Annotated in this window: 55 protein-coding genes and 4 tRNA genes (2 of these 59 cut by a window edge); 36 read left to right on the top strand and 23 right to left on the bottom strand. The window is 70.9% G+C overall.

What is annotated here, in order from left to right; translation table 11 throughout:
- Both rarD and ACH4MY_RS24920 read right to left on the bottom strand, forming a co-directional pair.
- Positions 1-362 carry the start of an EamA family transporter RarD gene (rarD, locus tag ACH4MY_RS24925; RefSeq protein WP_398005919.1) on the bottom strand. 670 nt of this gene lie to the left of the window's left edge, so the window shows 362 of its 1032 coding nt (coding positions 1-362); its start codon is at positions 360-362; the stop codon falls past the left edge of the window.
- A 104-nt stretch (positions 363-466) separates the two neighbouring features.
- Positions 467-1342 (bottom strand): NmrA family NAD(P)-binding protein, encoded by an 876-nt coding sequence (locus tag ACH4MY_RS24920; protein ID WP_398005918.1) that lies wholly within the window; start codon positions 1340-1342, stop codon positions 467-469.
- Positions 1343-1449: 107 nt separating this feature from the next.
- Here ACH4MY_RS24920 and ACH4MY_RS24915 point away from each other — a divergent pair, with 107 nt between their 5' ends.
- From ACH4MY_RS24915 to ACH4MY_RS24900, 4 genes are all read left to right on the top strand, one after another.
- A complete protein-coding gene (locus ACH4MY_RS24915) occupies positions 1450-1851 on the top strand; it encodes a winged helix-turn-helix transcriptional regulator (RefSeq protein WP_398005917.1) in 402 nt (133 codons plus the stop codon).
- An 85-nt stretch (positions 1852-1936) separates the two neighbouring features.
- Positions 1937-2746, top strand: coding sequence for a hypothetical protein (locus tag ACH4MY_RS24910; protein WP_398005916.1), 810 nt, complete (start codon positions 1937-1939; stop codon positions 2744-2746).
- A gap of 5 nt (positions 2747-2751) precedes the next feature.
- Positions 2752-5001: a bifunctional serine/threonine-protein kinase/ABC transporter substrate-binding protein gene (locus ACH4MY_RS24905; protein ID WP_398006087.1), complete on the top strand. Its 2250-nt coding sequence runs from the start codon at positions 2752-2754 to the stop codon at positions 4999-5001.
- A gap of 2 nt (positions 5002-5003) precedes the next feature.
- Complete coding sequence (locus tag ACH4MY_RS24900) at positions 5004-7178, top strand: bifunctional serine/threonine-protein kinase/ABC transporter substrate-binding protein (protein ID WP_398005915.1); 2175 nt, start codon at positions 5004-5006, stop codon at positions 7176-7178.
- Between the two features lie 15 nt (positions 7179-7193).
- Here ACH4MY_RS24900 and ACH4MY_RS24895 read toward each other — a convergent pair whose 3' ends face one another.
- From ACH4MY_RS24895 to ACH4MY_RS24875, 5 genes are all read right to left on the bottom strand, one after another.
- The gene (locus ACH4MY_RS24895) at positions 7194-8246 is read right to left on the bottom strand and encodes a 2-oxoacid:ferredoxin oxidoreductase subunit beta (RefSeq protein ID WP_398005914.1); all 1053 of its coding nucleotides are present in this window, start codon (positions 8244-8246) and stop codon (positions 7194-7196) included.
- Entirely contained in the window at positions 8239-10176 is a 1938-nt protein-coding gene (locus ACH4MY_RS24890) for a 2-oxoacid:acceptor oxidoreductase subunit alpha (protein WP_398005913.1), read from the bottom strand. The genes ACH4MY_RS24895 and ACH4MY_RS24890 overlap by 8 nt, the downstream gene beginning before the upstream one ends.
- A 299-nt stretch (positions 10177-10475) precedes the next feature.
- Complete coding sequence (locus tag ACH4MY_RS24885) at positions 10476-11135, bottom strand: response regulator transcription factor (protein ID WP_189831682.1); 660 nt, start codon at positions 11133-11135, stop codon at positions 10476-10478.
- Between the two features lie 238 nt (positions 11136-11373).
- Positions 11374-12660, bottom strand: a complete 1287-nt coding sequence (locus ACH4MY_RS24880; protein ID WP_398005912.1) for a sensor histidine kinase — start codon at positions 12658-12660, stop codon at positions 11374-11376.
- A 284-nt stretch (positions 12661-12944) separates the two neighbouring features.
- Complete coding sequence (locus ACH4MY_RS24875) at positions 12945-14162, bottom strand: sensor histidine kinase (RefSeq protein ID WP_398005911.1); 1218 nt, start codon at positions 14160-14162, stop codon at positions 12945-12947.
- A 214-nt stretch (positions 14163-14376) separates the two neighbouring features.
- On the opposite strand from ACH4MY_RS24875, the gene ACH4MY_RS24870 reads away from it, so the two are divergent.
- From ACH4MY_RS24870 to ACH4MY_RS24805, 14 genes are all read left to right on the top strand, one after another.
- Complete coding sequence (locus ACH4MY_RS24870) at positions 14377-14805, top strand: NADH-quinone oxidoreductase subunit A (RefSeq protein ID WP_398005910.1); 429 nt, start codon at positions 14377-14379, stop codon at positions 14803-14805.
- Positions 14796-15407 (top strand): NADH-quinone oxidoreductase subunit B, encoded by a 612-nt coding sequence (locus tag ACH4MY_RS24865; RefSeq protein WP_398005909.1) that lies wholly within the window; start codon positions 14796-14798, stop codon positions 15405-15407. The genes ACH4MY_RS24870 and ACH4MY_RS24865 overlap by 10 nt, the downstream gene beginning before the upstream one ends.
- Positions 15404-16612, top strand: coding sequence for an NADH-quinone oxidoreductase subunit C (locus ACH4MY_RS24860; RefSeq protein ID WP_398005908.1), 1209 nt, complete (start codon positions 15404-15406; stop codon positions 16610-16612). The genes ACH4MY_RS24865 and ACH4MY_RS24860 overlap by 4 nt, the downstream gene beginning before the upstream one ends.
- On the top strand, positions 16609-17577 hold the full coding sequence (locus tag ACH4MY_RS24855; protein WP_398005907.1) for an NADH-quinone oxidoreductase subunit H: 969 nt from the start codon (positions 16609-16611) through the stop codon (positions 17575-17577). Before ACH4MY_RS24860 ends, ACH4MY_RS24855 begins: the two co-directional genes overlap by 4 nt.
- Complete coding sequence (locus ACH4MY_RS24850; protein ID WP_398005906.1) at positions 17577-18215, top strand: NuoI/complex I 23 kDa subunit family protein; 639 nt, start codon at positions 17577-17579, stop codon at positions 18213-18215. Before ACH4MY_RS24855 ends, ACH4MY_RS24850 begins: the two co-directional genes overlap by 1 nt.
- A complete protein-coding gene (locus ACH4MY_RS24845; RefSeq protein ID WP_398005905.1) occupies positions 18212-18796 on the top strand; it encodes an NADH-quinone oxidoreductase subunit J in 585 nt (194 codons plus the stop codon). The genes ACH4MY_RS24850 and ACH4MY_RS24845 overlap by 4 nt, the downstream gene beginning before the upstream one ends.
- Positions 18796-19182 carry an NADH-quinone oxidoreductase subunit NuoK gene (gene nuoK, locus ACH4MY_RS24840; protein ID WP_398005904.1) on the top strand — a complete coding sequence of 129 codons (387 nt, stop codon included), beginning with the start codon at positions 18796-18798 and terminating at the stop codon, positions 19180-19182. Before ACH4MY_RS24845 ends, nuoK begins: the two co-directional genes overlap by 1 nt.
- The gene (locus ACH4MY_RS24835) at positions 19179-21170 is read left to right on the top strand and encodes an NADH-quinone oxidoreductase subunit L (RefSeq protein WP_398005903.1); all 1992 of its coding nucleotides are present in this window, start codon (positions 19179-19181) and stop codon (positions 21168-21170) included. The genes nuoK and ACH4MY_RS24835 overlap by 4 nt, the downstream gene beginning before the upstream one ends.
- Before the next feature lie 27 nt (positions 21171-21197).
- Entirely contained in the window at positions 21198-22751 is a 1554-nt protein-coding gene (locus ACH4MY_RS24830) for a NuoM family protein (RefSeq protein ID WP_398006086.1), read from the top strand.
- The gene (locus ACH4MY_RS24825) at positions 22748-24277 is read left to right on the top strand and encodes an NADH-quinone oxidoreductase subunit N (protein ID WP_398005902.1); all 1530 of its coding nucleotides are present in this window, start codon (positions 22748-22750) and stop codon (positions 24275-24277) included. Before ACH4MY_RS24830 ends, ACH4MY_RS24825 begins: the two co-directional genes overlap by 4 nt.
- Before the next feature lie 33 nt (positions 24278-24310).
- The gene (mscL, locus tag ACH4MY_RS24820) at positions 24311-24766 is read left to right on the top strand and encodes a large conductance mechanosensitive channel protein MscL (RefSeq protein ID WP_398005901.1); all 456 of its coding nucleotides are present in this window, start codon (positions 24311-24313) and stop codon (positions 24764-24766) included.
- Between the two features lie 185 nt (positions 24767-24951).
- Positions 24952-25815: a zinc metalloprotease HtpX gene (gene htpX / locus ACH4MY_RS24815; protein WP_398005900.1), complete on the top strand. Its 864-nt coding sequence runs from the start codon at positions 24952-24954 to the stop codon at positions 25813-25815.
- On the top strand, positions 25812-26213 hold the full coding sequence (locus ACH4MY_RS24810) for a YccF domain-containing protein (protein WP_398005899.1): 402 nt from the start codon (positions 25812-25814) through the stop codon (positions 26211-26213). The genes htpX and ACH4MY_RS24810 overlap by 4 nt, the downstream gene beginning before the upstream one ends.
- 8 nt (positions 26214-26221) lie before the next feature.
- Positions 26222-27241, top strand: a complete 1020-nt coding sequence (locus tag ACH4MY_RS24805; protein ID WP_398005898.1) for a hypothetical protein — start codon at positions 26222-26224, stop codon at positions 27239-27241.
- Here ACH4MY_RS24805 and ACH4MY_RS24800 read toward each other — a convergent pair.
- The 4 genes from ACH4MY_RS24800 to ACH4MY_RS24785 form a co-directional block, all read right to left on the bottom strand.
- Entirely contained in the window at positions 27207-28445 is a 1239-nt protein-coding gene (locus ACH4MY_RS24800) for an APC family permease (RefSeq protein ID WP_398005897.1), read from the bottom strand. The genes ACH4MY_RS24805 and ACH4MY_RS24800 overlap by 35 nt on opposite strands.
- 10 nt (positions 28446-28455) lie before the next feature.
- The gene (locus ACH4MY_RS24795; protein WP_398005896.1) at positions 28456-29106 is read right to left on the bottom strand and encodes an alpha-ketoglutarate-dependent dioxygenase AlkB family protein; all 651 of its coding nucleotides are present in this window, start codon (positions 29104-29106) and stop codon (positions 28456-28458) included.
- Positions 29103-29600: a methylated-DNA--[protein]-cysteine S-methyltransferase gene (locus ACH4MY_RS24790; protein WP_398005895.1), complete on the bottom strand. Its 498-nt coding sequence runs from the start codon at positions 29598-29600 to the stop codon at positions 29103-29105. Before ACH4MY_RS24790 ends, ACH4MY_RS24795 begins: the two co-directional genes overlap by 4 nt.
- 94 nt (positions 29601-29694) lie before the next feature.
- Positions 29695-30186 carry a YajQ family cyclic di-GMP-binding protein gene (locus ACH4MY_RS24785; RefSeq protein WP_398005894.1) on the bottom strand — a complete coding sequence of 164 codons (492 nt, stop codon included), beginning with the start codon at positions 30184-30186 and terminating at the stop codon, positions 29695-29697.
- A 168-nt stretch (positions 30187-30354) separates the two neighbouring features.
- Here ACH4MY_RS24785 and ACH4MY_RS24780 point away from each other — a divergent pair.
- A tRNA-Tyr gene (locus ACH4MY_RS24780) sits at positions 30355-30436 on the top strand.
- A 179-nt stretch (positions 30437-30615) separates the two neighbouring features.
- Here ACH4MY_RS24780 and ACH4MY_RS24775 read toward each other — a convergent pair.
- Entirely contained in the window at positions 30616-31272 is a 657-nt protein-coding gene (locus ACH4MY_RS24775; protein WP_398005893.1) for an SDR family oxidoreductase, read from the bottom strand.
- Positions 31273-31274: 2 nt separating this feature from the next.
- The gene (locus tag ACH4MY_RS24770; RefSeq protein ID WP_398005892.1) at positions 31275-32552 is read right to left on the bottom strand and encodes an amidohydrolase family protein; all 1278 of its coding nucleotides are present in this window, start codon (positions 32550-32552) and stop codon (positions 31275-31277) included.
- Between the two features lie 208 nt (positions 32553-32760).
- Here ACH4MY_RS24770 and ACH4MY_RS24765 point away from each other — a divergent pair.
- From ACH4MY_RS24765 to ACH4MY_RS24740, 6 genes are all read left to right on the top strand, one after another.
- Positions 32761-32833, top strand: a tRNA-Thr gene (locus ACH4MY_RS24765).
- 43 nt (positions 32834-32876) lie between these two features.
- Positions 32877-32949, top strand: a tRNA-Met gene (locus ACH4MY_RS24760).
- Positions 32950-33035: 86 nt separating this feature from the next.
- A complete protein-coding gene (gene rpmG / locus ACH4MY_RS24755; protein WP_003956487.1) occupies positions 33036-33200 on the top strand; it encodes a 50S ribosomal protein L33 in 165 nt (54 codons plus the stop codon).
- An 82-nt stretch (positions 33201-33282) separates the two neighbouring features.
- Positions 33283-33735 (top strand): MaoC family dehydratase N-terminal domain-containing protein, encoded by a 453-nt coding sequence (locus tag ACH4MY_RS24750; protein ID WP_351901891.1) that lies wholly within the window; start codon positions 33283-33285, stop codon positions 33733-33735.
- Positions 33736-33737: 2 nt separating this feature from the next.
- On the top strand, positions 33738-34166 hold the full coding sequence (locus ACH4MY_RS24745) for a MaoC family dehydratase (protein WP_398005891.1): 429 nt from the start codon (positions 33738-33740) through the stop codon (positions 34164-34166).
- Between the two features lies 1 nt (position 34167).
- Positions 34168-35280 (top strand): UDP-N-acetylmuramate dehydrogenase, encoded by a 1113-nt coding sequence (locus tag ACH4MY_RS24740; protein WP_398006085.1) that lies wholly within the window; start codon positions 34168-34170, stop codon positions 35278-35280.
- 33 nt (positions 35281-35313) lie between these two features.
- On the opposite strand, the gene ACH4MY_RS24735 is transcribed toward ACH4MY_RS24740, so the two are convergent.
- Positions 35314-35946: an NAD(P)-dependent oxidoreductase gene (locus ACH4MY_RS24735; RefSeq protein ID WP_398005890.1), complete on the bottom strand. Its 633-nt coding sequence runs from the start codon at positions 35944-35946 to the stop codon at positions 35314-35316.
- Positions 35947-36033: 87 nt separating this feature from the next.
- On the opposite strand from ACH4MY_RS24735, the gene ACH4MY_RS24730 reads away from it, so the two are divergent.
- Positions 36034-36642 carry a TetR/AcrR family transcriptional regulator gene (locus tag ACH4MY_RS24730; protein WP_398005889.1) on the top strand — a complete coding sequence of 203 codons (609 nt, stop codon included), beginning with the start codon at positions 36034-36036 and terminating at the stop codon, positions 36640-36642.
- 6 nt (positions 36643-36648) lie between these two features.
- Here the strand turns inward: ACH4MY_RS24730 and ACH4MY_RS24725 are convergent, their stop codons facing one another.
- Together ACH4MY_RS24725 and ACH4MY_RS24720 are read right to left on the bottom strand one after the other, a co-directional pair.
- Complete coding sequence (locus ACH4MY_RS24725) at positions 36649-37668, bottom strand: adenosine deaminase (protein ID WP_398005888.1); 1020 nt, start codon at positions 37666-37668, stop codon at positions 36649-36651.
- 144 nt (positions 37669-37812) lie between these two features.
- Positions 37813-39039 (bottom strand): pyridoxal phosphate-dependent aminotransferase, encoded by a 1227-nt coding sequence (locus ACH4MY_RS24720; protein WP_398005887.1) that lies wholly within the window; start codon positions 39037-39039, stop codon positions 37813-37815.
- 207 nt (positions 39040-39246) lie between these two features.
- Between ACH4MY_RS24720 and ACH4MY_RS24715 the strand changes: the two genes are divergently transcribed.
- From ACH4MY_RS24715 to ACH4MY_RS24670, 10 genes are all read left to right on the top strand, one after another.
- Positions 39247-39319, top strand: a tRNA-Trp gene (locus ACH4MY_RS24715).
- Positions 39320-39422: 103 nt separating this feature from the next.
- Positions 39423-39710, top strand: a complete 288-nt coding sequence (gene secE / locus ACH4MY_RS24710; protein WP_398005886.1) for a preprotein translocase subunit SecE — start codon at positions 39423-39425, stop codon at positions 39708-39710.
- A 44-nt stretch (positions 39711-39754) separates the two neighbouring features.
- A complete protein-coding gene (gene nusG, locus ACH4MY_RS24705; protein ID WP_398005885.1) occupies positions 39755-40669 on the top strand; it encodes a transcription termination/antitermination protein NusG in 915 nt (304 codons plus the stop codon).
- Between the two features lie 158 nt (positions 40670-40827).
- The gene (gene rplK, locus ACH4MY_RS24700) at positions 40828-41262 is read left to right on the top strand and encodes a 50S ribosomal protein L11 (protein WP_266895354.1); all 435 of its coding nucleotides are present in this window, start codon (positions 40828-40830) and stop codon (positions 41260-41262) included.
- 78 nt (positions 41263-41340) lie between these two features.
- A complete protein-coding gene (rplA, locus tag ACH4MY_RS24695) occupies positions 41341-42069 on the top strand; it encodes a 50S ribosomal protein L1 (RefSeq protein WP_398005884.1) in 729 nt (242 codons plus the stop codon).
- A gap of 116 nt (positions 42070-42185) precedes the next feature.
- Complete coding sequence (locus ACH4MY_RS24690; protein WP_398005883.1) at positions 42186-43007, top strand: hypothetical protein; 822 nt, start codon at positions 42186-42188, stop codon at positions 43005-43007.
- Positions 43008-43255: 248 nt separating this feature from the next.
- Positions 43256-43783: a 50S ribosomal protein L10 gene (gene rplJ / locus ACH4MY_RS24685; RefSeq protein ID WP_189831652.1), complete on the top strand. Its 528-nt coding sequence runs from the start codon at positions 43256-43258 to the stop codon at positions 43781-43783.
- 109 nt (positions 43784-43892) lie between these two features.
- On the top strand, positions 43893-44273 hold the full coding sequence (gene rplL, locus ACH4MY_RS24680) for a 50S ribosomal protein L7/L12 (RefSeq protein WP_266895362.1): 381 nt from the start codon (positions 43893-43895) through the stop codon (positions 44271-44273).
- 548 nt (positions 44274-44821) lie between these two features.
- The gene (gene rpoB / locus ACH4MY_RS24675; protein WP_187623331.1) at positions 44822-48304 is read left to right on the top strand and encodes a DNA-directed RNA polymerase subunit beta; all 3483 of its coding nucleotides are present in this window, start codon (positions 44822-44824) and stop codon (positions 48302-48304) included.
- A 107-nt stretch (positions 48305-48411) separates the two neighbouring features.
- Positions 48412-52311, top strand: coding sequence for a DNA-directed RNA polymerase subunit beta' (locus ACH4MY_RS24670; RefSeq protein WP_398005882.1), 3900 nt, complete (start codon positions 48412-48414; stop codon positions 52309-52311).
- A gap of 65 nt (positions 52312-52376) precedes the next feature.
- On the opposite strand, the gene ACH4MY_RS24665 is transcribed toward ACH4MY_RS24670, so the two are convergent.
- The 7 genes from ACH4MY_RS24665 to ACH4MY_RS24635 all read right to left on the bottom strand — a co-directional run.
- The gene (locus ACH4MY_RS24665) at positions 52377-52640 is read right to left on the bottom strand and encodes a hypothetical protein (RefSeq protein ID WP_398005881.1); all 264 of its coding nucleotides are present in this window, start codon (positions 52638-52640) and stop codon (positions 52377-52379) included.
- Positions 52627-52866, bottom strand: coding sequence for a hypothetical protein (locus tag ACH4MY_RS24660; RefSeq protein ID WP_398005880.1), 240 nt, complete (start codon positions 52864-52866; stop codon positions 52627-52629). The genes ACH4MY_RS24665 and ACH4MY_RS24660 overlap by 14 nt, the downstream gene beginning before the upstream one ends.
- Before the next feature lie 58 nt (positions 52867-52924).
- Positions 52925-53836 carry a peptidoglycan-binding protein gene (locus ACH4MY_RS24655; RefSeq protein WP_398005879.1) on the bottom strand — a complete coding sequence of 304 codons (912 nt, stop codon included), beginning with the start codon at positions 53834-53836 and terminating at the stop codon, positions 52925-52927.
- Between the two features lie 87 nt (positions 53837-53923).
- Entirely contained in the window at positions 53924-54325 is a 402-nt protein-coding gene (locus ACH4MY_RS24650) for an ATP-binding protein (RefSeq protein ID WP_398005878.1), read from the bottom strand.
- Positions 54326-54381: 56 nt separating this feature from the next.
- Positions 54382-54963 carry a hypothetical protein gene (locus ACH4MY_RS24645; protein WP_398005877.1) on the bottom strand — a complete coding sequence of 194 codons (582 nt, stop codon included), beginning with the start codon at positions 54961-54963 and terminating at the stop codon, positions 54382-54384.
- Positions 54963-56078 (bottom strand): hypothetical protein, encoded by a 1116-nt coding sequence (locus ACH4MY_RS24640; RefSeq protein WP_398005876.1) that lies wholly within the window; start codon positions 56076-56078, stop codon positions 54963-54965. The genes ACH4MY_RS24645 and ACH4MY_RS24640 overlap by 1 nt, the downstream gene beginning before the upstream one ends.
- 12 nt (positions 56079-56090) lie before the next feature.
- Positions 56091-56446, bottom strand: the end of a protein-coding gene (locus ACH4MY_RS24635; RefSeq protein WP_398005875.1) for a hypothetical protein. The gene runs 781 nt beyond the window's last position; 356 of the gene's 1137 nt are visible here — the last part of the coding sequence; its start codon lies off the right edge, out of view — the gene reads right to left on this strand; its stop codon occupies positions 56091-56093.

Genomic DNA, 56446 nt, shown 5'->3' with positions numbered 1-56446 from the left:
ACGAGGACGCCGAGGGCGATGGTGACGAGCGGGTTGATGAAGTAGCCGAGGGAGGCCTCGACGACATGGCCCGTGTTCACGGACCAGATGTACAGGCCCCAGTTCACGGTGATCACGGCGGCGGCGACGGTGATCAGGCCGAGCTTGCGCGGGCTGCGGACGAGCTCGCGTATCCAGCCCCAGCGGCGCAGCGCGAGCAGGGCGAGGCCGACGAAGGCCAGGGACCACACCATCCGGTGGGCGAGGATCTCGATCGCCCCCGCGGGCTTGAGGAGCGGCCAGAAGAGCGGGACCAGCCCCCACATGCCGTAGGCGCCGATCCCGTAGAGCAATCCTGCTCGTTCCTCGTTATCCGTCTTCACCGGACCTCCCGCCCTGTGCCGCGCTGTCCTGTCGAAGGTAGCGCCGCACGGGGCGGGTTGTCATGCCCGTACCGCAATACGGTCATGACGTCCGGGGGAGCGGATCAGGAAGCGCTCAGCGCTTCCTTGATCGTCACGGCGATCGGGGTGGTCGGGCGGCCGATCAGGCGGGCCAGGTCGCCGGTCCGCAGGGCGAGCGCGCCGTGCTCGACGGCCCGGTCGACGTCGACCAGGATCGCGGCGAAGGGCTCCGGGACCCCGGCGCCGGTGAGGATCGCGAGGTGCGCCTCGGCGGGCACGTTGCTGTACGTGATCTCCTGGCCGGTCTGCGCGGCGACCTCGGCCGCGTACTCGGCGAGCGACCAGGCGGTGTCGCCGCTCAGCTCGTAGGCCTTGTTCAGGTGCTCCTCGGCGGGGCCGGTCAGGACGGCGGCCGCGGCGGCGGCGTAGTCGGCGCGGGCGGCGGAGGCGATCCGGCCCTCGCCCGCGTTGGCGACGACGGCGCCGTGGGCCAGGACGGGGGCGAGGTTGGCGGTGTAGTTCTCGGTGTACCAGCCGTTGCGGAGGAAGGTGTAGGGCAGGCCCGAGGCGAGGATCAGCCGCTCGGACTCCTTGTGCTCCGCGGCCAGGTCGAAGTCGGCCTCGTCACCGCCGAGGACTCCGGTGTACGCGAGCTGGGCGACGCCCGCGGCCTTGGCCGCGTCGATCACGGCGGCGTGCTGGGCGACGCGCCGCCCGACCTCGCTGCCCGAGATGAGCAGCACCCGGTCACCGGCCTCGAAGGCCTCGGCCAGGGTCTCCGGGCGGCTGTAGTCGGCGATGCGCAGCTCGACACCGCGCTCCGCGAGGTCGGCGGCCTTCTCCTTGTCGCGGACGACGACGGCGACGGACTCGGCGGGGACGGCGGACCCGCCGGTGAGGAGGGCGTCGACGACGAGACGGCCGAGCTGTCCGGTGGCTCCGGTGACGACGATGCTCATGGTGCTTCCTTCTTCCGGTGGGAGGCGCGGGGTGCGCCGGGCGATGTACTCACCGTACGGCTGGCGCTAACTTTTCGTAAGTACCCACTTTGAAGTAAGGTACTGGTATGGGAGTAAGTGGAAAAGTGCCGCTCGACCTGCCGCGGGCCGTCGTGACGGACGCCATGTGCCCGGAGCGCCGCGTCCTGGAGCACGTCACCAGCCGCTGGGGCGTCCTCATCCTGATCGCCCTGCGGGAGCGCTCGTACCGCTTCAGCGAGCTGCGCCGCGCGGTCGGCGGCGTCAGCGAGAAGATGCTCACGCAGACCCTCCAGACCCTGGAGCGCGACGGCTTCGTCCACCGCGACGCCAAGCCCGTCATCCCGCCCCGCGTCGACTACAGCCTCACCGGACTCGGCGAGGAGGCCGCCCGCCGCGTCTGGGAGCTCGCCCGGTGGACCGCGAGCAGCCTCGACGAGGTGGAGGAGGCGCGTGTGCGTTACGACACGGTGCGAGAAGCGTCCCAATGACGTTGTAGCCCCGCCCAGTTGATCCGCGGAGCCGTACGATCTCCTTCACCGACCGGGGGATCGTGTGAGCGACCGTGGGGGAATCGTGAGGGGCACGTACGGAAGAGCGCTGCGCACCGCTGCCGTGCTGGCGGCGGGCATGGCACTCCTGGCGGCCTGTTCGCCGGGAGACGGCGGGGGCGACGGGAAACCGCCCCGAAGAACACCGAGCACCAGCGCGTCCGGGACGCCGACCCCGTCCCCGACGCCGAGCGGACCGCGCGTCACCCTGGACCCGAAGAAGGCCCCGCGCACCGCGGCCGACGCGAAGCGGCTGGCACTCGCCGTCGTGGCGGGGCCGGACGCCTGGGGGCCCGAGTACGTCAAGCGCGGCTCGTTCCTCAGCGCCCCCGGCTCCTGGCCGGTCCTCGACGCGAACTGCACCTGGGAAGCGGGCAGCCTGCCGGGCTCCGTCCTCTACAGCGTCACCGCCTACAGCGAGATCCCGGCCGCGGGCGGCAAGGGAGCCCTGCGCGTCGCCGCCACCGTCACCATCCACCGCACCGAGTCCGACGCCGACTGGGAGATGGCCGGAACCCTGGAGGAGGCGCTGCGCTGCACCGACCAGCGGCTGCGCGAGGGCGAACGCATCAGCGGCCTCACGTCGGTCAGCCCCCCTTACGACGAGCAGTCCACCACGGACGACCTCCTCGTCGAGCGCGGCTCGTACCTCAACGACGCCTTCAAGAAACCGCAGTTCTACACCTGGTTCCAGACCCGCGTCGGGCAGGTCAGCTTCGCCACCGTCATCAAGGGAGCCCCCGGCTACACCGAGGCGAAGACCACCGACGCCCAGGTCCGGGCCAACGTCATCATGCAGGACCGCGTCAAGAAGCAGTGGGGAGCCCAGTCGTGAGCCCGATGGCCCAGCCCGGCCCCCAGCCCGGCGCCCAGCCCGGCGCCCTCCAGGCGCTCCTGCCCTCCGACCCTTCGACGATCGCCGGCTACCGCCTCCTGGGCCGCCTCGGCGCCGGCGGCATGGGCGTCGTCTACCTCGGCCGCACCGACAGCGGCGAGCTCGCCGCCGTCAAGGTCACCCACGCCGACCAGGCCGACCAGGCCGACTTCCGGGCCCGCTTCCGCCGCGAGGTCGAGGCCGCCCGCCGGGTCGTCAGCCCCTGGGCGGTCCCCGTGACCGGCGCCGATCCCGACGCCCCCGAGCCGTGGATGGCCACCGCCTTCGTGCCGGGCCCGTCCCTCGGCGAGGCCGTTCTCGCCCACGGGCCGCTGCCCGAGCGGAGCGTACGGATCCTCGGTGGTGCCGTCGCCCGCGCGCTCGCCGCCGTCCACGCGGCCGGGATCGTCCACCGTGACGTGAAGCCCGGCAACATCCTGCTCGCCGTCGACGGCCCCCGGCTGATCGACTTCGGCATCGCCCGTGCGACCGGGGAGACCGGGCTGACCTCGGCCGACATGATCGTCGGCACGCCCGGCTTCCTCGCCCCCGAGCAGGCCGAGGCCCGCGCCGCCGAGATCGGCCCCGCCTCCGACGTCTTCGCCCTCGGCTGTCTGCTCGCTTTCGCGACCACCGGCCGCCCGCCGTTCGGTACGGGCGCCCTGGACGCCCTCCTCTACCGGACCGTGCACGACGAGCCCGACCTCACCGGCGTACCGGAGCCGCTGCTCGACCTCGTACGGCAGTGCCTCGCCAAGGAACCGGCCGCGCGCCCCACCGCCGAGGAGATCGCCGCCCGGCTCACCGAGGACACCCCGGGCGCCCCCTCCGACTGGCTGCCCGCGCCCGTCGTCACCACCATCGCCACCCGCTCGACGGCCATGCTGGCGCTTCCCGCCATCGACCCGACCGCGCACGGCACGGACGCCGCCGCCCCGGCCGGGCCCAGCAGGCGCGGCTTCCTGCTGCTCGGCGCCGGTGCCGCGGTGCTCGCGGCGGGCGCCGGCGCGTACGCCCTGTGGAACTCCGGGCGGGACGACACCGACGGGAAGCCCCCCGCGGCGAAGCCCCGGAACACCTGGGCCATCGGCGTCCTCGCCGACCTCTCCGGGCCCGCCCGGGAGATCGGCCGGGCCCAGGAGCGCGGTGCCCGGCTCGCCGTCGAGCGGTTCAACGCCGTGCACAAGGGCAAGCCCTTCACCCTCGAACTCAAGGTCTCCGACGACCGCGGGGAGGCCGCCGGCGCCCTCGCCGCCGCCCGCCGGCTCACCTCCGACCCCTCCGTGATCGCCACCCTCGGCCCCACCTCCGACGCCACCGGCGTCGCCGGGCTCCCCGCCTTCGAGGAGGCCGGCATGCCGCTCCTCACCACCTCGGCGGGCTACAACCTCTTCACCCTGCGCGACGACGCCTCCTCCTCGCCGAACACGACCGTGCTCCGCGCCGTCCCGAACCACATCCTGGCGGGCACCTACCTCTCCTGGTCCACCACGCTGCTGCCGCAGATCCGGCGCCCGGGCGTCCTCCAGGAACGCACCGACGACCAGTACGCCTGGCAGTGCACCGCCGGCGCCCGCTTCGGATTCAGGTACGCCGGCATCGAGCCGCACTTCCGGGTGGTCCCGGCCCGGACCACCGACTACCGCCGGATCATCGGCGAGATGATCGACGCCGGCATCGACGCATACGTCCACTGCGGTGTCCGCTCCACGGCCGTGCTCGCCGCCCGCGCCCTGACACAACTCGGATTCAAGGGGCCCCGGTTCGCCGGCCAGCACGTCTTCGGATCGGAATTCCTGAAGGAGGCCGGGAGCGCCGCCGAGGGCTGGTTCGTCTGCGCGCCCGTCGTCGACCCCGTCCAGCGGGCCGCCGACACCAAGCAGAAAGCGGCCGACCGCAAGTCCGCCCAGGACTTCCTCGACGCCTACCGCACGCGCTACGGCACCACCCCCGCCTTCTACACCGGCGAGTCCTTCGACGTGGTCAACCTGGTCACGTCCTGGCTCTCCTCGAACGCCGCCAAGGGCCCGCTCACCCGCAAGGGCCTGTGGGAGGCGCTGCGCAAGCAGGAGTACACCGGAGCCATGGGCAGTTACTCGTTCGCCGACAACGGCGAGCTCAGAGGTATGGGCACCTTCCTCTACGGCGTGCAGAACGGGGCCTACAAGTACCTCGGCCCCGCGCCCGCGGAACCCAACAAGCCCAAGAAGGCCTGAGCGTGCAGCCACTCAAGAAGGCCGATCCCTCCTCGATCGCCGGCTACCGGCTGCTCGGGCGGCTCGGCGCCGGCGGCATGGGCGTGGTCTACCTCGCCCGTTCCGCCGGCGGGGCGCTCGCCGCGCTCAAGCTCATCCGCGCCGAGCACGCCACCGACCCCGGCTTCCGGGAGCGGTTCCGCCGCGAGGCGCGGGCCGCCGAGCGGATCACCGGCCGCTGGGTCGTCCGCGTCCTCGGCGCCGATCCGGAGGCCCGGGAGCCGTGGCTCGCGACCGAGTACGTGCCCGGGCCCTCGCTCGCCGAGGCCGTCGCCCTGCACGGCGCCCTGCCCGAGCCGACCGTGCGGGCGCTCGGCGCGCGACTCGCCGACGCCCTCGCCGACATGCACACGGCCGGACTCGTCCACCGGGACGTCAAGCCCGGGAACGTGCTGCTCGCCCTCGACGGGCCCCGGCTGATCGACTTCGGCATCGCCAGGACCGCCGGGGCGACCGCGCTCACGGCCACCGACGCCATGATCGGCACCCCCGGCTTCCTCGCCCCCGAGCAGGCCCGCGCCCTGGGGGCCGGCGAGGTCGGACCGGCCAGCGACGTCTTCTCGCTCGGCTGCGTCCTCGCGTACGCGCTGACCGGACGCCGCCCCTTCGGTACGGGCGGGGTGGCCTCGGTCGTCTACCGCACCGTCCATGAGGAGCCCGACCTCGACGGCCTGCCCGGACCGCTGCTGCCCCTGGTCGCGGCCTGTCTCGCCAAGGACGCCGCCGGCCGGCCGGGCACCGCCGAGGTACGGGACGTCCTCGGTCCGTACGAGGGGCCGGCGGCGGGCGACTGGCTGCCGACCGGTCTGCCCGCCCTGATCGCCCAGCGCTCGTCACGGGTCCTGGACCTGCCGGTCGCCGATCCGACCGTTCTCAACCCCGGCGAGCAGCAGGGGACTTCGCGACGCCGCTTTCTGGTGCTCGGAGCGGCCGGGGCCGTCGCGGGCACGGGCGGCCTCACCGCCTGGCTGCTCGGCCGCGACCCGGACGGCGGCACCGGCGGCGGTACGGGGGCGCCGAGGGCGGCGTACACGCTCGGTGTCCTCACCGACCTCAGCGGCCCCGGCAAGTCGGACGGGCGCGCCCAGGAACGCGGACTGCGCCTCGCCGCGGAGACCTTCAACGCCCGCGCGGACCGGCCCTTCGACCTGATCCTCAAGGTGACGGACGACGGGGGAGTCCCCGAGCGGGCCGCCGCCGGGGCCCGCACCCTCCTCAAGGACCCGGCCCTGGTCGCCGTCCTCGGCCCGACGACCACCGAGACGGCCGTCGAGGCGGCGAACGCGCTCGTCGATTCCAGGGTGCCGGTGCTGAGCCTCGTGGCCTCGGTCGCGGACGGGGTGATCCGGGGTCAGACGCCGGGGACGCGCACCTACTTCGAAGTGCGGCCCTACCCCGACGTGATGGTGGCGCCCTTCGGCCGCTACCTCACCGAGCACGGTCTGGGCCGCACCGCCGTCATCGAGGACCGGGCGGCCGGCACCTACAGCTGGCTCGCCGCCCGGAACCTGAAGGACTCGCCTCCCGCCGGCGGCACGGCCACCGTGCACCGGGTCGCGGCGGACAGCGAGGATTTCGGCCCGGCGGTCCGGGCCGCGCTCGCCACCTCCCCGACGGGCGTGGTGTACGTGGGGAAGTCGCCGCGCCGGGCCGCCCTGTGCGCCAGGGCGCTGCGGCAGCAGGGATACGAGGGCCCGCGCGGAAGCGTCGAGCCCGCGCTCCAGCCGGAGTTCCTCGCCGTGGCGGGTCCGGCCGCCGAGGGCTGGTACTTCGGGGCGGGCTACACCGACGCCGACACGGTCCCGGCCGCGAAGGAGTTCGCGGCCGCGTACCGCAGGCGCTGGCGGCTCGCGGCCACGGATCCGGTCGACCGGTTCGCGGTGGAGTCGTACGACGCCCTGTACTGGACGGTGCAGGCGCTGGGTACCGCGGTCAAGAGGAACGCGAAGTACCCGGGCGCGGCGATGTCGTACGCGTTCCTGAAGGAGCACAAGATGTACAAGGGAGTGGCGAGGTCCTACCACTCCCGGGCCAGCGAGAACTCGACGACCGTCCTGCAAGGACTGACCCTCTGGCGGATCACGTCCGGAAAGCCTCGCTGCCTCGGCCCGTTCGCCGAGGCGGCGAAGCGCGACTGACCGCGCGGGCGGGCGTCAGCCGACGACCGTCCAGGTGTCGTTCCCGGCGAGCAACTGGCTCAGGTCGCCCTTGCCGTACTGCTCCACCGCCGTCTCCAGCTGGTCCGCCATGAGCGTGTCGTACACCGGGCGGTCCACCGAACGGAAGACCCCGATGGGGGTCTGGTGGAGGGTGTCCGGGTCCGCGAGGCGGGAGAGGGCGAAGGCGGTGGTGGGGGTGGTGGCGTGGGCGTCGTGGATCAGGATCCGCGACTCGTTCTCCGCGGTGACCGTGACGACCTGGAGGTCCCCGGTCGCCTGGTCGCGGACGACGCCCTTCTCGTTCTCGGCGCCGAAGCGGATCGGCTGCCCGTGTTCGAGGCGGATGACCGCCTCCTTGGCCTGGTCCTTGTCCTTGAGGACCTCGAACGCGCCGTCGTTGAAGATGTTGCAGTTCTGGTAGATCTCGACGAGCGCCGTGCCGTTGTGGTCGGCGGCCTGCCGCAGCACCTCGGTGAGGTGCTTGCGGTCGGAGTCGACCGTGCGGGCCACGAAGGACGCCTCCGCGCCGAGCGCCAGGGACACCGGGTTGAAGGGCGCGTCGAGCGAGCCCATCGGCGTCGACTTGGTGATCTTGCCGACCTCGGAGGTGGGCGAGTACTGGCCCTTGGTCAGCCCGTAGATCCGGTTGTTGAAGAGCAGGATCTTCAGGTTGACGTTGCGGCGCAGGGCGTGGATGAGGTGGTTGCCGCCGATGGAGAGCGCGTCGCCGTCGCCCGTGACGACCCAGACGGAGAGGTCGCGGCGGGAGGTGGCGAGGCCGGTGGCGATGGCCGGGGCGCGGCCGTGGATCGAGTGCATCCCGTAGGTGTTCATGTAGTACGGGAAGCGGGAGGAGCAGCCGATGCCGGAGACGAAGACGATGTTCTCCTTCGCCAGCCCGAGCTCGGGCATGAAGCCCTGGACGGCGGCCAGGACCGCGTAATCACCGCAGCCGGGGCACCACCGCACCTCCTGGTCGGACTTGAAGTCCTTCATCGTCTGCTGGGCCTCGGCCTTGGGCACCAGGTGGAGGAGGGGCTCAGGCATCGATGGCCTCCTTGAGAGCGGCGGCGAGCTGCTCGGCCTTGAACGGCATCCCGTTGACCTGGGTGTGGCTGCGGGCGTCGACGAGGTACTTCGCCCGGACGAGGGTGGCGAGCTGGCCGAGGTTCATCTCCGGGACGACGACCTTCTCGTACCTCTTCAGGACCTCCCCGAGGTTCTTCGGGAAGGGGTTGAGGTGGCTCAGATGGGCCTGGGCGATGGGCAGCCCGGCGACCCTGAGACGGCGGACGGCCGCCGTGATCGGCCCGTAGGTGGAGCCCCAGCCGAGCACCAGGGTGCGGGCGCCGTCCGGGTCGTCGACCTCGATGTCGGGGACGTCGATGCCGTCGATCTTGGCCTGCCGGGTGCGGACCATGAACTCGTGGTTGGCGGGGTCGTACGAGATGTTCCCGGTGCCGTCCTGCTTCTCGATGCCGCCGATGCGGTGTTCGAGGCCGGGTGTGCCGGGCACGGCCCACGGGCGGGCGAGGGTCTCCGGGTCGCGCTTGTACGGCCAGAAGACCTCGGTGCCGTCGGCCAGCTCGTGGTTCGGGCCGGTGGCGAACTGCGTCCGCAGGTCGGGGAGTTCCCCGACGTCCGGGATGCGCCAGGGCTCGGAGCCGTTGGCGAGGTAGCCGTCGGAGAGCAGGAAGACGGGCGTGCGGTAGGTGAGGGCGATCCGGGCCGCCTCGATCGCCGCGTCGAAGCAGTCGGCGGGCGTCCGCGGGGCGACGATCGGGACCGGGGCCTCGCCGTTGCGCCCGTACATGGCCTGGAGGAGGTCGGCCTGCTCGGTCTTGGTGGGCAGACCGGTGGACGGGCCGCCGCGCTGGATGTCCACGATCAGCAGCGGCAGCTCCAGGGAGACCGCGAGGCCGATCGTCTCCGACTTGAGCGCCACACCGGGGCCGCTGGTCGTCGTCACGGCGAGGGAGCCGCCGAAGGCCGCGCCGAGCGCCGCGCCGATGCCGGCGATCTCGTCCTCGGCCTGGAAGGTGCGCACACCGAAGTTCTTGTGCCTGGACAGCTCGTGGAGGATGTCGGAGGCCGGGGTGATCGGGTACGAGCCCAGGTAGAGGGGCAGGTCCGCCTGGCGGGAGGCGGCGACCAGACCGTACGAGAGGGCCAGGTTCCCCGAGATGTTCCGGTAGGTGCCGGTGGGGAAGGCCCGGGTCGCGGGGGCGATCTCGTAGGAGACGGCGAAGTCCTCGGTGGTCTCGCCGAAGTTCCAGCCGGCCCGGAAGGCGACGATGTTCGCCTCGGCGATCTGCGGCTTCTTCGCGAACTTCTGCCGCAGGAAGGTCTCGGTGCCCTCGGTCGGCCGGTGGTACATCCAGGACAGCAGTCCGAGCGCGAACATGTTCTTGGAGCGCTCGGCCTCCTTCCGGGAGAGACCGAAGTTCTTGAGGGCCTCGACGGTCAGCGTGGTCAGCGGCACCGGGTGGACCCGGTAGCCGTCCAGCGAACCGTCTTCCAGGGGCGAGGCCGCGTAGCCGACCTTGGCCATGGCGCGCTTGGCGAATTCATCGGTGTTGACGATGATCTCGCCACCGCGCGGTACGTCCCCGATGTTGGCCTTCAGGGCGGCGGGGTTCATCGCGACCAGCACGTTCGGGGCGTCGCCCGGGGTCAGGATGTCGTGGTCGGCGAAGTGCAGCTGGAAGGACGAGACGCCCGGCAGGGTTCCGGCGGGTGCCCGGATCTCGGCCGGGAAGTTCGGCAGCGTGGAGAGGTCGTTCCCGAAGGACGCCGTCTCCGAGGTGAAGCGGTCACCTGTGAGCTGCATACCGTCACCGGAGTCACCCGCGAAGCGGATGATCACGCGGTCGAGCCGGCGCACTTCCTTCTCGGTGCCGTGGTGGGGCTTCGCCGGGGCGCTGCGCTGCTCCCCGAGCAGGGCCTCACCGGCCTCGCTACTGACCTGGCTGGTCACTGAACTGGACCTCCCTCGCGGCAAGGGGACTCTCCGCCGGAGGCGGGAGAGGCTCGGGATGCGGTCGGCCGATCACCGTCCGTCCCGAGGCCCACCCTACGACGGTAAGGAGGGCCCTCCCGGGACTTCTCACATCATGGACCTCTTTTTGAGACGCCCTCTTGCCCTGAATCGTCACGTTCTGTCGCCACCCGGAGTGTTCCGGAAAGTCGGATTCCGCCTCATCCTTCGTCCTGGGACCTTCGGGCGGCGGCGGACGCCCTCCCGGTCTCCGGGCTATCTGACAGAGTGTCAGATCGTCAGGATTTCAGATACGTCAACACCGCCAGTACCCGCCGATGATCGCCGTCACTCGGCGAGAGCCCCAGCTTCAGGAAGATGTTGCTGATGTGCTTCTCCACCGCGCCGTCGCTCACCACCAGCGCTTTCGCGATCGCCGAGTTCGTCCGGCCCTCCGCCATCAGACCCAGGACCTCCCGCTCGCGCGGCGTCAGATTCGCGAGCACGTCCTGCTGACGGCTCCGGCCGAGCAACTGCTGCACGACCTCCGGATCCAGCGCCGTACCGCCGCCGGCGACCCGCACGACCGCGTCCACGAACTCACGGACCTCCGCGACCCGGTCCTTCAGCAGATACCCCACACCTCGGCTGGAACCGGCCAGAAGTTCGGTGGCGTACTGCTCCTCCACGTACTGCGACAGCACGAGGACACCGAGACCCGGATGCTCCTTCCGCAGCCGCACCGCCGCACGGACACCCTCGTCCGTGTGCGTCGGCGGCATCCGTACGTCCGCGACCACGACGTCCGGCAGCGCGCCCTCGGCCGCGAGCTTCGCGACGGTCTCGACGAGCGCCTCCCCGTCCCCTACACCCGCGACGACCTCGTGCCCCAGATCGGTCAGCAGCCTGGTCAGGCCCTCCCGCAACAGCACGGAATCCTCGGCGATGACCACCCGCACGCGTCCGACCCCTTGATCCACACCCACGCCGTACAGCCCCCCATGCCCTGTTGTCCGTTGAGGCCACCAGCATGGCATCCCCGCCGCCGCGCCCACCCTGTCTCGGCCAAGTGCCCCTTGGGCTCTTCCCGCCCGACCGTGTCCACCCCGGCCCCGCCCACGCGCCCGCGACCGCGGGACCGCGCACGAGGAGAAGCCCCGGGGCCCAAGGGCCCCGGGGCGACCGGCGGCGACGCGGCTACGCCCGCCAGGGCAGCTCGACCGTCACCGTCGTGGGCCCGCCCGCGGGCGAGTCCACCGCGAGCACCCCGTCCACCGCGCCCACCCGGTCGGAGAGCGAGGACAGCCCGTGCCCCGCCACCGTCTCCGCCCCACCGGCCCCGTCGTCCCGCACCTGGAGCATCAGCCGGTCCCCGGTCCGCCACACCTCCACCCAGGCCCGCCGCGCCCGCGCGTGCTTGGACACGTTCTGGAGCAGCTCCGAGACCGTGAAGTACGCGATCCCCTCGATCGCCTGCACCGGCCGCGCCGGCAGATCCACCGACACCGACACCGGCACCGCGCACCGCGAGGCGACCGCGGACAGCGCCGCGTCCAGGCCGCGGTCGGTGAGCACCGCCGGGTGGATGCCCCGGGCCAGGTCCCGCAGCTCCTGGAGGGCGAGCTTCACCTCGCCGTGCGCCTCGTCGACCAGCACCGCCGCCGCCCGCGGGTCCTCCGCGAGCTTCTCCTTCGCCAGCCCAAGGTCCATGGCGAGCGCGGCCAGCCGGGCCTGCGCCCCGTCGTGCAGATCCCGCTCGATGCGCCGCAGGTCGGCGGCGGCGGTGTCGACGACCACGCCCCGGTCCGACTCCAGCTCGGTGACACGGGAGGCGAGCCGGGACGGGCCGAGCAGCCCGGAGACCAGGAGCCGGTCGACGGCGACGAAGCCGCGCAGCAGCCAGGGCCCGGCCATCACGAACAGCAGCCCGACGAGACTGGTGACCGTGATCTCGAAGGCAGAGTCGAGGTAGAGGTCGTGGGACCCGTCGCCGTACAGCTGGAGTCCGGCCTGCCCCGCGTACATCGGGAAGACCCACTGCCACAGCGGATACGTGAAGAGGCTCCAGCCCCAGGCGAAGAACGCCACCGTCACCGAGAACGAGGACACCGCCCACGGCATGTGCACGACCGCGTACAGCAGGTGCCGCCAGGAGGCCCCGCTCTTCAGCATCGCGCCCATCCAGGAGAAGGCCCCGCCGGTCTTGCCCCGCACCGGCTCGGGAGCCCGCACGTCGAGCCCGAGGAGCGCGCGCGCCCTGGTCCGCTCGACCACGCCGAAGCCCCGGCACATGGCGAGGGCGCCGGCCAGGATCGGCACGCCGAGGAAGGTGATGAGCAGCCCGGCGCCGGCCGAGACGAAGGAGACGGAGAGCGCGAACCAGAGGACGCTCAGCGGCAGCCCGATCAGCACGTAGAGGAAGGCCCGCCAGGTGCGTGCCTCGAACGGCGCGCGGATCGCGGCGGGGAGTCGGTGGGAGGCCATGGGGGGGTCCTTCTCTGCTCAGGAGGTGCGGATCGGAAGGGGAGGTCGGTACGTGTTCCAGGGTTCCGTCCCACGCCCCGCCGGACCATGAGGCGGGTGGGCGTCTGCGGGCGGGGGTTTTCCCTACCTACCGGCTACGGGCAGCTCACGTACGGGCCGCGGACCTGCCCGGGCCGTCGGCCGGAGACGTGCCCGGGCCCCGGAGACGTCTCCGGGGCCCGGGCAGGCGGACGTGCCCCCGCACCCGGCCGCCGACCGACGCCGGCCGCCCGGCACCGGCAGGTTCACGCCCCCGGGCGGGAGCGCCAGGGCAGTTCCGCCGTCACCGTCGTGGGGCCGCCGTCCGGCGAGTCCAGGACCAGCAGCCCGTCCACCGCCCCGAGCCGCTCCGCGAGCCCGGCGAGCCCCGTGCCGCCGTCGAAGCGCGCCCCGCCCGCCCCGTCGTCGCGGACCTGGAGCATCAGCCGGTCCTCCGCCCGCCACACCTCCACGGACGCGGACCGGGCACGCGCGTGCTTGGACACGTTCTGGAGCAGCTCGGACACCGTGAAGTACGCGATGCCCTCGATCGCCTCCGCCGGCCGCTCCGCGAGATCCACCGTCACCTTCACCGGCACCGTGCAGCGCGCCGAGACCGACGAGAGGGCGGCGCTCAGCCCGCGGTCGGTGAGGACCGCCGGGTGGATGCCCCGGGCGAGGTCCCGCAGCTCCTGGAGGGCGAGCTTCACCTCGCCGTGCGCCTCGCCGACCATCGCCGCGGCCGTCTCGGGGTCGTCGAGGAGCTTCTCCTTCGCCAGGCCGAGGCCCATCGCGAGGGCGACGAGCCGGGCCTGCGCCCCGTCGTGCAGATCGCGTTCGATGCGCCGCAGGTCGGCGGCGGCGGTGTCGACGACCACGCCCCGGTCCGACTCCAGCTCGGCGATCCGCCGCTCCAGTTCGTCGGAGGGCGAGAGCAGCCCCCGGACCATGCCCCGGTCGGCGCTCGCCAGGCCCCGGGAGATGAAGGGCAGTACGGGCCAGAGCACGATGAGCGAGACCAGCGCCACCGTGAACGTCACGATTCCCCAGGGCAGCCGGATCAGCCCGTACAGCTGGGTCCGCCAGGCCACCGGGTCCTTCAGCGTGGTCCACAGCCAGCCGAAGAAGCCGCCGCGCCTCGGCAGCGGGGACGGCTCGGCGATCTCGACCCCGAGCAGCGCCCGGGCCCGCGCCCGCTCCGACCGGCCGACCAGGCGCGCGCCGCCGAGCCCGAGGGCGAGCAGCGGAAGGCCGATCACGGTGACCGACAGACCGACGCCGAGGAGCACGCTCACGACCGCGTAGACGAAACCGGCCAGCGCGGTGAGGAGATTGGAGAGGAGGAAGGCGATCTCCTTCCAGGTCTCCCTCCCGTAGGCGGTGCGCTTCGGCGGAGGCGGGGCGAGGGCGGACCCGGAGGGTCCGGAGGGTCCGGAGGGTCCGGAGAGCCCGGCGGGGGCGACGGAGTCATGATCAGCGGTCATGCTCCCCAGACTGCCGGTCGCCGCCCGCGCGACGCCATGGGGGAGGTGGGTGAGCGGGAGGGGGGATATCCCCACCGGCACCGCGTGCGTACCGCGCACGTACCGCGGCGGTCACGCGGCGCGTACCGCCTGTGCACCGCTCGTACGCACGTGTACGCGACTGCTTACGGTCCCTTTAGCAGGGCCTAGACTCGCGTGCGTACAGAAGTGACTCATGAGACACCGAGACCGAGGGGCGGACGTGCGGGAACCGACCGTTGTCGCGGCCGACGCGGCGGACTACTTCCAGACGTACTCCGTCGTCGGCCTGCTCGCCGTCGTCGGCGTGCTCTTCGTCGCCGTGGCGTTCGGCGCGGGCCGGCTGCTGAGGCCCGTCGTGCCGACGCCCGAGAAACTCCTCACCTACGAGTGCGGTGTCGACCCCGTGGGGGAGGGCTGGGCGCACACCCAGGTCCGCTACTACGTGTACGCCTTCCTCTACGTCGTCTTCGCCGTCGACTCGATCTTCCTCTTCCCCTGGGCGACGGTCTTCGCCGCGCCCGGCTACGGCGCCGCGACCCTGGTCGAGATGTTCGTCTTCCTCGGCTTCCTGGCCGTGGGGCTGCTCTACGCGTACAAGAAGGGCGTCCTGGCATGGACGTAACACCCCGGCCCGCGGACCGGTCGACTGCCCGGCCGACCGATCTGCCGACCCCTCTGCCCGCTCCGAAGCTGGGGCTGCTGGCCCGCCTGGCCCCCGAGCCGATGAAGGTGGTCCTGAACTGGGGCCGCCGCTACAGCCTGTGGGTCTTCAACTTCGGGCTCGCGTGCTGCGCGATCGAGTTCATCGCCGCGTCGATGGCCCGGCACGACTTCATCCGGCTCGGTGTCATCCCGTTCGCGCCGGGCCCGCGCCAGGCCGACCTGATGATCGTCTCGGGCACGGTCACGGACAAGATGGCCCCGGCCGTGAAGCGGCTCTACGAGCAGATGCCGGAGCCGAAGTACGTCATCTCCTTCGGCGCCTGCTCCAACTGCGGCGGCCCCTACTGGGACTCGTACTCGGTCACCAAGGGCGTCGACCAGATCATCCCCGTCGACGTGTACGTGCCGGGCTGCCCCCCGCGCCCCGAAGCACTGCTCCAGGGCATCCTCAAGCTCCAGGAGAAGATCGCGCGGGAGAGCCTGGCGGAGCGGTACGCGACCACCGCGTCGGTCTCCCAGCTCACGAGCCCCCTGGTGGCCCCGCCGGGAGGCACGGCATGACCGCCTACGACTCGCTCCCCGGGGCCGTGACGGAGATCTTCGGCGAGGAGGCGACGGCGGAGCAGGCGTACGACCTGCTGACCGTCGACGTCCCGCCGGCCTCCTGGATCACGGCCCTCGAAACGGCCCGCGACACGCTGGGGTGCACCTACTTCGACTGGCTGAGCGCCGTCGACGAGCCCGGCACGGGCTTCCGTGTCTGCGCGCACGTGGTGGCCCTGACGGAAGGCCGCCCGCGCCGCCTCCTCGTCCGTACGACGGTCCCGCACACCGAGCCCGTCCTCCCCACGGCCCTCGGGGTGTACGCGGGCGCGGGCTGGCACGAGCGGGAGACCCACGAGATGTTCGGCGTGGTCTTCACGGGCCACCCGAACCTGGTGCCGCTCCTCCTTCCCGAGAACTTCGAGGGCCACCCGCTGCGCAAGGACTTCGTCCTCGCCGCCCGGGTCGCCAAGGCGTGGCCGGGAGCGAAGGAACCGGGCGAGTCCCACGACGGCGGCGGCCCGAAGCGCCGCCAGATGCTGCCCCCGGGCGTCCCGGACCCCAACGAGTGGGGCCCCCTGAAGGGCCAGCTCCCCCCGGCCCCCGCCCGCCCCGCCCGCGCGGCGGCCGGCGACCGCCCGGTCCGCCGGGCCCGCTCGGTGACGGAGGGCTCGGCGACCCGGTCGGAATCCCCGGCGGCAGAGCCGGGCACCGCGCCCGAGACCACGACCCGCCCGCCGCGCCGCACCCGCTCGGCCTCGGACGGCTCGACGAGCCAGGCGGTCCCGGAACCGGGCACCGAGGCCGAGGGGGAGCCCACCGCACCCGCGGCCCGCCCGCCGCGCCGTTCTCGCTCGGCCGCCGACGGCTCGGCGAGCCAGGCGGCCCCGGACGGCCCCGCGCCGCGCACGGAGGCCACGCCCCCGCGCACACGCGGCTCGGACGCCCCCTGGCACCACGCCCGCCCGGCCTTCGACGAACCCGGCACCGGACCGAAGGCCCCGGAAACGGCGCCGCAGCCCGAGCCCGAGCCCGAGCCCGAGCCCGCAGGCCAGGAGCCGGGTCCCGCCGCCGAAGCCGACCCCGCCGCCCCTCAAGCGGACGCCGACCGCGCCGCCCCTCAAGCGGACGCCGACGCCGACACCGGCCCCACGACCCCGCCCGCCACCCCGCAGGGGGACGGCGCCGACCCCACCACCCCCGCCGGAGGCGATCCCGCGTGAACGACGTACTCGACGTCGCCCTCCGGCTGCTCGTCGTCTTCGCCGTCTTCCTCGTCCTGCCGCTCGTCGTCGGACAGACCGAGCACAAGGTCATGGCCCATATGCAGGGCCGTCTCGGCCCCATGTACGCCGGCGGGTTCCACGGCTGGGCGCAGCTCGTCGCCGACGGCGTGAAGTTCGCGCAGAAGGAGGACGTGGTCCCCAAGGACGCCGACCGGCGGGTCTTCCAGCTCGCACCGGCCGTCGCCCTCCTCCCGTATCTCCTCGTGCTGGTTGCGATCCCCATCGGGCCCAGCGAGGGGGCCGTCGGCCAGGTCATCGACGCCGGCATCTTCTTCGTGCTGGCCGTCATGGGCGTCGGCGTCCTCGGCAGTCTCATGGCCGGCTGGGCGTCCGCGAACAAGTTCTCGCTGCTCGGCGGTCTCCGTACCGCCGCCCAGCTCCTCGCGTACGAACTCCCGATGCTCCTCGCCGCCGCCTCCGTCGCGATGGCCGCCGGCACGGTCTCCCTCCCCGGCATCCTGAACGCCTTCGAGTGGTGGTGGGTGCCCTGGCAGATCGCCGGCGCGCTCGTCTTCTTCGTGGCGGGTCTCGCGGAGCTCCAGCGGCCGCCGTTCGACATGCCGGTCGCCGACTCGGAGATCATCTTCGGCGCGTACACCGAGTACACCGGCCTCCGTTTCGCGCTCTTCCTGCTGGCCGAGTACGCCGGAATCGTCGTCCTGTGCGGTCTCACCACCGTCCTGTTCCTCGGCGGCTGGCACGGCCCCTTCGGCGCGGACGGTCTCGGCTGGGTCTGGACCCTCCTGAAGACCGCCGTCCTCGCGTTCGTCGTCATCTGGCTCCGGGTGAGCTACCCGCGTCTTCGTGAGGACCAGCTCCAGAAACTCGCCTGGACGACCCTCGTCCCGCTCGCGCTCGCGCAGATCGCGCTCACCGGCATCGTGAAGGTGGCGATCCAGTAATGTCCCGCCCGTCGCCCGACCACCACCCCTCGACGACGCCCTCCGGGCGGCCCCGTCCCTTCCCCGGCTCCGGCCTCGCCAAGGGCCTCGCCGTCACCCTCCGCACGATGACGAGGAAGACCGTCACCGCGCAGTACCCGGACGTCCAGCCCGAGCTGCCGCCCCGCACGCGCGGGGTCATCGGGCTGTTCGAGGAGAACTGCACGGTCTGCATGCTCTGCGCCCGTGAGTGCCCCGACTGGTGCATCTACATCGACTCCCACAAGGAGACGGTGCCGGCGGCGACGCCCGGTGGCCGCGACCGCAGCCGGAACGTCCTCGACCGGTTCGCCATCGACTTCTCGCTCTGCATGTACTGCGGCATCTGCATCGAGGTGTGCCCGTTCGACGCGCTGTTCTGGTCGCCCGAGTTCGAGTACGCGGAGACCGACATCCACGAGCTGACCCACGAGCGGGACAAGCTCCGCGAGTGGATGTGGACGGTTCCCGAACCGCCCGCGCTCGACCCGCACGCCGAGGAACCGAAGGAGATCGCGGCGGCCCGCAAGGCGGCGGAGAAGGCCGCCGCCGCGGCAGCGGCCGAAGCGGCGGCCGCCGCCGAGGCCCGGGCGCAGGCCGCCGAGGGGGAACAGCAGTGATCCTGGCAGCACACACAACTCAAGCGGCACAGGCGGCGCAGGCGGCACAGGGACACGGCTTCCTCTCGCCGACCGGCGTCGAGATCGCCTTCCTCCTCGTCGGTCTCATGACCCTCGGAGCCGCCCTCGTCACGGTCACCACCCGCCAGCTGGTCCACGCCGCGCTCTGGCTGGTCGTGGCGCTCGGCGGTCTCGCCGTCGAGTACCTGCTCCTGACGGCCGAGTTCATCGCCTGGGTCCAGGTCCTGATCTACGTCGGCTCGGTCGTGGTCCTCCTTCTCTTCGGGCTCATGCTCACCAAGGCGCCCATCGGCCGCTCCCCGGACGCCGACTCCCGCAACAAGCCGGTCGCCGTCGCGGTCGCCCTGGCCGCCGCGGCCGCCCTCGTCTGGGTCGTCGTCGACGCCTTCCGTACGACATGGATCGACCTGGACGGCGCGGTGCAGGGGTCCACCGAGGTGACCGGCGAGAGCCTCTTCCGGCACTGGGTGCTGCCCTTCGAGGCGCTGTCCGTCCTCCTCCTGGCCGCCCTGGTCGGCGCCATCGTGCTCTCCCGTAAGAAGAAGGAGGAGGAGCGCTGATGCATCTCGCCTATCCGGCCGTCCTCGCCGCCCTCCTCTTCGCCGTCGGCGTGTACGGCGTCCTCGCCCGCCGCAACGCGATCCTGGTCCTGATGTCCGTCGAGCTGATGCTCAACGCCGTCAACCTCAACCTGGTCGCCTTCGACGTCTGGCTCCGCGACACCCTCCACGCGGGCCAGGCCCTCACCCTCTTCACCATCGCCATCGCCGCCGCGGAGATCGGCATCGGCCTCGCGATCGTCCTGATGGTCCACCGCAACAAGGGCACCGCGGACATCGACCGCCTCCGCGACACCGCGGAGCACCCCGGTTCCCCCGACAACGACGACGACGGCCCCGCCGCAGACGAGACGCCCACCGGCGAGAAGGCCGAGGCCACCGCGTGACCACCACGACCCTCGCCGTCCTCGTCCCCCTCCTTCCCTTCCTCGGCTCCGTCGCCGGACTCCTGCTCGGCCGCACCGCGCCCGGCTACGTCCGCCCGCTCGCCGTGCTGCCGACGCTCGCCGCGGCCGCCCTCGCCGTGGTCGTGGCCGTCCGCCAGGGCGGCGGGAAGGCGATCGACGCCGCCACCGAGCTCACCCCCACCGGCTCGGTCCCCATCGACCTGGCCCTGCACATCGACGGCTTCGCCGCGCTCGTCGCCGTCCTGGTCGGCGTCGTCGCCACCTGTGTGCAGATCTACTCGACCGGCTACCTCCGCGAGGACCCGCGCTACCCCTCGTACGCCGCGCTCGTCTCCCTCTTCACCTCCGCGATGCTGCTCGTCGTCTACTCCGGCGACCTGATGGTGCTCCTGGTCGGCTGGGAGATCATGGGCATCTGCTCGTACTTCCTCGTCGGCCACTACTGGGAGACCCCGGAGGCGCGGGCCGCCTCCCTGAAGGCCTTCCTCGTCACCAAGCTCGGTGACGTCCCCTTCCTCATCGGTCTCTTCGCGCTCGCCGCCGACGCGGGCACCTTCCGGATCACCGGAGTCCTCGGCGCCGTCGCGAGCGGCGGCCTCGACCACCCCACCCTGATCGCGCTGCTGCTGCTCGCCGGTGTGGCGGGCAAGTCGGCGCAGTTCCCGCTGCACACCTGGCTCCCGGACGCCATGGCCGGCCCCACCCCCGTCTCCGCGCTCATCCACGCGGCGACGATGGTCGCCGCCGGTATCTACTTCACGGCCCGGCTGCTGCCCGTCTTCGCCGCGTCCGCCGCCGCGATGACGGTGCTCGCCGTGATGGCCGCGATCACGATGGTCGGCTCGGCGCTCGCCGCGCTCGCCCAGGACGACATCAAGCGGGTCCTCGCCTACTCGACGATCGGCCAGCTCGGCTACATGGCCGGAGCCCTCGCCGTCGGCGACCGCGGGGCCGCCGTCTTCCACCTCGTCTCGCACGGCGCCTTCAAGGCGCTGCTCTTCCTCGCCGCCGGCACGGTCATCCACGCCGCCGGAACGAACTCGCTGACCGCCATGTCCCGCATGAGCGGCCTCGCGAAGCGCATCCCCGACGCGTACTGGACGATGACCGTCGCCCTCCTCGCGCTCGCCGCGATCCCGCCCTTCGCCGGCTTCTTCTCCAAGGAAGCCGTCCTCGTGGCCGCCGAGCACACCGCGCTCGGGGAGCGGACCGTCGCCCCCGCCGGGGCGGGCTGGACCGTCCTCGTCGCCGCCCTGCTGACCGCCCTGCTGACCGCCGCGTACGCGCTCCGCCTGTGGCTGCGGACCTTCCGGGGCCGGGGCGCCGAGGCCCCCGACCACGGCCGTCAGCCGATCGCGATGACGAGCGTCCTGTGGGTGCTCGCGATCCCCTCCCTGGGCTTCGGTCTGACCGTGACGTACGTCGACGACTGGTTCGACGGGAACGCCCTCACCCCGACCCTGACCACGGCCGTCCTCGGCACGGGCCTCGCCGCGGCCGGAGGCGTGATCACCTACGCGGTCTGGCGAGCCCTCGCCGCCAGGACCCCGGTGACCGCCGCCGCCCAGGCACCCGCCCCGCACGTCGCCCACCCCGATGCCGACGCGGGCCTGGTCGAGGCCGAGGCGCTGCACCTGCCGCACCCCGCGGGGGACCCGGCCGACCCCGGTCGCGCCCTCCTCGGCCCGCTCCACGGCCCCGCCGCCGACGGCTTCCACCTGGACGCCGTCTACCGGGCGGCGTTCGTCCGCCCCGTCCTCGCCGCCGCCTCCCTGGTCCGCTTCCTGGACCGCGAGGTCGTCGACACCTATGTCCAGGCCGCGGGCAACTCGGCCAAGGGGCTCGGCTGGCTCGTCCGCCGCGCCCAGACCGGCAACGTGCAGACCTACCTCAGCGCCCTGCTCGCCGGCTCCGTCGTCCTGGCGATCGTCGCCGTCGCCCTCGCCAACGCCGCCGCCGGAGCGTGACCCGTGATCGATATCAGCGAATCCGTGATGCAGTTCCTTCTGGCGTCGATCGTCGCCGGACCGCTCCTCGGCGCGGCCGCCGCTCTCCTGCCGGCCCCGCCGGGGCTGAAGGGGAAGTCCCCGGACCAGGCCGTGCTCCGCCACGGCGTCGTCGTCACGGGCGTGATCCTGCTGGCCGCGCTCGTCCTCGCGCTCGGCTTCGACCACGACCGGCCGTCGAGGATGCAGGCCACGACGGACATCAGCTGGATCAGGGCACTGGACGTGCGGATCCACCTCGGTGTCGACGGCATCTCGCTCCCCCTCCTGGTCCTGACCGCGCTCCTCAGCTTCCTGTGCGCGCTGTACAGCTACTTCAAGATGCCCGCGGGCCCGTCCCCCAAGGCCTTCGTGGCGCTTCTCCTCGTCCTGGAGTCCGGCACCCTCGCCACCTTCGCCGTCCTCGACCTGATCCTGTTCTTCCTGGCCTTCGAGATGGTCCTCATCCCGATGTACTTCCTCATCGCCCGCTGGGGCGGCGAGGGCAGGCAGGCCGCCGCCTGGAAGTTCATCCTCTACACGCTGCTCGGCTCCGTCGTCATGCTGCTCGGCCTGCTCCTCATCGGTCTGAAGGCGGGCACGTTCGACATGGTGGCGCTGGCCACCGACAACGGCCGGGGACTGACCACGTCCGTGCAGGTCATCGCCGTTCTCGCGATCGGGATCGGGCTCGCGGTGAAGACCCCGATGTGGCCGCTGCACAGCTGGCTCCCGGACGCCCACACCGCCGCCCCGACGGTCGGCTCGGTCCTCCTCGCCGGCGTGCTGCTCAAGATGGGCACGTACGGGTTCGTCCGCATCCTGCTGCCGATCGCCCCCGACGGCATGCGGACCTTCGCCCCGTACCTCGCGGCCTTCGCCGTCGCCGGGATCATCTACGGATCGCTCGCCTGCCTCGCCCTCGTGCGGCCCGGGAACAAGGGCGACCTCAAGCGCCTCATCGCGTACTCCTCCGTCGGCCACATGGGCTTCGTCCTCCTCGGCATCGCCACCATGACCCCCACCGGGGTCAACGGCGCCCTCTTCGCCAACGTCGCCCACGGCCTCGTCACCGGCCTGCTCTTCTTCCTGGTCGGCGCGGTCAAGGACCGGTACGGCACCGCCGACCTCGACACCCTCGCGGGCGCCACCGGCGCCGCCCTCTACGGCCGCGCCCCCCGCCTCGGCGGCCTCCTCGCCTTCGCCGCCGTCGCCTCCCTCGGACTGCCCGGTCTGGCCGGCTTCTGGGGCGAGATGCTCGCCCTGTTCGGCGCCTTCGAGCCCGCCGAGGGCCTCAGCAGGCCCGCGTTCCTCACCTTCATGGCGATCGGCGCCTTCGGCACCCTCCTCACCGCCGCGTACCTCCTCCTCGTCGTCCGCCGCGTCTGCATGGGCGGCCCGCGGCCCGCGGGGGAGACCCCGATCGCCGACGTCCAGGGGTACGAGTTCGCCGCCTGGACCCCGCTCGTCGCCCTCACCGTCCTCGCCGGACTCTGGCCCGCGGTCCTCCTCGGCCTCACCGACCCGGCCGTCCAGAAGCTCCTCGCCGGAGGCACCCAGTGACGCCCATCGCCAGCGAGTCGCTCGTCCAGTCCGTCGACTGGCTCACGATCGCGCCGCCGACCCTGACGGCCGTGGTCGCCCTCGTCGTGCTCGTCGCCGACCTGTTCGTCCCCGAGGAGCGCAAGCGGCTCCTCGGCTGGACCGCGATCGCCGGCCTCGTCGCCGCCCTCGCCCTCCTCGTCCCCCTGCGGGCCGGTGACCGCTCCACCTTCTGCCTCACGGCGGACACCCAGGTCAGCGCCTGCAGCTACACGGCCGACCACTTCACCCTCGTCATCCAGCTGCTCGTCCTCGGCGGCGCGCTCCTGACGGCGCTGCTGTCGCTGACCGAGACCAGGGAGAGGCTCCCGGCGGGCGAGTTCTGGTTCCTGCTGCTCTCCTCGGCCGCGGGCGCCGCCCTGCTGCCCGCCTCCCGCGACCTCGCGACCCTCGTCGTCGCCCTCGAAGTGGCCTCGCTGCCCGCCTTCGCGCTCGTCGGCCTCAAGCGCGGCGACCGCAGGTCCGGCGAGGCGGCGCTCAAGTTCTTCCTGTCCTCGGTGACCGCGACCGCCGTCACCCTGCTCGGCGTCAGCTTCGTGTACGCGGCGACCGGCACGCTCCACCTCACGGAGCTCGCCCAGCGCCTCGACGACGTGCCCGGCCAGCTCCAGACGCTCGCCGAGGCGGGCGTGGCCCTCACCCTCGTCGGCTTCGCCTTCAAGACGGCCGCCGTCCCCTTCCACTTCTGGGTCCCCGACACCTACGTCGGCGCCCCGCTGCCCGTCGCCGCCTACCTCTCGGTGGTCGGCAAGGCCGTCGGCTTCACCGGGCTCATCCTGGTGACGGTCGTCGCCTTCCCCTCGTACGCGGACGTGTGGGGCCCGGCGCTCGCCGCCCTTGCCGCGCTCACCATGACCGCCGGCAACGTCGCCGCCCTCCGCCAGGTCTCCACGCGCGCGTGGAGCGCGGTCCGGCTGCTCGCCTGGTCGTCCGTCGCCCAGGCGGGCTATCTGCTGGTGCCGATCGCGGCCGCCGCGTACTCCAGCGACGACCAGATCGGCGCCACCGTCGCGTACGCCCTGATGTACGCGGTGGTGAACCTCGGCGCCTTCGCGGTCGTCGCCCTGGTCGCCCGCAGACACCCCGGGAACCGGATCGCGGACTATCGCGGTCTGTACGCGGCCAGCCCCGCCGCGGCCCTGGCGCTCGGGTTCTTCCTCCTGAATCTGGCCGGTCTGCCCCCGGGTATCATCGGCCTCTTCGCCAAGGTGACCGTCTTCTCGGCGGCCGTCGACGCGGGCCTCGGCTGGCTGGCCGTGATCATGGCCGTCAACGTCGTGATCGCGCTGTACTACTACCTCCGCTGGACGGCACTGCTGTTCCGCGCGCCGGAAGGCGCGGCGGAGGGGGCACCGGCAGAGGCTCCCGTCCCCCACACGGTCCCCGCGTCGATCACCGCGGCGATCGCGCTGACCGCCGTCGCCGGAGTCGTGCTGTCGGGCTACCCGCAGTTCGCCCTTCGTTTCGCGGCGACCAGCCTGTTCTGACCCCCCATGAGCAATACCGAGGAGCATCACCCCGTGCTGAACGGATTCAAGGACTTCATACTTCGCGGGAACGTCATCTCGATGGCCATCGGTCTGGCCGTCGGAACGGCGTTCACGGCGGTCGTCACCGGCTTCAGCAAGGCCTTCATCACCCCCCTCATCGGGCTCGCCACCGGCACCGTCGGCAATTTCAACGACGCGCAGTTCCACGTCGGCAAGACCGTCTTCCCCTACGGCCTCGCGATCTCCGCCGCCATAGCCTTCGTCATCACCGCCGCGGTCCTGTACTTCCTGATCGTCGCCCCGCTGGCGAAGGTCCAGGCGAAGTTCGCGAAGGAGGAGGCGGCCGACCCCAAGGCCGAGAAGCGCGACTGCCCCCGCTGCTTCACCGAGATCCCGGCCATCGCCTCCCGCTGCGCCCACTGCACCAGCGAGGTCGAGCCCGTGGCCGTCACCCTGGAGAAGTTCGGCGTCCCGACGCCCCGCTGATCACCCGAACGGCCCACACCCCGCCCGCGGCGGCCCCGGTGCGGCCGGGGGAACCCGAACCTCCCGCCTGGCGTTGACCAGTACGGAAGGGTCCACTGGACCTGGAGGTCCCTCCCGGAAGAAGACCGGGGGCGGACGACCACGACGTAAAGGGTTCCCCTGCCGCACCACTTGGAGGGCGTACCGTGCACCGCCGGCACAACGGGCTGAGGACTGCCGCACTCCTCGGAGGGCTCTCCGCCCTCATCATCGTCATCGGCAGCTTCTTCGGTCGTACGGGACTGATCGTCGCGCTGTTCGTGGCGATCGGCACCAACGCGTACGCGTACTGGAACAGCGACAAGCTGGCACTGCGGGCCATGCGCGCCCGCCCGGTCAGCGAGTTCGAGGCACCCGCGCTCTACAGAATGGTGCGGGAGCTCTCCACCCAGGCGCGCCAGCCCATGCCCCGGCTCTACATCTCGCCGACCCAGGCGCCCAACGCCTTCGCGACCGGCCGCAACCCGCGCAACGCCGCCGTCTGCTGCACCGAGGGCATCCTCGCGATCCTCGACGAGCGGGAGCTCCGCGGAGTCATCGGCCACGAGCTGAGCCATGTCTACAACCGGGACATCCTGATCTCCTCGGTCGCCGGAGCACTCGCCTCCGTGATCATGTTCCTGGTGAACTTCGCCTGGCTCATCCCCGTCGGCCGCTCCAGCGACGACGACGGCCCGGGCATCCTCGGATACCTCCTGGTCCTCATCCTCGGCCCGATCGCCGCCTCGGTCATCCAGCTGGCCATCTCCCGCTCCCGCGAGTACGAGGCCGACGCCTCCGGAGCCCAGCTCACCGGCGACCCGCTCGCCCTGGCCGGCGCCCTGCGGAAGCTGGAGGCGGGCACCAAGCAGCTGCCGCTGCCCCCCGAGCCCCGGATCGAGACCGCGAGCCACATGATGATCGCGAACCCGTTCCGTCCCGGAAAGGGCCTCTCCAAGATGTTCTCCACCCACCCGCCGATGGCCGAGCGGATCGCCCGGCTCGAACAGATGGCAGGTCGACGCCCGTGAAAACGATCCTGAACGTCATATGGCTGGTGCTCTGCGGATTCTGGATGTTCCTGGGCTACATGCTCGCGGGCGTCCTGCTCTGCATCACGATCATCGGCATCCCCTTCGGACTCGCCGCCTTCCGCATCGGGATCTACGCCCTGTGGCCCTTCGGGTACACGGTCGTGGACCGCCGCGACGCGGGCGCGCCCTCCTGCGTGGGCAACGTCCTGTGGCTGATCCTCGCCGGCTGGTGGCTCGCCCTCGGCCACATCACCACCGGCATCGCGCTCTGCATCACGATCATCGGCATCCCGCTGGGCATCGCGAACTTCAAGATGATCCCGATCTCGCTGCTGCCCCTCGGCAAGGAGATCGTCCCCACGGACCAGGCGTCGTACGGCTACCGGAGCGGCTGAGGAACCCGGTGCAGAACCCGAGGTACGCACTCGTCTCCGGCCTGTACGCGGTAGCCCTCTGCAAGGACGTGGACGGCCTCTACGGAGAGCCCGTCCCGCCGCCGCGCACCGTCCACGAACTCCGCGGCTGCGAACCCCGCGGCGAGCTGGCCAGAGCCGTCACCCAGGCCGTCGTCGAGGGCTCGGCCCCACTCGGCACGCTCCACGTCCGGACGCCCGACGGCCACGCCTGGTACGTCGAGGGCGCCCGGGTCACCGGCGCGCGCGGTGACGTCGTCACCGTCGAGTCCTCGGGCGGCCTCCGCCGGTCGTACGCGGGCGACGACGCCCACCCCTGCGGAAACCTGGTCCCCGTCCCGTCCCCGGAACCGCCGGAGCGGACCCACACCGAGGTCACCTTCCTCGGCTGCTCCCCGCGCGGCGGGCTCCGCGACGCCCTGGCGGCCGGCGAGGAGGAGTTCGAGGCCGTCCGCTACCAGGTCCTCGACCACGTGGGGAGCGTCCACCACGAGGCCGAGGCGGGTCGCGTCACCGGGTGGGACACCTCCGCCCGCCACCGCGGGCTCCTCGACCTCACCGTGGCCTTCCCCCGCGCGGGCCTGATCCCGCGCCAGTCGCGGGAGGTCTGGGACCTGTGGCACCGCGGCCGGCCCACCGAACCGGGCAGCTGGCGGCGGCTCACCGGAGCGGCGCGCGGCGAGTGGCTGAACCAGGCCGCCCGCCGGTCGTACGGCGCCCCGGAGATCGACCCGGACGCCACGTACCACCTCGACGGAACCGATGTCGTCGACGAGGACTCCTTCCTCTGCGCCCTGGGAGAGGCCGTGCACGGCCCCGGCCGCGGCCTCACCGTCGGGGCGCCCGGGGCGGTGGGCGAGCTGCTCGCGGGCATCACCCTCGTCTGGCACCACGCGGACGTGGCCCGCGCCTGCCTGGGAGTCCAGCCGTGGAGCGGGCGCCGCCCCGCGACGTTCCAGGAGTTCGTCGAGGGGCTCACGGACGCGGGGGTACGGCTCGTCCTCGACTGACCGCCCACGCCACCACGCCCGCCGCGACGACCCCCGACCCCGCGAGGACGGACCCGAGCGGCAGCGAGAAGGCCAGCACCGCGCACCCGGCGAGCCCGAGCGCGGCGAGCGGCCGGCGGGCGGGGCCCAGAGTCCAGGCGGCGGCGTTCGCGATCCCGTAGTAGACGAGCACGCCGAAGGACGAGAAGCCGATCGCGCCCCGCACGTCCACGGTCGCCGCCACGACGGCCACCACCGCGCCCACCGCGAGCTCCGCCCGGTGCGGCACCTGGAACCGGGGGTGCACGACCGCCAGCGCGGTCGGCAGATAGGCGTCCCTCGCCATCGCCAGGGTCGTACGGGACACCCCGAGGATCAGCGAGAGCAGCGAGCCGAGCGCCGCGACGGCCGCCCCCACCACGACCACCGGCACCAGCCCGTCGGCGCCCGCCGCGCGGACCGCGTCCGTCAGCGGGGCGGGGGAGTCGGCGAGGGCTTCGGCGCCGAGGACACCGAGGACGCCCACCGCCACGAGCCCGTAGACGACAAGCGTGATCCCGAGCGCCGTCGGCACGGCCCGGGGGATCGTCCGGGCCGGGTCGCGGACCTCCTCGCCGAGCGTGGCGATCCGCGCGTACCCCGCGAATGCGAAGAAGAGCAAACCCGAAGCCTGGAGAACCCCACCGGGAGTGAGCTCCCCGCCCGGCGCGAGGGGGGACCGCCCGCCGGCCTCCAGGGTCACCACGACGACTGCGGCGAGAACCGCGAGAACGCACCCCACGATCACCCGCGTGAGCAGTGCCGACTTCTGGACACCCCGGTAATTGACGGCCGTCAGGGCCACCACGGCGGCCACCGCGACCGCGTGCGCGTGCCCCGGCCACACATACGCGCCGACGGTCAGCGCCATCGCCGCGCACGAGGCCGTCTTGCCCACCACGAACGCCCAGCCGGCCAGATACCCCCAGAACGATCCCAGGCATTCGCGACCGTACACATAGGTGCCGCCCGAGCTGGGGTAGCGGGCCGCGAGCCGGGCCGAGGCCATCGCATTGCAGTACGCGACCACGGCGGCGATCCCGAGCCCCGCGAGCAGCCCGCCCCCGGACCCGGCCGCCCCCGCGGCCGGCCCGAGCGCGACGAAGATCCCGGCCCCGACCATGGCACCGAGCCCGATCACGACCGCGTCGAGAAGACCGAGGGACCGCCGCAGCTCAGCACTCATGCGCCGCAGCCTAGGGGGAGTCCCGGAGCCCGGTCTCGCGGAGGGTGATGTTGAGCCGCCCGGTGAGCCCGAGCGCCGGATCGGCCGTCCCCGGCCAGACCTTGGGCACCCCGTGGTGTACCCACCGCGACGCCCCGCCGAACACGAAGAGATCCCCTGAGGCCAGCTCGACGTCCTGGTACGGCCGCCCCCGGCCCTCCTCGTTGCCGAACCGGAAGACACACCGGTCCCCGAGGCTCAGCGACACCACCGGCGCACCCGAACGCTCCTCACGGTCCTGGTGCATCCCCATCCGCGCCCCCGGCGCGTAGAAGTTCACCAGCGCGGTGTCGGGCGTGAACCCGCCGTCGCCCCCGTACGCCTCGTCCCCGTACGCCTCCACGAGCGCCTCCTGGCCCAGCTCCACGAGCCACTCGGGCAACGGCACCCCGAAGGAGTCGAGATAGCGGTACGGCACCCACTGCCGGCCGAGACACAGCGACCGCACCGACATCACACCGCCGCCGGGCAGCACGGTCTTCCGGTACGGCACCGGCCCGCGTCCCCACTCCCGGCAGACGTCCACCAACTCCCGCTGCCGCCCGAACGGAAGCCACCCGGGCACATGCACGGCGCCGGGCGCGACCGTGGCCCGCTCACGGGGAAACAGCCCCTCGCTCACATCGGGGCCCCCTCCAGGCCGAGCAGCCGCTCCTTGCGCTCCAGCCCGGCGGCGTACCCGCGCAGGGACCCGTCGGCCCCGATCACCCGGTGACAGGGCCGCACCACGAGCAGCGGATTGCGCCCGATGGCGGTCCCCACGGCCCGCACCCCGGCGCCCGAGGAGCCGACACGCCGGGCGATCTCCCCGTAGGAGACGGTCGTGCCGTACGGGATGTCCTCCAGGGCCCGCCAGACGCGCCGCTGGAACTCGGTCCCGGCGTCGGCGGCCAGGGGCAGGTCGAACCGGTCCCGCCGCCCCTCGAAGTACTCACCGAGCTGCTCGACGACCTCGCCGAACGCCTCGGGCGCCCGGGTCCACCCGTCCTCGACCTCGACGGCGCCCTTCTGCCCCGGCAGGGACAGCGAGCGCAGCACGGCACGGCCCCCTTCGGCGAGCTGCCCGACCAGCAGCATCTCGCCCAGGGGGCCGTCGGCGTACGCGTACACGGTCATGGCTGGTTTCCTCTCCCGCACGGGTCTTCCACGTCCAGTGTGCGGGGCCCGCCGAACCAGTGGCTGGCGGTATTCGGACACGAGCCTCGACAGGTCAGCGGTAGTTCACGAACTGGATCGCGAAGTCGAAGTCCTTGCCCTTGAGCAGCGTCTGCACGGCCTGCAGGTCGTCCCGGCTCTTCGAGCTGACCCGCAGCTCGTCACCCTGGACCTGCGCCTTGACGCCCTTGGGGCCCTCGTCCCGGATGGTCTTCGCGACCTTCTTGGCGTTCTCCTGGGAGATGCCCTCGGTGACCGAGGCGAAGAGCTTGTACTCCTTGCCGGACAGCTGCGGGTCACCCTCGACGTCCAGCGTCTTCAGCGAGATCCCGCGCTTGATCAGCTTGGTCTGGAAGATGTCGAGGATCGCCAGGACGCGCTCCTCGCCGTTCGCCTGCATGAGGATCTTCTCGCCCGACCACGCGATCGAGGCGTTGGTTCCCTTGAAGTCGTAGCGCTGCGAGATCTCCTTCACGGCCTGGTTGAGGGCGTTGTCGACCTCCTGCCGCTCGACCTTGGACACGATGTCGAAACTGGAGTCGGCCATGACTCGTGGCTCCTTGCTCGGATGGTGGGGTACCCCCAAAGCCTAGGGGGTGCACCACGGCCCGAACGGCTGATCAATCCGGTGGCGAAGCACCCCCCGGGATCAGGTATTGTTTACGTCGTTGCCACGGAACACCGCAGCAAAGCGGCTCCACGGCAGCGATCTCATGGCGATGTGCCCGAGTGGCCAATGGGAGCGGACTGTAAATCCGTCGGCTTAGCCTACCCAGGTTCGAATCCTGGCGTCGCCACGTGAAAAGAACGGCCCCTGATCTGCGGAAACGCGATCAGGGGCCGTTTGCGTGTAAACCTGTGACCGGGGCTCGACTGTCTCGCCCTGTACCGCCCGATCACCCTCTCCACCAGCGTGTCTGGACGGGCTGTGGACGGGAATCTGGCCCGCCTTGAGCGGCTGCGACCGGGGTGCCGGTCAGTTGCCGGCGACGTCCTTCACCGCGACCGACAGCGGGGTCGAGCCCGAGACCAGTTCCAGGGTCAGGCCGGCCGTCGCGGGGGTGTCCAGGAGCTCGGCGAGGGTCGCGGCCACGTCGTCCCGGGGGACCGGCCCGCGGCCCGTGCGGGCCTCCAGACGGACCAGCCCGGTGCCCGCGTCGTCCGTCAGCGAGCCGGGGCGCAGGATCGTCCAGTCCAGGGTCGTGCGGGAGCGGACCGCGTCGTCGGCGGCTCCCTTGGCGCGGAGGTACGCGTCGAAGATCTCGTCGCCCGGGTGGGTCGCGTCCGCGCCCATCGACGAGACGACGATGTAGCGGCGTACACCGGCCCGTTCGGCCGCGTCGGCGAACAGGACCGCCGCCGCGCGGTCCACCGTGTCCTTGCGGTCCGCCCCGCTGCCCGGCCCCGCGCCCGCGGCGAAGACGGCCGCGTCCGCGCCCTGGAGCACGGCGGCGACCATCTCGACCGACGCCGACTCCAGGTCCAGGACCACGGGCTCGGCCCCCGCGTCCCGCAGGTCTCCGGCCTGTTCCGGTCTGCGGATGATGCCCGCGACCTCGTGCCCGTGCGCCGAGAGCAGCCTCTCCAGGCGGCGGGCGATCTGTCCGTGTCCTCCAGCGATGACGATGCGCATACTCACGACCGTACGACGGGACCGGCCGGAGGGCTTCCCGGCTCGGGCGGCCGTTCCGGGCGTGCCTGGCGCGGCAGATCGAGCGCCGCCGCCGAGTCGCAGTACTCGCGCACCGCGCTCGTCCGGGCCACCACCCGCCCCCGGTGCACCACGATCCGGCTGTACGCCAGGGACAGCACGCCCGACAGGCGCTCGCCGCGCACCGCGAGCAGCTCCGCCGGGAAACCGGCCTCCACCCGCACCTCCGGCAGCCCCATCGCGGCCCGTGCCTCGGCGCTCACCGCCGCGTACGCCTCCTCCGGCGGCAGCCCGCCGAGCGAGGCCAGCAGATACGCCGCCTCCAGCGGATCCCCGCGCCCCACCGGGTTGGCCACGTCCCGCATCGCCCCGCTGCCCGCCGCGACCCGGACCCCGGCCGCCCGCAGCAGCCGCACGGGGGCCGCGCCCCGCCGCTCCGTGCCCCCGCAGCCGCCCTGCGGCAGACAGGCCACGGTCACTCCGGCCGCCGCGAGCCCGTCCGCCGTCCGCCGGGCCACGTCGGAGGGGAGCCGGCCGAGCCCGGCGCAGGGTCCGATCGTCACACCGGGCCGCAGTCCGCCGGCCATCGCCGCGAGCCGGGCGAGCCGGGCCGGGTCGTCGCCGTCGGTGTGCAGGTCGACCGGGACTCCGTGCTCGGCCGCGACCTCCAGGACGGCCTCCACGTACCCGGCCGGGTCGGGGTCGAGATCCGGACAGCCGCCGACCACTCCGGCGCCCATCTTCACCGCGTCCCGCAGCATCGCGAGCCCGTCGGCGCCCGCCACCCCGGTGAGCAGCCGGGGCACCGCGACCGTGGTGAGGTCCACCAGGCCGCGCAGGGAGCGCCGGGCCTGGAGGACGGCTTCGAGCGGTCCGAGCGCGTGCACGTCGCCGATCCGCACGTGCGCGCGTTGCGCGGTCGCGCCGTGGCCGAGCTGGAGGAGCGCCGCCTCGGTGGCACGGCGCTGCACGTCCTCGGGGGCGTACGAGACGGGCCCGGGGGAGTCGGCGGAGAGCGCGGTGTCGGCGTGCGCGTGGGGTTCGGCGGCGGCGGGGAGCAGCAGATAGCCGGCCAGGTCCACGCGCGCGCCCATGGCGGCGAGGCTGCCGGCCGTGCCGACCGCCTCGATCCGGCCGCCGACGAGCCGCACGTCGACGCTCCGCCCGTCGGTCAGCCGGGCGTGGGAGAGCAGGAGCGAGGTCGAGTCGGCCGTGGCGGCCCCGTCCTCGGGCGGCTGGGGCTGCTTGCTTTCGGCTGACATCGGGGGCTCCTCAAGGCTCCTCAAATCAAGATCACGAAGCGTGGGGGCCGAGCCTAGGGGCGCTCGGACCGACCTTCGAGGAGGAGCGCAATAGTCGTACCGATGAGGCCACGAGTGGCGTACGTGACGCCTGGTGAGGGCCGTCGGGCGGGCGCCGGGAAACGGATTTGGGTGATGGGCGGGGGACCGTGTAATGTCTTCCTCGCTCGCCCCAATAGCTCAGTCGGTAGAGCGTCTCCATGGTAAGGAGAAGGTCTACGGTTCGATTCCGTATTGGGGCTCTGGTGAGAAGGACCCGTCTTCGGACGGGATCCGGATCATCAAAGCGGTGTAGCTCAGTCGGTAGAGCAAGCGGCTCATAATCGCTGTGTCACCGGTTCAAGTCCGGTCACCGCTACACACAGTAGCCGATTGTGGGGTCGGTCCTTCGATCGGCTACTCTTTCATGCGTTCATCCGTCCCATCCGTCCAAGGAGCACTCACGTGGCTGCCACCGACGTCCGCCCGAAGATCACGCTGGCCTGCGTGGAGTGCAAGGAGCGGAACTACATCACCAAGAAGAACCGGCGTAACAACCCGGACCGTCTTGAGATGAAGAAGCACTGCCCTCGCTGCAACTCGCACACGGCGCACCGCGAGACGCGCTAACCAGGCTCGTACACGAGGCCGTCCCCACCCGGGGGCGGCCTCGTGTCGTTTGTCGGCAACAAATCCAGGAGGTATCGAGTCCATGGCGCTCGACCAGTCCTTCGTGGGCCGGACCTATCCGCCCACCCCGCCCTATGAGGTCGGCCGCGAGAAGATCCGCGAGTTCGCCGAGGCGATCGGGGACGCCAATCCCGCGTACACCGACATCGAGGCGGCCAAGGCGCTCGGACATTCCGATGTGATCGCCCCGCCCACTTTTGTGTTCGCCATCACATTCAAGGCGGCCGGCGCCGTCATCGAGGACCCGCAGCTGGGTCTCGACTACAGCCGGGTCGTCCACGGCGACCAGAAGTTCGCCTACACCCGGCCCGTACGCGCCGGGGACCGGCTCTCGGTCACCTCCACCATCGAGGCGATCAAGTCGATGGCGGGAAACGACATCCTGGACATCCGCGGCGAGGTCCACGACGCCTCCGGCGAGCACGTCGTCACCGCCTGGACCAAGCTCGTCTCCCGCGCACCCGAGGGGGCCTGACCATGACCGCCAAGATCACCTACGACGAGGTCGAGGTCGGCACCGAGCTGCCCGCGCAGACCTTCCCCGTGACGCGCGCCACGCTCGTCCGGTACGCCGGCGCCTCCGGGGACTTCAACCCCATCCACTGGAACGAGAAGTTCGCGGTGGAGGTCGGCCTCCCCGACGTCATCGCCCACGGCATGTTCACCATGGCCGAGGCGATCCGCGTCGTGACCGACTGGGCCGGCGACCCCGCCGCCGTCGTCGAGTACGGCGTCCGCTTCACCAAGCCCGTCGTCGTCCCCAACGACGACCGGGGCGCGCTGATCGAGGTGGCCGCCAAGGTCGCCGCCAAGCTGGACGACCGGCAGGTGCGGGTCGACCTGACCGCGATGTGCGCCGGGCAGAAGGTGCTGGGCATGTCCCGGGCCGTGGTCCGCCTCGCCTGACATCACGAGCGTCACGGGCCCGTCGCCGAAGCGACGGGCCCGTACCCTTGAGCCCGTGCAGCCTCTCCACGACGCCCCCCTCGCGCCCCTGACCACCTTCCGGCTCGGCGGTCCCGCCACCCGGCTGGTCACCGCCACCACCGACGACGAGGTGGTCGCCGCCGTCCGCGAGGCCGACGCCGCGGGGACGCCGCTGCTGGTCATCGGCGGCGGTTCCAACCTCGTCATCGGGGACAAGGGCTTCGACGGCACGGCGCTGCGCATCGCGACCGAGGGCTTCGCCCTCGACGGGACGAAGCTGGAGCTCGCCGCCGGAGAGGTCTGGACCGACGCCGTCGCCCGGACCGTCGAGGCCGGGCTCGCCGGTATCGAGTGCCTGGCCGGCATCCCCGGCTCGGCCGGCGCGACCCCGATCCAGAACGTCGGCGCCTACGGGCAGGACGTCTCCGCCACCGTGACCGAGGTCGTGGCCTACGACCGGCGCGCGGACGAGACCGTCACCCTCACCAACGCCGAGTGCGCCTTCTCGTACCGCCACAGCCTCTTCAAGGACCACCCCGAGCGGTACGTGGTGCTGCGGGTCCGCTTCGAGCTGGAGGACGCGGACGGGCTGTCCGCGCCGATCAAGTACGCCGAGACCGCCCGCGCCCTCGGCGTCGGGGTGGGGGACCGGGTGCCGCTCGCCCGGGCCCGCGAGACCGTGCTGCGGCTGCGCGCCGGCAAGGGCATGGTCCTGGACCCGGAGGACCACGACACCTGGTCCGCGGGCTCCTTCTTCACCAACCCGATCCTCACGGCGGGGGAGTACGAGAGCTTCCTCGCGCGCGTGGCCGGGCGGCTGGGCGCGGACGTCGCCCCGCCGGCCTTCCCCGCGGGCGAGGACGGCGCGGTGAAGACCTCCGCCGCCTGGCTCATCGACAGGGCCGGATTCACCAAGGGGTACGGATCCGGACCCGCGCGCATCTCCACCAAGCACACGCTCGCCCTGACCAACCGGGGCGAGGCGACCACCGAGGACCTGCTGGCGCTCGCCCGTGAGGTCGTCGCCGGGGTCCACGCCGCCTTCGGGATCACCCTCGTCAACGAACCCGTCACGGTGGGTGTCGCGCTCTGAAGTCCGGCGGCCCGTCCGGCCGCCCGTCCGGCGTCAGTACGCGACGCCGACGCCCTGCCTGACCGTCGCCGGGTCGTCGATCAGCGCCAGCATCGCGTGGGCCACGTCCGCGCGGGCGAGCGAGCGGCCCCGGGACGGGGTGCCGCCGACGACCACGCGGTAGTCGCCGGTGACCTGCCCGTTCGTCAGCTTGGGCGGGCGTACGGAGGTCCAGTCCGCGGTGCTCGCGGCGAGGTCCGACTCCATGACCCGCAGATCGGCGTAGACGTCCTTGAGGACCGCGTTGACGATCGTGAGGACGGCCTTGTCCAGGACGCCCTGACGGTCCGGGACCGGGCCGACCGGGGCCGCGCTGACCACCAGGAGGCGGCGCACCTTCTCCGCCTCCATGGCCGTGAGCACCGAGCGGGTCAGCCGGGCGGCGACGCCCGCGTCCGCGCGGGTCCTCGCCCCGAGGCCCGAGAGCACGGCGTCCCGGCCGGTGAGCGCCCCGCGCAGGGTCTCCGGGTCGGACAGGTCGGCGCGGAGGACGGTCAGCCGTCCGCCGGTCGCCGTGAGCCGTGCCGGGTCTCTCACCACCGCGGTCACCTCGTGGCCCGAGGCCAGTGCCTGGCCGACGATCTCCCGGCCGATGCCGCCGGTCGCGCCGAAGACGGTGAGCTTCATGTCGCACCCTCCTGGGGTGGGTAAGTGTTCACTCACCCTCAGGGTGGGTGGATACTCACTCACGCGTCAAGCATGGCTGGAGGATGCATGGAACAGAAGCCGACCCGGGTACGGATCGTCGACGCCGCCCGCGACCTCATGCGGACCGTGGGCCTCGCCCGCACCACGACCAAGGAGATCGCCAAGGCCGCCGGCTGCTCGGAAGCCGCGCTCTACAAGTACTTCACCAGCAAGGAGGAACTCTTCCTCGCCGTCCTCGACGAGCGGCTGCCCCGGCTCGGCGGCCTCCTCGGCACCCTCGCCGCCGACCCCGGCGGCCGCACCGTCGAGGAGAACCTCACCGAGATCGCCCGCCAGGCCGCCCTCTTCTACGAGCAGACCTTCCCCGTCGTCGCCTCCCTGTACGCGGAACCGCAGCTCAAGCAGCGCCACGAGGAGGCCATGCGCGCCTACGGCAAGGGCCCCCACATGCCCGTCGAAGGCCTCACCGCCTATCTGCGCGCCGAGCAGCGGCACGGCCGCATCGCCGCCGACGCCGATCCCGCGGCCGCCGCGGCCCTGCTCCTCGGGGCGTGCGTCCAGCGCGCCTTCGTCTGGGAGATGACCCCGGACCGCCGGCCGCCGGACTCCCTCGACGACTTCGCGCGGGGCATCGCGCGCACCCTGACGGCCGGAATCGGCCGGAGCGGCGGTTGAGAGGGATCAGCCGGCGATCCAGTCGTCGATCCCCGCGAGCAGCTTCGCCCGGACGTCCACCGGGGCCGCCGAGCCCCGCACCGACTGCCGGGCCAGCTCCGCCAGCTCCCCGTCCGTGAACCCGTGGTGCCGGCGGGCGAGCTCGTACTGCGCCGCGAGCCGCGAGCCGAAGAGCAGCGGGTCGTCCGCGCCCAGCGCCATCGGCACCCCCGCCTCGAAGAGGGTGCGCAGCGGTACGTCCTCGTGCTTCTCGTACACCCCGAGGGCCACATTGGACGACGGGCAGACCTCGCAGGTCACCCCGCGCTCCGCGAGCTTCCGCAGCAGTCGCGGGTCCTCCGCCGACCGCACCCCGTGGCCGACCCGCGACGCCCGCAGATCGTCCAGGCAGTCCCGTACCGACGCGGGACCCGTCAGCTCACCGCCGTGCGGGGCCGCGAGGAGACCGCCCTCGCGCGCGATGGCGAAGGCGCGGTCGAAGTCCCGCGCCATGCCCCGCCGCTCGTCGTTGGAGAGCCCGAAGCCGACCACGCCCCGGTCCGCGAACCGCACCGCGAGCCGGGCCAGCGTCCGTGCCTCCAGGGGGTGCTTCATCCGGTTCGCGGCGACGAGCACCCGCATCCCGAGCCCGGTCTCCCGCGAGGCCGCCTCGACCGCGTCCAGGATGATCTCCAGGGCCGGGATGAGCCCGCCGAGATGAGGGGCGTACGAGGTGGGGTCGACCTGGATCTCCAGCCACCCCGAGCCGTCCCGGACGTCCTCCTGGGCCGCCTCGCGCACGAGCCGCCGGATGTCCTCGGGGGAGCGCAGGCAGGAGCGGGCGATGTCGTACAGCCGCTGGAAGCGGAACCAGCCGCGCTCGTCGGTCGCCCGTAGCTTCGGCGGTGTACCGCTGCTCAACGCCTCCGGGAGGTGCACGCCGTATTTGTCGGCCAGCTCGATGAGCGTCGTGGGCCGCATCGAACCGGTGAAGTGCAGGTGCAGATGGGCCTTGGGCAGCAGGGTGAGATCGCGAACGTGCTCCATCGCCCGATCCTGCCGCACCCGAATGGACGAACGCAGCCCCTTTCCCCGATCGGGACCTCGCTAGAACGCAGAAACGGGCCCCCGGTTCCGGAGAACCAGGGGCCCGCGTGGACCGGGATCAGTACCCGAAATCGGTACCTGAGGTCAGTCGGTGGCCTCGGCCAGCAGCTTCTGGATGCGGGAGACGCCCTCCACCAGGTCCTCGTCGCCCAGCGCGTACGACAGACGCAGGTAGCCCGGCGTGCCGAAGGCCTCGCCCGGGACGACCGCGACCTCGGCCTCGTCCAGGATCAGGGCCGCCAGCTCGACCGAGCTCTGCGGGCGCTTGCCGCGGATCTCCTTGCCGAGCAGTGCCTTCACGGAGGGGTACGCGTAGAAGGCGCCCTCCGGCGTCGGGCAGTACACGCCCTCGATCTCGTTGAGCATCCGCACGATCGTCTGGCGGCGGCGGTCGAAGGCGGTGCGCATCTCCGCGACGGCGTCCAGGTTGCCCGAGACGGCGGCCAGCGCGGCGACCTGCGCGACGTTGCTCACGTTGGACGTGGCGTGCGACTGCAGGTTCGTCGCGGCCTTCACGACGTCCTTCGGGCCCACGATCCACCCGACGCGCCAGCCCGTCATCGCGTACGTCTTCGCCACACCGTTGACCACGATGCACTTGTCGCGCAGCTCGGGGACGAGCGTCGGCAGCGAGGTGAACTTCGCGTCGCCGTAGACCAGGTGCTCGTAGATCTCGTCGGTGAGGACCCACAGGCCGTGCTCGACGGCCCAGCGGCCGATCGCCTCGGCGTCGGCCTCGGAGTACACCGCACCGGTCGGGTTGGAGGGCGAGACGAAGAGGACGACCTTGGTCCGCTCCGTACGGGCCGCCTCGAGCTGCTCCACCGAGACCCGGTAGCCGGTGGTCTCGTCGGCGACGACGTCCACCGGGACACCGCCCGCGAGGCGGATCGACTCGGGGTAGGTCGTCCAGTACGGCGCCGGGACGATGACCTCGTCGCCCGGGTCGAGGATCGCGGCGAAGGCCTCGTAGATCGCCTGCTTGCCGCCGTTGGTCACGAGGATCTGGGAGGCGTCGACCTCGTAGCCGGAGTCGCGCAGCGTCTTCGCGGCGATCGCGGCCTTGAGCTCCGGCAGACCGCCGGCCGGCGTGTAGCGGTGGTACTTCGGGTTCTTGCAGGCCTCGACGGCCGCGTCGACGATGTAGTCCGGGGTCGGGAAGTCGGGCTCACCCGCGCCGAAACCGATCACCGGGCGCCCGGCGGCCTTGAGGGCCTTGGCCTTGGCGTCGACGGCGAGGGTCGCGGACTCGGAGATCGCACCGATGCGGGCGGAGACCCGACGCTCGGTGGGAGGGGTAGCAGCGCTCATGCGGCCCATCGTCCCAGACCGCTTCAAGGCCCGGCACTCAGGTTTCACGGACCGGACAGGAACGGTCATTCCCGGTCGTACGCGCGTCCGACGGCAGGTCCGTCGTGGTTCCTGTTCGACGCGGGGCCCTCGGACCACGTATGCTCACTCCTCGTTGGCCCGCACCGAACGCATCTCACGATGCGGTACGTTGAGGGACACCAGCAGAGGGTCGTAGCTCAATTGGTAGAGCACCGGTCTCCAAAACCGGCGGTTGGGGGTTCAAGTCCCTCCGGCCCTGCTACACACACCGCCAGGTGTTGTGCGCATGTACGTACTTCATTGCACCGCCGTGCGGCTCCACCCGGGCGCGGCACGGCCGACCCGGAATCAGGTGAGAGATCGTGACGGACGCCGTAGGCTCCATCGACATGCCTGATGCCGATGACGACGCCTCCGAGTCGAAGAAGAAGTCCCGCAAGGGCGGCAAGCGCGGAAAGAAGGGCCCTCTCGGCCGTCTCGCGCTCTTCTACCGCCAGATCGTCGCCGAGCTCCGCAAGGTCGTCTGGCCCACGCGCAGCCAGCTGTCGACGTACACCACCGTGGTGATTGTCTTCGTCGTCATCATGATCGGCCTTGTCACCGTGATTGACTATGGCTTCCAGGAAGCAGTCAAGTACGTCTTCGGCTGACTTTTTGTTCCACCCCATCTGTATCGCAGGAAGAAGCAGCCACCGTGTCTGACGCGAACCTGAACGACGCCTTCGAGTCCGAGTCCGTCGAGGACGAGCTGGACATCGTCGAGGCCGCCGACGAGGACCAGGCCGACGCTGCTGACGACGCTGCCGGCGAGGCCGCCGAGGAAGCCGCCCTCGAAGTCGAGGACGAGGACCAGGACGAGCCCGAGACCGACGAGGACGTCGAGGTCGCCGAGGGCGACGAGGACGAGACCGTCGTGGCCGACGAGGTCGAGGACGTCGAGGACGAGGACGCCGAGGAAGAGACCGACGAGGAGGCCGAGCCGGCCGCCCCGGTCGACCCGGTCGCCGCGCTCCGCGAAGAGCTCCGCACCCTGCCCGGCGAGTGGTACGTCATTCACACCTACGCGGGCTACGAGAAGCGCGTCAAGGCGAACCTCGAGCAGCGTGCCGTCTCGCTCAACGTCGAGGACTTCATCTACCAGGCCGAGGTCCCCGAGGAAGAGATCGTCCAGATCAAGGGCGGCGAGCGGAAGAACGTCAAGCAGAACAAGCTTCCCGGCTACGTTCTCGTCCGCATGGACCTGACGAACGAGTCCTGGGGCGTCGTCCGCAACACCCCCGGCGTCACCGGCTTCGTGGGCAACGCCTACGACCCGTACCCGCTGACCCTGGACGAGATCGTCAAGATGCTCGCCCCGGAGGCCGAGGAGAAGGCCGCCCGCGAGGCCGCCGAGGCCGAGGGCAAGCCGGCTCCGGCCCGCAAGCTGGAGGTCCAGGTCCTGGACTTCGAGGTCGGCGACTCGGTCACCGTCACCGACGGTCCCTTCGCCACCCTCCAGGCGACGATCAACGAGATCAACCCCGACTCGAAGAAGGTCAAGGGCCTCGTCGAGATCTTCGGTCGCGAGACCCCGGTCGAGCTCAGCTTCGACCAGATCCAGAAGAACTGATCTCACAAGTTTCCGAGCAGGTCAGAGTGGCTCTTGCAGCCGCTCTGACCTGCTCGGTTTTTGGCCGCGCGTCTATACCCGTTATCGTTGTGCGGTATGCCTGCATCCGGATGACCGGATGGCGGGCTGAACACTCTCACTAGGACCCGGAGAGAGCAATGCCTCCCAAGAAGAAGAAGGTCACGGGGCTTATCAAGCTCCAGATCAACGCTGGTGCGGCCAACCCGGCCCCGCCGGTCGGCCCCGCACTGGGCCAGCACGGCGTCAACATCATGGAGTTCTGCAAGGCCTACAACGCCGCGACCGAGTCGCAGCGTGGCATGGTCGTGCCGGTGGAGATCACGGTCTACGACGACCGTTCCTTCACCTTCGTCACCAAGACTCCGCCGGCCGCCAGGCTGATCCTCAAGGCCGCTGGTGTGGACAAGGGCTCCGGCGAGCCGCACAAGACCAAGGTCGCCAAGCTCACGGCTGCCCAGGTCCGCGAGATCGCCACGGTCAAGCTCCCCGACCTGAACGCCAACGACCTGGACGCCGCGTCCAAGATCATCGCTGGCACCGCCCGTTCCATGGGCATCACGGTCGAGGGCTGATCACCCCCCTCGTGACCTAGTGGTAGGGCCAGCGCCGGCCCGCACCACGACTCCACACCTGAACCAACAGGAGAAGCAGTGAAGCGCAGCAAGACCCTCCGCGCAGCGGACGCCAAGATCGACAGCGAGAAGCTCTACGCTCCTCTCGAGGCCGTCCGTCTCGCCAAGGACACCTCCAGCACGAAGTTCGACGGCACCGTCGAGGTCGCCTTCCGCCTGGGTGTCGACCCGCGCAAGGCCGACCAGATGGTCCGCGGCACCGTGAACCTCCCGCACGGCACCGGCAAGACCGCCCGGGTCCTGGTCTTCGCGACCGGTGACCGTGCCGAGGCCGCGATTGCCGCCGGCGCCGACATCGTCGGTTCCGACGAGCTCATCGACGAGATCTCCAAGGGCAACCGCCTGAACGAGTTCGACGCCGTTGTGGCCACCCCGGACCTCATGGGCAAGGTCGGCCGCCTCGGCCGCGTCCTCGGCCCGCGTGGTCTCATGCCGAACCCCAAGGTCGGCACCGTCACCCCCGATGTCGCCAAGGCTGTCAACGAGATCAAGGGCGGCAAGATCGAGTTCCGCGTCGACAAGCACTCGAACCTGCACTTCATCATCGGCAAGGTCTCTTTCGATGACACGAAGCTGGTCGAGAACTACGCCGCGGCGCTCGAGGAGATCCTCCGTCTGAAGCCGTCCGCCGCCAAGGGTCGCTACATCAAGAAGGCGACCCTCACGACGACGATGGGCCCCGGCATCCCGCTGGACTCCAACCGCACCCGCAACCTCCTCGTCGAGGAGGACCCGGCCGCGGTCTGAGCCCCACAGGCTCGCTGAGTGGTCAACCGGCCCCGCACCTCTTCGGAGGTGCGGGGCCGGTTTCTTGTTACGGTCCGAGAGACCGTACGACGTTGATCAAAAGGTGGGGAACGGGCATGAACAGCTCCGCATGGAAGCGCGTGGGGGTCGCCCTGGCGGCCGCGGTCGTCGTGACGGGACTCGCGGGGTGCCAGGACGGCGACGGCGGTACGAAGACGTCGGGGGCGTCCGCCGGGCCGGCCACGCAGAGCCGTGAGGAGGCCGCGAAGGCCGTCCGGGCCGCGTACACCAGGACCGCGGAGGCCAAGAGCGCCAAGGTGGAGATGCGCGTCGTCGTGGGCGGTGCCCAGGGCGGCAGCAGCACCTTCACCGGTGTCCAGGGATGGAGTCCCTCCGTCGCGGACCTGAAGGTCACCGATTCGACGTACCTGGCCGGCATCCCCGGCGCCCCCGCCGAGACCCGCATGCTCACGGCCGACGGGGTCACCTACATGGACGTGGGCGCCGAGCAGGCCGCGCGGACGGGCGGCAAGCGCTGGATGAAGGTAGAGGCCGAGGGCGCCCTCGGCGGCGACGAGCTGGTGACGCAGCTGACCGCCGGTCTGAGCGGCGTGAACCGGGACCCGGCCCAGGAGCTCGGCCTCCTCGCCGGTTCGTCGGAGGTGAAGCACCTCGGCCCGGTGAAGGGCGGCGGGGCCGGGGGAGAGCGGTACGCGGGCGAGCTCTCCGGCGGCAGGCGGGTGGAGGTCTGGATCGGCGCGGACGGCTATCCGGCGCGGATGATCGTCAGGACGACGGCCGGCGGGGCGCCGACGACGCTCACCACCGACTACAGCGCGTACGGCTCCGAGGCCGCAGTCCAGGCACCGCCCGCCGAGGACACCTTCGGCTTCATGGAGCTGCTGAAGAACCTCGGCGCGGGCCTCGGTCAGGGCTGATTTGCCCCGGGCCGACCCGGTCGCGTACTCTTCCGAAGAAGCCAAAGACCGCTGGTCGTCACTGCGCCGTCAAGGTGTGGTGGCCGAAGGATTCGCTGAGACGCGAACGACCCGCGCAGGTGATTGTGGATGAGTTCCCGGATCCTCGTGATGCGGTTGAGCTGAGCCCCGAGCGCCTGCGCCGGGGCGTTTTGTTTTGTCAGCCCCTTCTGAGCGGTCCTCATCACCCGGAAGGAGGCCGACGCTCTATGGCAAGGCCCGACAAGGCTGCCGCGGTAGCCGAGCTTGAGGACCAGTTCCGCAGCTCGAACGCCGCCGTGCTGACCGAGTACCGGGGTCTCACCGTTGCGCAGCTGAAGACGCTGCGTCGTTCGCTCGGTGAGAACGCCCAGTACGCCGTGGTGAAGAACACGCTGACCAAGATTGCGGCCAACCAGGCCGGGATCACCGCGCTGGACGAGCACTTCGCTGGTCCGACCGCGGTCGCCTTCATCACCGGTGACCCGGTGGAGTCGGCGAAGAGCCTGCGTGACTTCGCCAAGGACAACCCGAACCTCATCATCAAGGGCGGTGTCCTTGATGGTAAGGCGCTCTCCGCCGATGAGATCAAGAAGCTCGCGGACCTCGAGTCCCGCGAGGTTCTGCTCAGCAAGCTGGCCGGCGCGTTCAAGGGCAAGCAGTCTCAGGCTGCCTCGCTCTTCCAGGCGCTGCCGTCGAAGTTCGTCCGCACCGCGGAGGCGCTTCGCGTCAAGCTCGCCGAGGGCGGTGCCGAGTAATTCGGCTCGCGTCATGATCTGTGCCGCCTAGGCCCAGGTCGTAGCGGGCCGTAACGCCCGCCTCTCTATACATCCGGCACTTGCCGAATTAGTGGAAGGATCGCCCATCATGGCGAAGCTCTCTCAGGACGACCTCCTCGCCCAGTTCGAGGAGATGACCCTCATCGAGCTCTCCGAGTTCGTGAAGGCGTTCGAGGACAAGTTCGACGTCACCGCCGCCGCGGCCGTCGCCGTTGCCGGCCCGGGTGCCCCGGTCGCCGCCGAGGCCGAGGCCGAGCAGGACGAGTTCGACGTCATCCTCGAGGGTGCCGGCGACAAGAAGATCCAGGTCATCAAGGTCGTGCGCGAGCTCACCTCCCTGGGCCTCAAGGAGGCCAAGGACCTCGTCGACGGCACCCCGAAGCCGGTCCTCGAGAAGGTCGCGAAGGAGGCCGCCGAGAAGGCTGCCGAGTCCCTCAAGGCCGCCGGCGCCTCCGTCACGGTCAAGTAAGACCGTTTCGAGTCGCTGAAGCTGACTCCCGCCCCCGTGTAACGCGAGGGCACCGAAAGGCGATCACCCTTGTGGGTGGTCGCCTTTCGGCGTTCCCGGGAAGGGCGTGGCGGGGGCCTCGTGGGCCGTCGGAAGCGGAGTATGGTGATCTTCGCCGTGCGCCCCGCAGACCGGGGGGCCTTGACGAACCGCACGCAGCGCGCAATTCTCAGGACGCGTCGTCACAACGATCCGTTTCCGAGGCATGGATCGACGACTGAACGGGCAGTATCGAGGTGCGCCACACGGCGCGAGGTACCGCGGAGTTGAGAGCAACGAGGGTCGCGAATTATTCGCCCTGGACATCAGTGAGCCAAGTGGCTACACTGACCCTTTGCGCTGCCTGTTAGCTGCCCCCTGCCCGTCACCAGGGGCATACCTTCGCATCCGCTTCGTGGACCGACCCCGTCTGATCTGGCCTTTCGGCCGTCTCAGGAAAAGTCTGCCGTGAAGCGCTGCAGGGGACCGGTACGCGCGTAGTGAGTCCGAGCCCTCGGAAGGACCCCCTCTTGGCCGCCTCGCGCAACGCCTCGACCAATACGAACAACGGCGCAAGCACTGCCCCGCTGCGCATCTCCTTTGCAAAGATCCGGGAGCCCCTCGAGGTTCCGAACCTCCTCGCGCTGCAGACCGAGAGCTTCGACTGGCTGCTCGGCAACGCCGCCTGGAAGGCTCGCGTCGAGGCTGCTCTCGAGTCGGGACAGGACGTCCCCAGGAAGTCCGGTCTGGAGGAGATCTTCGAGGAGATCTCCCCGATCGAGGACTTCTCCGGGTCGATGTCGCTGACCTTCCGCGACCACCGCTTCGAGCCGCCGAAGAACTCGATCGACGAGTGCAAGGACCGTGACTTCACCTACGGTGCCCCGCTCTTCGTCACCGCCGAGTTCACCAACAACGAGACCGGTGAGATCAAGTCCCAGACGGTCTTCATGGGCGATTTCCCGCTCATGACGAACAAGGGCACCTTCGTCATCAACGGCACCGAGCGTGTCGTGGTGTCGCAGCTGGTCCGTTCGCCGGGCGTCTACTTCGACTCCTCGATCGACAAGACGTCCGACAAGGACATCTTCTCCGCCAAGATCATCCCGTCCCGGGGTGCCTGGCTGGAGATGGAGATCGACAAGCGCGACCTGGTCGGTGTCCGCATCGACCGCAAGCGCAAGCAGTCCGTCACCGTCCTCCTCAAGGCTCTCGGCTGGACCACCGAGCAGATCCTCCAGGAGTTCGGCGAGTACGAGTCCATGCGCGCCACCCTGGAGAAGGACCACACCCAGGGCCAGGACGACGCGCTGCTCGACATCTACCGCAAGCTGCGTCCGGGCGAGCCGCCGACCCGTGAGGCCGCTCAGACGCTGCTCGAGAACCTCTACTTCAACCCGAAGCGCTACGACCTCGCGAAGGTCGGCCGCTACAAGGTGAACAAGAAGCTCGGCGCCGACGAGCCGCTGGACGCCGGCGTGCTCACCACCGACGACGTCATCGCCACGATCAAGTACCTGGTCAAGCTCCACGCGGGCGAGACCGAGACGATCGGCGAGAACGGCAACGAGATCGTCGTCGAGACCGACGACATCGACCACTTCGGCAACCGTCGTCTGCGCAACGTCGGCGAGCTCATCCAGAACCAGGTCCGCACGGGTCTGGCTCGTATGGAGCGCGTCGTGCGTGAGCGCATGACCACCCAGGACGTCGAGGCGATCACGCCGCAGACCCTGATCAACATCCGGCCGGTCGTCGCCTCCATCAAGGAGTTCTTCGGCACCAGCCAGCTGTCCCAGTTCATGGACCAGAACAACCCGCTGTCGGGTCTGACGCACAAGCGTCGTCTCTCGGCGCTGGGCCCTGGTGGTCTGTCCCGTGAGCGGGCCGGCTTCGAGGTCCGAGACGTGCACCCGTCCCACTACGGACGCATGTGCCCGATCGAGACCCCCGAAGGCCCGAACATCGGTCTGATCGGTTCGCTCGCCTCGTACGGCCGCGTCAACGCGTTCGGCTTCATCGAGACGCCGTACCGCAAGGTCATCGACGGCACGGTCACCGACGACGTCGACTACGTCACCGCCGACGAGGAGGACCGCTTCGTCATCGCGCAGGCCAACGCCGCGCTCGACGACGAGCTGCGGCTCACCGAGAACCGCGTCCTGGTGCGTAAGCGTGGCGGCGAGGTCGACTACGTCGAGCCGTCGGACGTGGACTACATGGACGTCTCGCCGCGCCAGATGGTGTCGGTCGCGACCGCCATGATCCCGTTCCTCGAGCACGACGACGCCAACCGTGCCCTCATGGGCGCGAACATGATGCGTCAGGCGGTGCCGCTGATCAAGTCCGAGGCCCCGCTCGTCGGCACCGGCATGGAGTACCGCTGCGCCACCGACGCCGGCGACGTGCTCAAGGCCGAGAAGGACGGTGTCGTCCAGGAGCTGTCGGCCGACTACGTCACGGTCGCCAACGACGACGGCACGTACATCACGTACCGCCTGCACAAGTTCTCGCGCTCCAACCAGGGCACCTCGGTCAACCAGAAGGTCGTCGTCGACGAGGGCGACCGGGTGATCGAGGGCCAGGTCCTCGCCGACGGTCCCGCCACCGAAGACGGCGAGATGGCGCTCGGCAAGAACCTGCTGGTCGCGTTCATGCCGTGGGAGGGTCACAACTACGAGGACGCGATCATCCTGTCGCAGCGCCTCGTGCAGGACGACGTCCTCTCCTCGATCCACATCGAGGAGCACGAGGTCGACGCCCGTGACACCAAGCTCGGCCCGGAGGAGATCACCCGGGACATCCCGAACGTCTCCGAGGAGGTCCTCGCGGACCTCGACGAGCGCGGCATCATCCGTATCGGTGCCGAGGTCGTCGCCGGCGACATCCTCGTCGGCAAGGTCACGCCCAAGGGTGAGACCGAGCTGACCCCGGAGGAGCGTCTGCTCCGCGCGATCTTCGGTGAGAAGGCCCGTGAGGTCCGTGACACCTCGCTGAAGGTGCCGCACGGCGAGATCGGCAAGATCATCGGCGTCCGCGTCTTCGACCGCGAGGAGGGCGACGAGCTTCCCCCGGGCGTGAACCAGCTGGTCCGCGTCTACGTCGCCCAGAAGCGCAAGATCACCGATGGTGACAAGCTCGCCGGCCGTCACGGCAACAAGGGTGTCATCTCCAAGATCCTTCCGATCGAGGACATGCCCTTCCTCGAGGACGGCACCCCGGTCGACATCATCCTCAACCCGCTGGGTGTCCCGTCCCGAATGAACCCGGGACAGGTCCTGGAGATCCACCTCGGCTGGCTCGCCAGCCGCGGCTGGGACGTCTCCGGCCTCGCGGACGAGTGGGCGCAGCGCCTCCAGGTGATCGGCGCCGACAAGGTCGCCCCCGGCACCAACGTCGCCACCCCGGTCTTCGACGGTGCGCGTGAGGACGAGCTCGCGGGTCTGCTGAACCACACCATCCCGAACCGCGACGGCGAGCGCATGGTGCTCCCGACCGGTAAGGCGAGGCTGTTCGACGGCCGCTCCGGCGAGCCGTTCCCGGAGCCGGTCTCGGTCGGCTACATGTACATCCTCAAGCTCCACCACCTGGTCGACGACAAGCTGCACGCTCGGTCGACCGGCCCGTACTCGATGATCACCCAGCAGCCGCTGGGTGGTAAGGCCCAGTTCGGTGGCCAGCGCTTCGGTGAGATGGAGGTGTGGGCGCTGGAGGCATACGGCGCCGCGTACGCCCTCCAGGAGCTGCTGACGATCAAGTCCGACGACGTGACCGGCCGCGTGAAGGTCTACGAGGCCATCGTCAAGGGCGAGAACATCCCTGAGCCCGGCATCCCCGAGTCCTTCAAGGTGCTCATCAAGGAGATGCAGTCCCTGTGCCTCAACGTGGAGGTGCTGTCCTCGGACGGCATGTCCATCGAGATGCGCGACACCGACGAGGACGTCTTCCGCGCAGCGGAGGAGCTCGGCATCGACCTGTCCCGGCGCGAGCCGAGCAGCGTCGAAGAGGTCTGACGGGAGTTCGGTCGGGGACTCGGCGTTTCACCGCTGAGTCCCCGGCCGGCCCCAGGACCCCCGAATCAGACCCCAAGCCTTACAACCCTGAGAGGGATTGACGCATAGTGCTCGACGTCAACTTCTTCGACGAGCTCCGGATCGGTCTGGCCACCGCTGACGACATCCGTCAGTGGAGCCACGGCGAGGTCAAGAAGCCGGAGACCATCAACTACCGCACGCTCAAGCCCGAGAAGGACGGACTCTTCTGCGAGAAGATCTTCGGTCCGACCCGGGACTGGGAGTGCTACTGCGGCAAGTACAAGCGTGTCCGCTTCAAGGGCATCATCTGTGAGCGGTGTGGCGTCGAGGTCACCCGCGCGAAGGTGCGCCGTGAGCGGATGGGCCACATCGAGCTCGCCGCTCCCGTCACCCACATCTGGTACTTCAAGGGCGTCCCGTCGCGCCTTGGCTACCTGCTCGACCTCGCCCCGAAGGACCTCGAGAAGGTCATCTACTTCGCGGCGTACATGATCACGTACGTCGACGACGAGCGTCGTACGCGTGACCTGCCCTCGCTGGAGGCGCACGTCTCCGTCGAGCGTCAGCAGATCGAGAACCGTCGCGACTCCGACCTGGAGGCCCGCGCCAAGAAGCTCGAGAACGACCTCGGCGAGCTCGAGGCCGAGGGCGCCAAGGCCGACGTGCGCCGCAAGGTGCGCGAGGGTGCCGAGCGCGAGATGAAGCAGCTGCGCGACCGTGCGCAGCGCGAGATCGACCGTCTGGACGAGGTCTGGTCGCGCTTCAAGAACCTCAAGGTCCAGGACCTCGAGGGCGACGAGCTCCTCTACCGCGAGCTGCGTGACCGCTTCGGCACGTACTTCGACGGTTCGATGGGTGCCGCGGCGCTGCAGAAGCGCCTGGAGTCCTTCGACCTGGACGAGGAGGCCGAGCGCCTCCGCGAGATCATCCGTACCGGCAAGGGCCAGAAGAAGACCCGTGCGCTCAAGCGCCTCAAGGTCGTCTCCGCGTTCCTGCAGACCGCGAACAGCCCCAAGGGCATGGTTCTCGACTGCGTGCCGGTCATCCCGCCGGACCTGCGTCCGATGGTGCAGCTGGACGGTGGCCGCTTCGCGACCTCCGACCTGAACGACCTGTACCGCCGCGTGATCAACCGCAACAACCGTCTGAAGCGTCTGCTCGACCTCGGTGCCCCCGAGATCATCGTGAACAACGAGAAGCGGATGCTCCAGGAGGCGGTCGACGCCCTCTTCGACAACGGCCGTCGTGGTCGCCCGGTCACGGGCCCCGGCAACCGTCCGCTGAAGTCCCTCAGCGACATGCTGAAGGGCAAGCAGGGTCGTTTCCGTCAGAACCTGCTCGGCAAGCGTGTGGACTACTCCGCGCGTTCCGTCATCGTCGTCGGTCCGCAGCTGAAGCTGCACCAGTGCGGTCTGCCCAAGGCCATGGCGCTGGAGCTCTTCAAGCCGTTCGTGATGAAGCGCCTGGTCGACCTGAACCACGCGCAGAACATCAAGAGCGCCAAGCGGATGGTCGAGCGCGGCCGCACGGTCGTGTACGACGTCCTCGAAGAGGTCATCGCCGAGCACCCGGTTCTGCTGAACCGTGCGCCCACGCTGCACCGCCTCGGCATCCAGGCCTTCGAGCCCCAGCTGGTCGAGGGCAAGGCCATCCAGATCCACCCGCTCGTCTGCACCGCGTTCAACGCGGACTTCGACGGTGACCAGATGGCCGTGCACCTGCCGCTCTCCGCGGAGGCGCAGGCCGAGGCCCGCATCCTGATGCTGTCCTCGAACAACATCCTGAAGCCCGCCGACGGCCGTCCGGTCACGATGCCGACCCAGGACATGGTCCTCGGTCTGTTCTTCCTGACCACCGACGGTGAGCTCCGTGACACCAAGGGCGAGGGCCGTGCGTTCGGCTCCACGGCCGAGGCGGTCATGGCGTTCGACGCCGGCGAGCTCGCGCTGCAGTCGCAGATCGACATCCGCTTCCCCGTCGGCACCGTCGCTCCCCGTGGCTGGGTTCCCCCGGTCACCGAGGAGGGCGAGCCGGAGTGGCAGCAGGGTGACTCGTTCCGCCTGCGCACCTCGCTGGGCCGCGCGCTCTTCAACGAGCTGCTGCCCGAGGACTACCCGTTCGTCGACTACTCCGTCGGCAAGAAGCAGCTCTCCGAGATCGTCAACGACCTCGCCGAGCGCTACCCCAAGGTCATCGTGGCGGCGACGCTCGACAACCTGAAGGCGGCGGGCTTCTACTGGGCGACCCGTTCCGGTGTCACCGTGGCCATCTCCGACGTCGTCGTGCCCGAGGCCAAGAAGGCCATCGTCAAGGGCTACGAGGAGCAGGACGAGAAGGTCCAGAAGCAGTACGAGCGCGGTCTCATCACGAAGGAAGAGCGCACTCAGGAGCTCATCGCGATCTGGACCAAGGCGACCAACGAGGTTGCCGAGGCGATGAACGCGAACTTCCCGAAGACGAACCCCATCTTCATGATGGTCGACTCGGGTGCCCGAGGAAACATGATGCAGATGCGTCAGATCGCCGGTATGCGTGGTCTGGTGTCGAACGCCAAGAACGAGACGATTCCGCGTCCCATCAAGGCGTCCTTCCGTGAGGGCCTCACCGTTCTGGAGTACTTCATCTCCACGCACGGTGCCCGTAAGGGTCTGGCGGACACCGCCCTGCGTACCGCCGACTCGGGTTACCTGACCCGTCGTCTGGTGGACGTCTCGCAGGACGTGATCATCCGCGAGGAGGACTGTGGCACCGAGCGCGGTCTGAAGCTGCGGATCGCCGAGCGCGGCGCCGACAACGTGCTGCGCAAGACGGACGACGTCGAGACCTCCGTGTACGCGCGGATGCTCGCCGAGGACGTCGTCGTCGACGGCAAGGTCATCGCGCCGGCCAACGTCGACCTGGGTGACGTGCTCATCGACGCCCTCGTGGGCGCCGGCGTGGAGGAGGTCAAGACCCGCTCGGTCCTGACCTGTGAGTCCGCCGTCGGTACCTGTGCGTTCTGCTACGGCCGTTCGCTCGCCACCGGCAAGCTGGTCGACATCGGTGAGGCGGTCGGCATCATCGCCGCCCAGTCCATCGGTGAGCCCGGTACCCAGCTGACGATGCGTACCTTCCACACCGGTGGTGTGGCCGGTGACGACATCACCCAGGGTCTGCCCCGTGTCGTCGAGCTCTTCGAGGCTCGTCAGCCCAAGGGTGTCGCCCCGATCTCGGAGGCGGCCGGCCGCGTCCGTATCGAGGAGACCGAGAAGACCAAGAAGCTCGTCGTCACCCCGGACGACGGCACCGACGAGACGGCGTTCCCGATCTCGAAGCGTGCCCGTCTGCTCGTGGGCGAGGGCGACCACGTCGAGGTGGGCCAGAAGCTCACCGTGGGTGCCACCAACCCGCACGACGTGCTGCGTATCCTCGGTCAGCGCGCGGTCCAGATCCACCTGGTCGCCGAGGTCCAGAAGGTCTACAACTCGCAGGGCGTGTCGATCCACGACAAGCACATCGAGATCATCATCCGGCAGATGCTGCGCCGTGTGACGATCATCGAGTCCGGCGACGCGGAGCTGCTGCCGGGCGAGCTCGTCGAGCGCTCGAAGTTCGAGACCGAGAACCGTCGTGTGGTCACCGAGGGCGGTCACCCCGCCTCCGGCCGTCCGCAGCTGATGGGTATCACCAAGGCCTCGCTGGCGACGGAATCCTGGCTGTCGGCCGCCTCCTTCCAGGAGACGACCCGAGTCCTGACGGATGCGGCGATCAACGCCAAGTCCGACAGCCTCATCGGCCTCAAGGAGAACGTCATCATCGGTAAGCTCATCCCGGCCGGTACGGGTCTGTCCCGCTACCGCAACATCCGGGTCGAGCCGACCGAAGAGGCCAAGGCCGCGATGTACTCGGCCGTCGGCTACGACGACATCGACTACTCGCCGTTCGGCTCGGGCTCCGGCCAGGCCGTTCCGCTGGAGGACTACGACTACGGTCCGTACAACCAGTAAGCGAGTCGCTTGACCGAAGGGCGGTCACCCCGTGGGGGTGGCCGCCCTTCGGCGTGCCCGGCCGGCTAGCGGGCGGCCAGCTCCCAGACCGCGACGAGCACACCGGCGCCGGCGGCCAGCGCGGCGATGCTGGTCAGCGGCCAGCGGGCGCGTTCCAGGGCGTCGAGGCGGGCCTCGTGGTCGGCGAGCTGCTTGTCGGTCTGGTCGCTGCGCTGCACGAGCAGCGCGAGCGAGCCGTCGACCCGGGCGAAGCCGGCCTCCAGGGTGCCGCGGAGCCGTTCCAGTTCGAGGGCGACGGCCACGGGGTCGTTCGGGTCAGACTCGGTCATCGGCGCCGCCCTCGGGCGGGGTGCTGCGCAGCCAGGACGGCAGCAGATACTGCACCGCGTCGAGGGCCATCACCCGGGCGAGACCGCCGGCGACGGCCAGGGCCCCGGCGACCCAGGGGAGGGTCTCGGGGAGGCCGGAGGCGTCGACGATCGCGGGGAGCACGACGGCGATGCCGACGGCGGACTGGAGGACGGTGCGGGCCGTGCGCTTGGCGGCATCGGACATCGGAACTTCTCCCTTCCTGCGGGGGGGGTACGGGCCCCGGGGAGCGGGGCCCTTGCGGTTACTTCGTGTACGGGACCTTCAGGGCGCTCCAGGACGCGGCGCCGGGGATGCCGTCGGCGTCGGAGCCGCGGAAGCCGAGCTTGCGCTGCCACTTCGCGTAGCTGAGCCGGTCGGCCTCGCCCCAGCGGGGGCTGGGGCCGACGGTGTAGGCGGAGCAGCCCTCGGCGACGAGCCGGCGGCCCATGGCCGTGACGACCGGGGAGCTCGTCTCCTTGCGGAAGAACGAGGTGCCCGGGAACGGCTGGAGGCGGGGCGGGGTGGGCTTGCCGCTGCCGGCGGTGTTCTTGGCGGGGGCCTTGCCGAGTCGGGTCTGGACCCGCCCGCGGAGGGTCGGCATGCCGAAGCCCTTGGGGTCGCTCTTCCAGTCGGACCACTCCAGGTGGCCGATGACGGACTTGGCGCCCCAGCCGTGGGCCCGGCACAGGGCGGCGGAGACCCGCTCGATCGCGTCGAGCTGCTCGGCCGGCCACGGGTCGGCGCCGTTGCCGAGGTTGACGCACTCGAAGCCGTAGAAGCGGGAGTTCCCGTCGACGGCTCCGGGGCTGCCCTGGTGGACGCGCGGGGCCGGCGGCCGGTCCCCGTACGTCTCGGTGATCACGGCCTGGAGGACGGACGGGTCGCCGCCGCCCGCGTGGTTGGCGCGTCCGTTGCCGACGAGGTGGACGGTGCCGTCCTTGGCGATGACGCCGTGGCAGAGCGGGCCGGGCAGGCCGTCGTAGCCGTTGAAGCAGAGCTCCACGGAGGAGGCGGTGCCGCTGCTCACGGTGTGGTGGATCATCACGCCGGTGACCGGGCCCCAGGCGCCGGTGTGGTTGCGGTTGTGGGAGCGCCAGCCGGGGTGTTCGACGACGGTGACGCCTTCGGCGCGGAGCGCGGCGACGAGCCGGTCCGCGGGGAGGGGAGTGGCCATCTGGTGTCCTCCGGACATGAAAAAGGCCCGCACGGAGGGCGGGCGTACGGGTGGGGCGCCGGGGACCGGGGCCCTCGGTACCGGGGCTTACGGGGCGGGTGCGGGCTCCGGTGCCGGCTCGGGCTCCGGGGCCGGGGCCCAGGTGGCGCAGAGCGAGGCGTAGGCCGCCCGGCGGGTCTCGAAGTCGGCGAGCGCGGCGGTGACGGCCCGCTGGACGGCGGTCGGGTCGGCCACGGCGGGGACGCCGTCCTTCGCCTCGACGACGACCAGGCCGAAGCCGCGCAGGGTGGCGTCACCCGTGCCGGCCCGGGCGAACTCCGCGCTGACGTGCACCGACGGGTACTGGCCGGTGATCGGGTCCCGTTCCAGGGTGTATCCGAGACCGTTGTCGTAGACGCGTACGGAGAGGGTGTGGCCGTTCTCCGCGACGGAGGCGCGGCCGGCGTAGTCGATGGCCACGCCCCAGGGCTGGGTGGGGTCGATGTTCATGGTGTGCTCCTCGTCGGCCGTGTCGGCCGTGTCGGCCGCGGTGGGCGGGCGGACGGTCAGGACTGGGTGCCGTACATGCTGACGGGCTGGGCGTACACCGTGCCGCTCGCGCTGGTGACCATGGCGTGGATCTCGACGGTCATCACCTTGCCGAACTTGGTCGCCAGGTCGACCGGGAGCAGACCGGTGTGGTCGAAGGTCTGTCCGGCGGTGACGATCGGGCCGAACTGCTGGCCGTCGACCATGACCTTCACCTGGCCGGTCGCGCCGCTGGACACCTTCGTGTACATCGCCAGCCGCATCTTGGGCTGCCAGACCGGATTGAAGGACTGGGCGATGGGGGTGAAGGCCGTGCTCGTGGTGGACGGCCACTTCGCTTCCTTCAGGTGGTCCACCGGCGGCATCAGCTGCAGCCACGGCCTGGCCAGGCCGCCGGTCGTGATGTCGTCCGCGAAGACCTCGTGGTTGTAGCCGTCGAAGATCCGGAGGACCGGCTTGGTCGTGGCGGGGGACGAGGCGGTCGTGACGGGCCGGATCTCGTTGAGGGGCGGACGGGTGTTGACCGCTGTGGACAGGGCCTGGATCCGGCGCTCCATCTGGATCAGCCGGTCGATGATGTCCTCGGGCAGCAGGGCCATCAGGCCTCCTCAAGTGCGAGTTCGGCGGTGTCGGGTCGGCCTCGCTCGGCCGGCCGGACCTTGACGCCGACGATCCGGTAGCGGGCGTCGAGGCCCGTCGGGTGCCATTCGTCGGTGATGCGGATGCGGGCGGTGCGGCCGAGGAGCGCCGGGGGGACGATCCCGCCGAGCCGGATGCTGATCTCGGGGATCTCCACATGGCCCGCCGCCTCGTCGACGGCGGCCTGGGCGAGGGAGTTCAGTGTGGTCTTGTCGCCGATCTCGTTGTGGTCCGAGGACAGGTCGAGCTGGGGCCACAGGTCCGGCAACGGCTTCGTCGGCGTGGCGAGGTTGGACAGGGTCGGCCTGGACTCGGTGCCGGCGTTGCTGTTGGTCGAGGCGCCGCGGGCCAGGGCCACGGTCCCGCCGCGGGTGGCGTCGTCCGGGAGGGAGTACGACAGGATCGTGCCGGGCCGGTCGAAGATCATGTCGGTGGCGCCGGTACGGATCTTGGGCGAGCCGAGCCGGAGCTGGCGGATCCGCGCGCCGTCGTCCGGGTTGCGGTAGACGAGGATCTGGTACTCGAAGCCCTTCTCCTGGGCGCCGAGCTGGTCGAGTGCCTCCTGGTAGACGGTCTCGTCGCCGTACCGCCAGGAGGCCGTCCGCAGGACGTCGGACTTCTCCGTCTCGTCACCGATGTCGATCCCGCTCCTGCCCAGGCCCTCCGACAGCTGCGACCAGAGGCTGCGGGCGATGACGAACTGGTCGGTCGGCTGGCTGAACTGGGTCTCGAACTGGTCCGTACGGATACGCCGTCGGCTCGCGTAGGAGTCGAAGGTGGAGGCCTGGATGCCCAGGGTCACCACGCCCCGGTCGCTGGACTGCAGGTTGGTGGTCCACACGATGCCGCCCCACCACAGGTCCCCGCCGCGTTCCAGGTAGACCGTGGTGCGGCCCGGCTTGATCTTGTGGGCCCGTTCCGCGATGGCGCGGTCGGGGATGGGGACGGTGCCGGACAGGGAGCCGGCCCGGCCGATGTAGTCCTCGAACGAGACGTCCCGCAGCGGCAGAATGTCGACGGTCGTGTCGCTCACGAGGTCGCAGAAGATGGCCCGGTAGGGCGTGTCGAGTGCCATGGGACAACCCCCTCAGAGGACGTAGGTCGCGGAGACGCGGATGTTCCGGCCGGCGACGAGGGCGCCGTTGGACGACCAGGTGCGCAGGTTGACCTGCCCGCCGGGCGAGACGTAGGCGCCGCCGCTGCCGAAGCCGTCGCAGGCGGCGGCCTCGTAGTCGAAGGCCGGGCGCCACCCGGCGGGCAGGGTGCACAGCGGCTCGTCGGTGATGTTGCCGGCGCTCTCGGCGTTGACGGTGGCGCCGCTGCGGGTGACGGTGACGAGGACGGTCGCGAGGCCCCGGGAGCGCCGGGCGGAGAAGGACACCACCGTCCAGTTGGGCAGCGGGGTCACGCCGCTGTTGGTGGTCTCCACCTCCACCGGCGGCT

The organism is Streptomyces sp. NPDC017246 (genome assembly GCF_044331325.1).
In the GTDB taxonomy this organism is placed as follows: Bacteria; Actinomycetota; Actinomycetes; order Streptomycetales; family Streptomycetaceae; genus Streptomyces.
This window is presented reverse-complemented; position numbering and strand designations above follow the sequence as displayed.

Coding starts and splice junctions, on each gene's coding strand:
- rplL (WP_266895362.1), top strand. CDS start 43,893: ATGGCGAAGCTCTCTCAGGACGACCTCCTCGCCCAGTTCGAGGAGATG.
- ACH4MY_RS24915 (WP_398005917.1), top strand. CDS start 1,450: ATGGGAGTAAGTGGAAAAGTGCCGCTCGACCTGCCGCGGGCCGTCGTG.
- rplK (WP_266895354.1), top strand. CDS start 40,828: ATGCCTCCCAAGAAGAAGAAGGTCACGGGGCTTATCAAGCTCCAGATC.
- nuoK (WP_398005904.1), top strand. CDS start 18,796: ATGCATCTCGCCTATCCGGCCGTCCTCGCCGCCCTCCTCTTCGCCGTC.
- ACH4MY_RS24880 (WP_398005912.1), bottom strand. CDS start 12,660: ATGGCCTCCCACCGACTCCCCGCCGCGATCCGCGCGCCGTTCGAGGCA.
- ACH4MY_RS24860 (WP_398005908.1), top strand. CDS start 15,404: ATGACCGCCTACGACTCGCTCCCCGGGGCCGTGACGGAGATCTTCGGC.
- ACH4MY_RS24905 (WP_398006087.1), top strand. CDS start 2,752: ATGGCCCAGCCCGGCCCCCAGCCCGGCGCCCAGCCCGGCGCCCTCCAG.
- ACH4MY_RS24775 (WP_398005893.1), bottom strand. CDS start 31,272: ATGCGCATCGTCATCGCTGGAGGACACGGACAGATCGCCCGCCGCCTG.
- ACH4MY_RS24875 (WP_398005911.1), bottom strand. CDS start 14,162: ATGACCGCTGATCATGACTCCGTCGCCCCCGCCGGGCTCTCCGGACCC.
- ACH4MY_RS24640 (WP_398005876.1), bottom strand. CDS start 56,078: ATGGCACTCGACACGCCCTACCGGGCCATCTTCTGCGACCTCGTGAGC.
- ACH4MY_RS24800 (WP_398005897.1), bottom strand. CDS start 28,445: ATGAGTGCTGAGCTGCGGCGGTCCCTCGGTCTTCTCGACGCGGTCGTG.
- ACH4MY_RS24830 (WP_398006086.1), top strand. CDS start 21,198: ATGCAGTTCCTTCTGGCGTCGATCGTCGCCGGACCGCTCCTCGGCGCG.
- ACH4MY_RS24865 (WP_398005909.1), top strand. CDS start 14,796: ATGGACGTAACACCCCGGCCCGCGGACCGGTCGACTGCCCGGCCGACC.
- ACH4MY_RS24730 (WP_398005889.1), top strand. CDS start 36,034: ATGGAACAGAAGCCGACCCGGGTACGGATCGTCGACGCCGCCCGCGAC.
- ACH4MY_RS24895 (WP_398005914.1), bottom strand. CDS start 8,246: ATGCCTGAGCCCCTCCTCCACCTGGTGCCCAAGGCCGAGGCCCAGCAG.
- ACH4MY_RS24920 (WP_398005918.1), bottom strand. CDS start 1,342: ATGAGCATCGTCGTCACCGGAGCCACCGGACAGCTCGGCCGTCTCGTC.
- ACH4MY_RS24750 (WP_351901891.1), top strand. CDS start 33,283: ATGGCGCTCGACCAGTCCTTCGTGGGCCGGACCTATCCGCCCACCCCG.
- ACH4MY_RS24745 (WP_398005891.1), top strand. CDS start 33,738: ATGACCGCCAAGATCACCTACGACGAGGTCGAGGTCGGCACCGAGCTG.
- ACH4MY_RS24645 (WP_398005877.1), bottom strand. CDS start 54,963: ATGGCCCTGCTGCCCGAGGACATCATCGACCGGCTGATCCAGATGGAG.
- ACH4MY_RS24650 (WP_398005878.1), bottom strand. CDS start 54,325: ATGAACATCGACCCCACCCAGCCCTGGGGCGTGGCCATCGACTACGCC.
- ACH4MY_RS24870 (WP_398005910.1), top strand. CDS start 14,377: ATGAGACACCGAGACCGAGGGGCGGACGTGCGGGAACCGACCGTTGTC.
- ACH4MY_RS24655 (WP_398005879.1), bottom strand. CDS start 53,836: ATGGCCACTCCCCTCCCCGCGGACCGGCTCGTCGCCGCGCTCCGCGCC.
- ACH4MY_RS24690 (WP_398005883.1), top strand. CDS start 42,186: ATGAACAGCTCCGCATGGAAGCGCGTGGGGGTCGCCCTGGCGGCCGCG.
- ACH4MY_RS24785 (WP_398005894.1), bottom strand. CDS start 30,186: ATGGCCGACTCCAGTTTCGACATCGTGTCCAAGGTCGAGCGGCAGGAG.
- ACH4MY_RS24665 (WP_398005881.1), bottom strand. CDS start 52,640: ATGACCGAGTCTGACCCGAACGACCCCGTGGCCGTCGCCCTCGAACTG.
- ACH4MY_RS24850 (WP_398005906.1), top strand. CDS start 17,577: ATGTCCCGCCCGTCGCCCGACCACCACCCCTCGACGACGCCCTCCGGG.
- rplJ (WP_189831652.1), top strand. CDS start 43,256: ATGGCAAGGCCCGACAAGGCTGCCGCGGTAGCCGAGCTTGAGGACCAG.
- ACH4MY_RS24660 (WP_398005880.1), bottom strand. CDS start 52,866: ATGTCCGATGCCGCCAAGCGCACGGCCCGCACCGTCCTCCAGTCCGCC.
- ACH4MY_RS24790 (WP_398005895.1), bottom strand. CDS start 29,600: ATGACCGTGTACGCGTACGCCGACGGCCCCCTGGGCGAGATGCTGCTG.
- ACH4MY_RS24735 (WP_398005890.1), bottom strand. CDS start 35,946: ATGAAGCTCACCGTCTTCGGCGCGACCGGCGGCATCGGCCGGGAGATC.
- ACH4MY_RS24720 (WP_398005887.1), bottom strand. CDS start 39,039: ATGAGCGCTGCTACCCCTCCCACCGAGCGTCGGGTCTCCGCCCGCATC.
- ACH4MY_RS24770 (WP_398005892.1), bottom strand. CDS start 32,552: ATGTCAGCCGAAAGCAAGCAGCCCCAGCCGCCCGAGGACGGGGCCGCC.
- ACH4MY_RS24725 (WP_398005888.1), bottom strand. CDS start 37,668: ATGGAGCACGTTCGCGATCTCACCCTGCTGCCCAAGGCCCATCTGCAC.